Here is a 57,671-nt window from a genome sequence, read left to right on the forward strand (position 1 = left end):
ATGGAAATTTCCATATGTTGCAGGTAATGGCGGGGGAGGCGCATTCTTCCTTGTATTTTTACTATTAACTTTATTTATAGGTATGCCTCTTCTAATAGCGGAGTTTGTTATTGGACGTAGCACGCAAAAAGAGGCGGTTACAGCTTATAAAGTACTAGTGCCAAATAGCAAATTATATCCTTGGATTGGTCGTATGGGAGTTGCTACTTGTTTTAGTGTACTATCTTTTTATAGTGTTGTAGGTGGATGGATTTTACTTTATTTATATTATAGTGTGACAGGAAGTTTCTGGAATGGAGTAGCTGATTATGGACAATTGTTCGGTGAAACGATTTCAAATCCGTTAAGTGCGATTGGAGCGCAATTTATCTTTATGCTTTGTACGATTTTTGTTGTAAGTAAAGGTGTAGAGAAAGGTATAGAAAAGGCAAGTAAGTACATGATGCCGCTATTATTTATTTTATTTATTGCGATTATTGTTCGTGCGTTAACACTCGATGGTGCTTTTGCTGGAGTAGAGTTCTTCTTAAAACCAGATTTTTCAAAGCTGACAGCAGATACAATTTTATATGCGATGGGACAATCTTTCTTCTCGCTAACTGTAGGTGCCTCGGTAATGGTAACGTATAGTTCGTATTTAAAGAAAGAGGAACATTTAGCGAAATCGGCAACATCTATTGTAAGTTTAACTGTTTTTGTTACAGTACTTGCAGGATTAGCAATTTTCCCAGCGATTTTCGCATTAGGAGTTAAACCGACTGAAGGACCGGGATTACTGTTTATCGTCCTTCCAGCAGTATTTGCAAAAATACCATTTGGTCAATTTTTCTTTATTATGTTTTTAATTTTATTCTTCTTTGCGACTTTAACATCAGCAATTTCAATGCTTGAAATTGTAGTAGCATCTGTTGCGAAAGGTAATGAGAAGAAGCGTCCGTCAGCATCATTATTAATTGGTATTCTTATTTTTGCAGTCGGTATTCCATCAGCGTTATCATTTGGGATTATGAGTGACGTGAAAATATTTGGGAAAACATTCTTTGATTTAGTCGACTTTTCGGTAAGTAACGTATTGCTGCCGTTAGGAGTACTAGCTATTTCATTATTTGTACCAAATAAAATGAGTAAAGAGTTGTTGATGAAAGAATTAGAAGTGACGGAAACGAAGGGGAAAACGTTATTTAACATTTGGTTCTTCTTACTTCGTTATGTCATTCCGGTAACTGTAATAATTGTATTTTTAAATGTGATAGGTGTATTTAAAATGTTTGCATAAAAAAAGGCGGGGATCTCCCGTCTTTTTTTATGTTGTTGAATGTAATAGACGATTATACGCTTTATAGGCTGTGGTGACTGCGAGGAATGAACCGATTAAAAATAAAACTGATCCGCCAAATGTAAATATCCGGCCGATAAATGTCGCTCTAGCTTCTTCTATTTTTTGTTGTAATTGCGTATTCATATTGATCACCTCGTAAACTATAGGCATTTAGTTATAGTCTATGTAGAATGCCTATATTGTGTGAAGTGTAAATAAAAAACCTCGGTAGGTACCGAGGTTTTTTATAATCCGATATAAGGAGATGGGTCGACTGCGTTTGTCTTGCCGACATTCCATTCTCCAAGATGAAGTTCGAAGTGTAAATGTTGTCCGTATGATTGGCCAGTGTTCCCCATAAATCCAAGCTGATCGCCTTGTTTTACAGTTTGTCCATTCGATACAGAACGGCTATTCATATGAGCATATACTGTCGTATATGTTTTTCCGTTTATACGGTGAGATAAATACACTACGTTTCCGTAACTAGATGATAATTCTGAGCGAATAACAACGCCATCTGCAGCAGCGATAATTGGAACCGTTCCCGAAGCGGCGATGTCAATTCCTTTATGGTTATCTAAAGAACGTACACCAAATCCGGAAGTTTTTGATCCAGCTGCTGGTTTGATAAAGCCACCGATGTTTGTATCATGTGGTGTTGGAGCTGCTTGAGTTGCTTGAGCAGATTTAGTAGCTTGTTGTTTGCGAGCCTCTTCTGCCTGGCGAGCTTCTTCCGCTTTACGAGCTTCTTCGGCCCGTTTTTCTTCTTCAATTGCTTTTTGCACAGCTTGACGTTGATTTTCTAAAATGCCTTTGGATTCTTCTAATCCTTCAATCTCTGAATCTACTTTTGCTACTTTCGTATGTAGATCGTTAATAAGAGTCTGTTGCTGCTGTTGGTTATTTTGTAATTCTTGTTGTTTTTGTTCTAGTTTTTGCTCAGATTCTTTCAGTTGTTGTTCTTTTTTCTCAACAGCTTCTTTTTCTGTAGTTACAGCATTTTGATCAGATGTTTGTTTTTTTACAATATCTGTATCGTTGTTTAATATTAAACTTACGGAGTACATATTATCAACAAGATCAGCAATGTTTGTAGAGTTTGTTAATACTTCTGTAATGATATTTGTACGCGGTTTTTCTTGCATAGATTGTAATCGTTGTTTAATAACTTCCTGACGTGTATCTATGTTTGTTTGTAATTGTTCTATATGTTTCTTTTTGTCAGTAATTACTTGTTGTGTTTTGCTAATTTCTTTTTTTGTATCGTTTAATTCAGCCTCGTTTTTATTAATAGAAGTAGTTAATTCATCGATTTTCTTCTGTAATTCTTGAATTTCTTTTTCTATTTGTTCTTTCTCGACTGATTTATTTTGTAAGTCACTTTGTTTGCCTTCTAATTCAGATTGAATGTTAGATAATTTATCTTGATTTGTTTCAGCGTATACGGGTGAAAGTAACGGGGAAGCAAAAATCGTTCCTGCTGCTAAAACACTAAACGCTGCAAATTTCTTTTTCATAGTTGTCTGACTCCTTTCCCTATGAATGTTATATATCATAAGAAGAAGAGTGTCTATCGTTGTAATCATAATGTAAAGAAAACTTTATAAAATTGCTAAGTTTTGTCGGAATTTATCATTTTTCAACTTTAATTGTCATAGTACTTACATTTTATTTATGGCTGTAATAAAGGTATATTTTGGGATTTATCTGTAAAATACAGGAGGAAAGTAATAGTTTTTATGGGGTGAAATAGTACTTAGAAAGCTAATAAAACACTAGTGAGGAATCGTTCTCATGTGAGGTTTTCTAACATGGGTTTATTTTTTGTCAAGAAAATTATTTGCATTCGGGCAAAGTTATTTTGTTGTCAGATTTTAAATTTTGATTTATGATTTTTAACAGGGACAAAATGTAGTGAATTGTCGAATAATATGTAATACTCTTAATTTCTTAGTTTTATAGAGATAGAATGAGAGATAGAGTGACACATCGAAGAGGGGGTTACAACAAATATGAAAAGAATAGGACTTGCATGGCAAATATTAATAGGGCTTGCGCTTGGTATTGCGGTTGGGGCGATTTTCTTTGATAATCCAGCTGTTGTGAAGTACTTACAACCAATTGGTGATATTTTCATCCGATTAATTAAAATGATCGTTGTACCGATTGTTGTAGCAAGTATTGTTGTTGGGGTTGCTGGTGTTGGCGATGTTAAAAAACTAGGTCGACTAGGCGGAAAAACAATTCTTTACTTTGAAATTATTACAACAATTGCAATTATTGTTGGTCTATTAATAGCGAATATTTTCCAACCAGGAAAAGGCGTAAATATGGAGCAGTTAACAAAGACAGATATTTCGAAATATACACATACGACAGAGCAAGTACAAAGTCATTCATTTGCAGATACGTTTGTAAATATTGTTCCAACAAACATTATGAAGTCATTGGCTGACGGAGATATGCTTGCTATTATCTTCTTCTCTGTACTATTTGGTTTAGGTGTAGCAGCAATTGGTGAAAGAGGAAGACCAGTTCTTCAATTTTTCCAAGGTGTAGCTGACGCAATGTTTTATGTAACAAACCAAGTTATGAAATTTGCACCATTTGGTGTGTTTGCACTAATTGGTGTTACAGTTTCTACATTTGGTCTTGCTTCATTAATTCCATTAGGGAAATTGCTAATTGTCGTATATGGGGCAATGATCTTCTTCGTCGTAGTTGTCTTAGGACTTACAGCGAAAATATTTGGAATTAACATTTTCCAATTCTTTAAGATTTTAAAAGACGAGCTGATCTTAGCGTATTCTACAGCAAGTTCAGAAACAGTTTTACCAAAAATCATGGAGAAAATGGAGAAATTCGGTTGTCCGAAAGCAATTACATCTTTCGTTATTCCGACAGGTTATTCATTTAACTTAGATGGATCAACTTTATATCAAGCAATTGCGGCTATTTTCTTGGCGCAAATGTACGGTATTGATTTATCTATTACACAACAAATTACATTATTACTTGTATTAATGGTTACATCAAAAGGTATCGCAGGTGTACCGGGCGTATCATTCGTTGTATTATTAGCGACACTTGGTACAGTAGGTATTCCACCTGAAGGTTTAGCGTTCATTGCTGGTATTGACCGTATTTTAGATATGGCTCGTACAGCAGTTAACGTTGTAGGAAACTCTTTAGCAGCTGTAGTTATGTCTAAGTGGGAAGGTCAATATGACGCTGAAAAAGGACAAGCTTATTTAAAAGAGATTTCTGAAAAGGGTCAAGCTGCTTAATTATAATATGAACAAGCTCTCACATAATATGTGGGAGCTTTTCTGTATATAGAAGAGGAGTATACATAATGAAACGTAAATATGGTGACGGTTCTTCGTGGAAAAGACTAATAGAAAAGAGTTATAGGCTTAAGCAAGTGGAAGAGGGAATGCTCGGAATACTGGATATAAAAAAGGTGAGAGAGCCTAGTTGTAAAGAATATGATGGTAAAGAAATTTGTATTGCAAGTGATGGGTATACGTGGGTTCAATATTTCATTAATGGAAAGAACTTTGCGATTACAGTTATGTTAGATGATAGGCACAATTTAGTGCAATATTATATTGATGTGACGAAAGAATATGAAATAGACGATCGTGGTTTACCGTATTTTGATGATTTATATTTAGATGTAGTATTATTACCTAGCGGTAAGGTGTATGTATTAGATGAAGAGGAGCTAGAGGATGCTTATAAAAGTGGCGATGTCACGAAGGAAGAGTATGAGTTAGCTTGGTACACTACGAAATGGATATTAGCAGCAATAAAAAATAGTGAATTTTATTGGATTTCAATATTGGAAGAAGAAATCGAAAAGTTAAAATGATTATTGTATTCAAATTTTTGTATAATTACCAAAAAAATCTATACAAAAAATAATTGACTTTTGTTTTGTAAGCGAGTAAAGTTAGGGAAGAAATTATTATTAAAAAATAAATATGAAACCTTCTTATAAAGAGAGGCGGAGGGACTGGCCCTACGATGCCTCGGCAGCGGACTCGATTTCAGAGTGCTGTGCCAAATCCAGCAAGCATGTGCTTGAAAGATGAGAAGAGCGTTTCTTATAGATGTATAAGACCTCTTCTCACCGGAAGAGGTCTTTTGTTATTCATTAGAAAAAGGTTGAAACTAGGGAGAGATGGTACTTTGAAAGAAACGAGAGGAAATGGTTTAGCTTTATTACCACTTGGGATATTTTTGGCGCTATTTATTGGTTCTGGAATTATTACAGGTGATTTCTATAAATTGCCGATACTTGTAGCGATTTCAATTGCTGTAGGAGTCGCTTTAGTGATGAATCGTAAAGAAAGTTTTAATGTGAAAGTAGAGCGGTTCGCTAAAGGTGCAGGAAATCCGGATATTATGATTATGGTATTAATTTTTGTGCTTGCAGGTGCATTTTCTGAAACTGCTAAAGGAATGGGTGGAGTAGACTCAACTGTTAATTTAGCGTTAACTATTTTACCGCCAGGATTTATCGTAGCTGGAATCTTTGTTATTGGTGCATTTATTTCATTAGCAATGGGAACTTCAATGGGAACAATTGCAGCATTAGCGCCGATTGCTGTGGGTATTAGTGGTCAAACTGATATCTCAATTGCGCTTGCAATGGCTACTGTTGTTGGGGGAGCGATGTTTGGTGATAATTTATCATTTATTTCAGATACAACAATCGCAGCTGTTCGTTCACAAGGAACAGAAATGAAAGATAAGTTTAAAACGAATTTTTTAATTGTGTTACCAGCGGCTATTATTACAATTGTACTATTAGTAATAGTTACTTCAGGAAGTGACACGCAAATTAAAGCACATAGCTTTGATTGGATAAAGATTTTACCGTACGCAGGAGTACTTATTACAGCGCTACTTGGCTGGAATGTACTTATTGTATTAACTGGTGGAACTGTATTATCTGGTGTTATCGGTCTTATAGATGGAAGTTACACGTTAGAAAGTTTCTTTAAAAGTGTAACGACTGGAATGGGCGGTATGATGGAGTTAGTATTACTTGCTATATTAATTGGCGGTATGGTTGAATTAATCCAATATAATGGTGGTATTCAATATTTAATGAATGTATTAACACGTAATATTCGTTCGAAAAAAGGTGCAGAATTTGGTATTGCTGGTTTAGTAAGTATGACTAATATGTGTACAGCGAATAATACGATTTCGATTATCTTTACAGGCCCGCTTGCAAAAAATATTGCAGATCAATATGAAATAGACCCTCGTAAATCAGCGAGTGTATTAGATCTTTTCTCATGTTGTGTACAAGGATTAATTCCGTACGGTGCCCAAATGTTAACGGCAGCAGGATTTGCAGCGTTATCTCCGGTTGAATTGTTGCCATATGCATTTTATCCAATCTTAGTTGGAGTATGTGGGATTCTTTCTATTTTAATTGGATTTCCAAGATTTTCGAAAGTAGCTGAGAAAAAAGAGTATCATAAAACAGCTTAATTTAATATGAATGTTAGTAATTAAAAAAACGTGCAGAGAATAAACTCTGCACGTTTTTTTGCGTAAAGGGCTGAATATGACTCGGTCTTAAGTCTGAGTTAAAAACGGTTCTTAAGCTCGTTATGGAAAGATGAAAAAATAGTTAAGATAAGAGTATCAAATCGAAGGGAGGCAAGCACAAGATGAAACAATTTCTAGCGTTTATCGCAGCCGGTATTTTGGCTTTAATTGCTCTTGGTAGTCTTGCTGGTATTGTAGGATTCGCAATCGGAGCAGGAGTTGTATATTGGAGCTATAAATCATTTGTGCGAGCTAAGTCATTTTTTGGAAAGTTAGCTTGGGGTATTGTTGGTTTAATCGGTTTATCCATTGCGCTTTCTCATTCACCAGCATTAATCGGTATCGCTGCTTTAGTGGTTTTATACTACGGATACCGTGAGTGGAAAAAAGAAAAAGATGTAGTTGTTGAATCTGCTCCAGAAAGTTCTAAACCATATAGCAACTTTGAAGATGAGTGGAACAAATTAATGAAAAACTAAAACAATAAATCAAATTATAAATAAAGTAGAAGAGAGGAAGATTTATAATGAAACAATCTTTATTCGGACGTGTACGCGATGCAATTTTAGCTGATTTTCATAACGTGTTAGATGAGAAGGAAAGAAAAAATCCAATTGCGATGTTAAACCAATATTTACGTGATAGTGAGCGTGAAATAACAAAAATTGAGAAGTTAATTGAACGTCATAAAACATTAAAATCTAACTTTGCTCGTGAGCTTGAGCAAGCACGTTATTTCGTTAACAAAAGATCAAAGCAAGCTATCATTGCTCAAGAAGCAGGCGAATTACAATTGCACGAACGTGCGTTAGAAGAGGTAGCTTATTATGAAGGGCAAGTAACTCGATTAGAAGAAATGTATGCAGGTGTTGTAGAGCAAATTGATGAGTTAGAGCGTCGTCTTTCTGAAATGAAAAATAAATTAAAAGAAATGCACGCAAAGCGTATGGAACTAATGGCACGTGAAAATATGGCACATGCAAATCGTCGTATGAATACTGCGATGCATAAAATGGATGAAAATAATCCGTTCTTACGATTTGAAGAAATTGAAGATCACATTCGTGACTTAGAAACTCGTATGAATGAAGAACATGAGCGTGACACATTTGATATGAAAATTGCAAAACTTGAGCGTGAAATGAAAGAAAAGAATGATGTATCGTTAACGAAAGAGTTAACAAAATAATAGTAGTATATTATAAAACAGGCTTATGATATAGTGATAGGAGAAAAGGTGTTGGAAAGCAATGCCTTTTCTTCTATGTATATGTGACAAGAAGGGGGGAGCTGAAATGAAGAAACATTTTTCAAAGACACAATTAATGGGGATGCTCCTCATCATATTTGGATTCGGTCTTTTTCTTGATATGATACTTGGACATTTTGAACCAGGTGGTCTCATTTTTGCATTTATTATGCTTATGTTTGGAAGGCATTATCGTAAAAAGAATCGTTATGTACGGGGAAATGTATTTTTATTTGTTGGTGGTATCGTATTTTTATTTTTCTTATTTTCATCAGCAGCATTTGTTCTTGTCGTATTTGCTTGTTTAGCTTTAATTGGTTATCAATTGATTCAACAAGGGCATCAGCAAAAAGCAATGAAGGTTGAAATTAAAGAAAAAGGGATTATAGACGAAGAGAAGCAAATATATCGTACAGAACCATATTTGAAAAATATGTTTGTAGGCAATGTACGAATGATGGATCATATTTATGAACTTGAGGATATTAATGTTCAATACGGTGCTTGTGATGTGGAAATAGATTTAACTACTGCTATGATTCCAGAAGGGGAAACGGTAATTGTTATTCGGGGTGTCGTTGGTAATATTCGTTTATATGTGCCATATGATATTGAACTTTCTTTAAATCATTCTGTTATTGTCGGACGTGTGCTCTTGCCAGGTCATGAAGAGACAGGGTTTAACCGCAATGTTACATTTAGAACAGAGCAGTATAAAGAGGCTCCTCGTCGTATTAAAATTATTTCTTCGCTTGTCGTAGGCGACACGGAAGTGAGGAAAGTATAATGAAGAAACAAAAAAATATTTCGTGGATGTATATTCGTTATTCTATGTTGTCCTCAGTTAGTATCGCACTCATTTGTACAATTGTATATGTATGGAAAAGCGAGCAACAAGTGTATGATTTATTATGGAAGGAATCCATCGCTTCTGTTCCAATTGGCTTGTTTATTATGACTACAAGTTTACTTATCGGGGGAATTGTAGGATATGCAATCGGTTACTATATAGAGCAGCGTATACAAGGATTAAATACGTTTCTATTTGAAGTAGAGCGAGGGAATTTTCCGAGCGATGTTTCGTTTACTGCAGATGATGAATTTCATGAAGTGGAACGAAAAGTGATCGTTCTGGCTCGTCGATTAGAGGAGCAAGCTGGACTCTTTCAAAAAGTAACGAATGAACGAGCTCATTGGAATGAAGAGATGAGACAAGAAGCAATTTCTCAAGAAAGGCATCGTTTAGCAAGGGAGTTGCATGATTCAGTAAGTCAGCAGCTTTTCGCAATGTCGATGATGATGTCAGCGATTAATGAACAAATAACTGAATTTCCAGATGTGACAAAAAAACAATTACAACTTGTTGAAAATATGGTTGTAAATGCTCAATCAGAAATGAGAGCATTGCTCCTTCATTTACGTCCTGTACAATTGGAAGGTAAGAAACTGACAGAAGGTATAGAGGAATTATTAACGGAATTATCGCGAAAACAACATATGAAAATTGAATGGCTTATTGAGCCAATAGAATTAAAAAAAGGTGTAGAAGATCATTTATTCCGTATTGTGCAAGAAGCGTTATCAAACACGTTGCGACACGCGAAGGCAAAGAAAACAGAAGTGCGCCTTCGAAAAATTGATCAATATGCGATTTTAAAAATTATTGATGACGGCGTTGGGTTTGAAGTAGGCGTTAATAAGGCAGGTTCATATGGCCTAAGATCGATGCAAGAGCGTGTTCATGAAATTGGTGGGACACTCAAGGTGCTTAGTTTCCCGGCCAAAGGTACACAAATAGAAGTAAAAGTACCGATTATGATTGAGAGAGGGGGAGAAGTATGATAAAAGTATTGCTTGTCGATGATCATGAAATGGTTCGTATGGGTGTATCGGCATATTTATCTACACAGCCAGATATTGAAGTAGTAGGGGAAGCTGAGAATGGACGAAAAGGATCAGAATTAGCATTGCAATTAAGACCGGATATTATTTTAATGGACCTTGTTATGGATGAGATGGATGGTGTCGAAGCAACACGTGCTATTATTCAAGAATGGCCAGAAGCAAAAATTGTAGTTGTAACAAGCTTTTTAGATGACGAAAAATTGTACCCTGTTATTGAGGCTGGTGCGACCAGTTACTTATTAAAAACATCAAGAGCAAGTGATATTGCTGATGCTGTACGAGCTACTTATGATGGAGAAACAGTATTAGAGCCGAAAGTTACCGGGAAAATGATGTCCCGTATGCGTCAAAAGAAAGAGCAACCTTTGCATGATGACTTAACGGAAAGAGAGTTTGAGATTTTGTTATTAATTGCAGAGGGAAAAAGTAATCAAGAGATTGCGGACGAGTTATTTATTGCACTGAAAACGGTAAAGACACATGTGAGTAACATATTAAATAAATTGAATGTAAGTGATCGTACTCAGGCAGTTATTTATGCATTTAGGCATCAATTAACGAAGTGATAAAGTGAAGCTTTAATTGGCGGGGAATTCCTCGCTGATTATTGGCTCGCTACAATATAGATTTGGCGTTAAAACCATCGAATGTTTTTATTGACGATAAATAATGTAAGCGTTATCATTAAGGTGTTAACAGTACATATAAAGGGGAGAATGTATATGTTAGTTCAAACTATATTCGGAATGGATAAGTCTAAAAAATTAGGGGAGTATGTGAACGCATTACAAGCACTTTGTGAACAATATAATGTTGAAACAGATAAAATTGCGATTATTGAGGCAACAGAGGAATACTATTTATTTTTAGTAAAGCAAGAAGAGCGCTATGATGTTGTCAAGGTAGAAACAGTTGATACAAATATTGAATATTATACGAAAGCTTATAAAATAAGCAGTTTTAATCATACTGCTTATCAAATGTAAAAAAACTCCCTTTTGGGAGTTTTTTAGGAGGCTTTTACTTCGTTAGATTCGATTAGTAATGGAACTTTTTTCGTACCGCTTAACTTAGCGATTGTAAGGCCAAGAAGAGCTCCTGCTAATGCTGGTATTAGCCAACCGATTCCTTCATTATATAAAGGGATAAATTCAAAATATGGTGTGATGAATGAAACTGAAATACCACCTTGTTTTAATCCATCAAATACGCTCACTACAGCTGCTCCGATTAAAGCACCTACATAAACAGAGCGATATCCACCGAAGTATTTATGAAGTAATGATAGTAGTACGAGTACAATCGCAATTGGATACACAACAAGTAGAATTGGAACAGAGATTGCGATAATTTTTGTTAAACCTAAGTTGGCAACTAATAATCCTAATGCGCAAATGATACTCGCGAATGTTTTGTATGAAAATGTAGTCAATAATGTTGAAAAATATTGGCTGCACGCAGATACGAGTCCAACGCATGTCGTTAAACAAGCGAGTGTAACGATAAGAGATAATAGGAGCAAACCGTACGGACCGAATAATTGTTGTACGATAACAGTAAGTAGCTGTCCGCCATTTTTTGCATATCCGAGAGAGACACTAGTTGCCCCAAGCCAGCCGAGTGCACCATATACAAGTACGAGTCCTGTAGCGGCAATAAGCCCTGCTTTTGCTGTGGCGATGGCAATGGACTTACGATCATTCACACCTTTAGAGCGAATTGCATTTACAACGATAATTCCAAATGCAAGTGCTGAAATGGTGTCCATTGTTAAGTACCCTTCCATAAAGCCTTTGAAGATTGGAGAAGTTTGATACTCTTGCATAGCTGGTCCTGATTGCCCAAGTGGTGTAAAGACACTTTTAACAAACAATAAGAAAATTGAGAGTAATAAAATAGGTGTTAATATATTTCCAATACGATCGACAAGTTTAGATGGATTTAAACTCAGCCAAAATACGATAGTAAAGAATATGATTGTATATACAAATAGCACTAGGCTGCTAGAGCGGATTGTTTCTGGTAAGAAAGAACTAACACCCATTTCATAAGCAACATTTGCAACACGTGGGATGCCCATGGATGGACCGATGGCAATGTATACAACTACTGTAAAGAAAATTCCGAATAATGGGTGAACATGACTTGCAAGTTGCTGCATCCCATTTCCTGATAGAGAAATTGCGATAACAGTTAGTAGTGGTAAGCCAACGCCTGTTAGTAAAAATCCAATCATTGCTGGCCAAAAGTTTTCACCTGCGTTTTGTCCAAGCATGGGAGGGAAAATTAAATTACCTGCCCCAAAAAATAAAGAAAATAGCATAAGACCCGTGAAAAAAATATGTTTTTTTGATACAGTGTTCATTGTTTTTCCTCCTTTTTTAAATTCATTTGTAAGAACACAAAAAACTCGTCCCTAAAGAAAGGGACGAGTTATATTTACCCGCGATACCACCCTAATTTACACATGTAGAAATAAATCTATATGTATACGGCTTTGCAACGTACAACATGATACGTGTTCCTTGTAACGGGGGACGGCCGGTAAGAACTTACTGTAACATTCGGTTCTACTTCTCGGAGATGATTTTCGGTTACGCACTGAACGTTGGCTTTCAGCAAATCGCCAACTCTCTGGGGAACAGTTCTATAACGTACTCGTTCTCGTCAATGAATTTTTATTCAAGTATTCTGACAGTATTGTTGCATGTTTTTTTTAGAAAGTCAATATGTTTTTTGAAAGATATATTTATATACGGAAATATCGAAAGTAATATTCGTTGTTGCAAAAGGAATAATGAATTGTAAAATGGGAGTAAAAATTTGTGGAGAATTGTAAAATTTATAGAGAAAGTTGATATTTATAGGAGTAAAGAAGGGATTATTTGAATTTACAGAGAATATTACAACAATCCACTTGCTGGAAAGAACAAACCAAAAGAGGTGACTGAAATGCTTGCGATGGGAGTATTATTTGGCATTATTGCTATAATTGGTTTTATGTGGTTATATTATTCGCGTTCGTTTAAACAAGCAGAAGTTTTACTCTTTCAAAAAGGTAGTTTGTTGACAAATCAGTCTAGATATTTAGTATGTCCGAAGTGTGGAAGTGCACAGGCCAGAAGTGGAGGATATCAAGAGTGTTGCAAAATTAGATTATGAAAGAAAGGAAGCCTCACATTATTTTGTGAGGCTTCCTTCCTTACAACTTCATGGCGCTCCAAATTGTCCATCGATCTCTTTCAATAATAGGAGAGACGTTTTGTAATGCGGTCTGTATATGTTGTAGAAGTTGAGAAAGTTCATCATCTGTTAACTCATATAGAATGGATCGACCTGTTCGAGGAGATAAATCTTGTAGCAATGCTTCTACAGAATCATGTATTTTTCGTACTTCCCATTGTGTTTGTGTGGGAAGCACGTGAAGAGAATGTTTTTGTAATTCTTTCTGTATCGTGTTGGTTTTTGGACGTCTTTTTGACTCTATTTCAATGAGTTTTGGAAATATAGAGAAAAAATATCCACGAATGTGTTCGGGACTTCCTGGAACTGTACAATCTTCAATCGTTCGATCTTGTAAAATAAGTACACCGTTTTTATTTAATATACGAGAAGCTTCACATAAAAATGTAGGAATGTCTTGTAAATGATGAATAACTGCACGAGAAATAACTATGTCGAATGTTTCATTAGGGTATGGGATATTATGTGCATCACCCTGGATGAAAGAAATATTTGGAAAGTTGCTGCAATTTTCTTTTGCAGCTTGTAATATTTCTTTTGAAAAATCAAGTCCCACAACATTTTTGGCTCCCATAAGAGCAAGTTCTTTCGTATAAATCCCGCCACCGCAGCCAATATCAATTATTTGCTTGTTTTGTATGTCTGTAATGTTTTTTACCATTTCAGCCCAAGAAATATGAGCGTTTCTTGTTGCGTATGTGTATTTATTATTTGGATCATGAAAATTAATGGACATGATAAAGACCTCCTTTCAATGATTAGTATAACTTATTTAATAGGATGTCACGTTTTTGTTTTATGTATGAAGATTATAAGAATTTCTTATCGTAAAAGGAGGATTAATTTGAAAGGGAAATATGTATTGTTGTTATTTGTTATGTTACTAGCAGCTTGTGGTCAAGCTGAGCAAAAAAAAGAAACAAAAAAAGTAGAAGAGACGGTGAATGAAGTGAAAGAAACAATAGAGGTAACCGTTATACAAAAAAAACATAAAGAGAAAAAGTTGCAGGAATCAGAAGCGAAGTTAGTAATAGACATTTTGGATAAAGCTGAGAAACAAGAAATAACCGGAAGCTTCGGTGAACCTGAATATGAAATACAAATTAGTAGAGATGGGAAAAAAGAAACTTATTATGCATGGTTAAGGGGAGAAGATAGACGAGGATGGGTGCAATATAAGAAAGCTATGTATATGTTGAATGAAAAAGATACGGAAAAGCTTTTGGCTATATTTCCAAATGTTTCAGAACAAAAAGAAGATGAGATGCAGGTAGGTCCTTTAACGGAAGTAACAAAAAAAGATTTGCAGATTACTACGTTTCATATTAAAGCGGGCGATCAAAACGTGAATTATATGGTACGGTATACGATTTCACAATCACTATACAACAAGTTAGTGAAGGAACGAGAGTATTATTTGCAACTCACTTTCCCAGAAAAAGTTCAAAAATTAATTGGAGCAAAAGAGAGTGAAATGATTTTAGGTGAAAAAGTAAAGGAAGGGTATAAGCAATATGAATTGCATGCTACTGTTCCGATAAAAGGTGCTTCAGAATCACAATTAAAATCATTAGAAACATATTACGAAAAGTATGATTTGAAAATATTAAACAGTGAAAAAGAAAAAATAGGCGTGTTTCAAAATATAATTCAAATCGTTAAAGAGTATGGTGAAAAAATGAATTTTCAAAGATAAAGTGAGACTTTAATCGGCAGAGGATGCTCATTTTTCGTTGATTAATAGTCTTTGCCAATTCGGCGTTGATTCCCGCTTAACTTCTTTGTTCCAACTGAATTTTGAGATAAGATCCTTATTGGCTGTAACTGAATTGAAATTCTATATAGCCTTTCCTAGGAAATGATAATAGAGAGGGGAGAAGAACACCCTCTCTATTATTTTGCTTTTGCAGATGGCTCATTCATTGATTTTCGTGTAATAAGAAATGAAATCATAAGAGCGGAAAGAATGATAAGAGTGATAAGTAAGTGATTTGGCAACCAATCTAATAATAATACATAGCTCACTGTATAAAAAATAAGAGTTGAAGCTAAAAATGATAAAACACTTATTATGAGAGATTGTAAATTCATTCGTATATACCTCCTTTATTTATATTTTTGGCTAAAAATGGATTAAATAAACATTATTTCTAACAATAGAAAAAAATATGTCATAATAGAGAAAAGAACAAGCTTTGATGAATGAATATGATTCATTAATGAGAGATAAAGGAGAGGAATATGAAAAATAATAAAAAAGGATTATGGGGAATTATTGTTGCGATAGGTCTATTTTTACTGTCTAAGTTAAAGTGGGTATTTGCAATTTTTAAATTAGCAAAGTTTTCAACGGTATTTAGTATGTTTCTATCGCTTGGCGCATACGCAGTTCTATATGGTTGGAAATTTGGAGTGGCGCTCATTTATTTGTTGTTTGTTCATGAAATGGGCCATTTATGGGCTGCGAAAAGAAAGGGGATCCCAACATCGCCAGCAATCTTTATTCCGTTTATGGGGGCCCTTATTGGAATGAAAGAGATGCCGAAAAATGCGAAAGATGAAGCTTACATCGCCTATATGGGGCCGCTTTTCGGACTTCTTTCATTTTTACCAGCGATCCCACTTTATATAATGACGCAAGAGCCGTTTTGGGCGCTTGTTATTTTGCTTGGAAGTATGATTAATTTCTTTAATTTAATTCCTGTTTCGCCGCTAGATGGTGGGCGAATTATTTCAGTTGTCAGTACTAAAATTTGGGGAGCAGGCCTTATTTTATTACTTGGCTATTCAATTTACTTTAAAAGTATTTTGGGAGGATTTATTGTTATTATCGGTTGTATGGAATTATACAGAGTGATAAAGAGAGATGAGCCGATTAAGGAATTAGGGCATAAAATTGATGGAATGAAAGAATATGTTGCTAGGCTTGAAAAGGAATTAAAAGAAACTGGAGCTGTACATCGGACTATATACATGATGCATCATGAGATGAATGCATTAAGACAAAGTGAACGGGAAAAAGAGTTACAAATAGGTGAACTTCAAAAAATGGAAGTGTTAGAGTATCTTTTACCGAAGTTTGAACCGTTAGATTATGTTCCATATGAAGATGAAATAGATGAGTATACTATTCACATAAGAGAAGCATTTGAAGCGTCAGAAAGAAAATTAAATGAATGGAAAACAGAAAAGGAACAACAAGAAAACTATTATAAAGTGGATACGAAAACGAAATGGACAGTATTTGCTTGTTATATCGGATTAATAGCTATACTTGGTTATACAGCTTATGAAGGTTATATTGTTTTACAGGAGCATTTGCCAAGACGAAATGTGTAGAAAAATATTGTCGAAATGATAGGAAGAATTAATACAGGAATTATATTTCTACGAGAGAATGTTACAAGTATAGTCATACATTGTAATATCTTTAGTAGAGAAGGAGTTCTGTATATGAAGAAATTGTTAAGTGTATTCGGGATTATTATCGTAATGATCATTGCGAGTTATAGTCTTATGAAAGTGCTGTTACATTATGCGAATAAGCCTGCTGAGGTAAATACAATAGCTCGAGTAGAAGATGTGCAAGAAGAGACAAAAGTGCTAGATTTTATTCGAATGACACATGAAAGCTATAATAATTTCTTAAATTACGGTAAAGCAGAGAATTATACAGACGGGGATTGGAAGCAATTTAAGCAATGGTTTCAACAACAAGAACCATCTTTAAAAAATATACATACGGAAATAAAGAATGAAAAAATAAAACGCGATGTAAATAGAAGCTATGAAATTGTAAAAAAAGGTGTGGAACTTCAAAATATTGAGTATGTAGTGTATGCCCACCGTGTATATCATGACTTGGATATTATCGTAAATAAATATAGAGGTGAAACGAATATCTGGGGGTATACGGAGTTTGGCGATGGGAAAGATAGAAAGGTAATTGAACAAGCTATACAAACAAAATAATAAGCTAGCTAGAATTCTAGTTAGCTTATTTTCTTTTGTAAATGCAATGTTCATATATTATTCACAAAAACAACGTGTTAATAGTGATTAAAATCACAATCTGCATTATAAGATTCAGTTAAACTAAAAACAGTTAAGGAAATAGAGGAGTGGGATACAATGTTAAGTGCAAAAACAATTGAAATCGTAAAGTCAACAGTACCATTATTACAAGAAAAAGGCGTTGAAATTACAACGAGATTTTATCAAATTTTATTTTCGGAACATCCGGAGTTATTGAATATTTTTAACCATACGAATCAGAAAAAGGGAAGACAACAACAAGCGTTAGCGAATGCTGTTTATGCAGCTGCAACGTACATTGATAATTTAGAAGCAATTATTCCAGTTGTAAAACAAATTGGTCATAAGCATAGAAGTTTAGGTATTAAAGCTGAGCATTATCCGATTGTAGGTACATGTTTACTACGTGCCATTAAAGAAGTCGCAGGTGCACCTGATGAAGTTTTAAATGCATGGGGAGAAGCATATGGTGTCATTGCTGATGCATTTATTAGCATTGAAGCAGAGATGTATGAAGAAGCTGCACATAAAGAAGGTGGATGGAAAGACTTCCGCAACTTTGTGATTGTTAAAAAAGTGAAGGAAAGCGATGTTATTACGTCATTTTATTTGAAACCTGAAGATGGAGGGAAAGTTTCTTCATTCATCCCAGGTCAATATGTAACGGTTCAAATCAATATTGAAGGTGAGACATATACACATAATCGTCAATACAGTTTATCTGATGCACCTGGGAAAGAATATTATCGTATTAGTGTAAAGAAAGAAAAAGGTGTAGATACACCAGACGGTAAAGTGTCTAATTACTTACATGAACATGTAAAAGAAGGAGATGTTTTACCAGTAAGTGCACCAGCGGGAGATTTCGTGTTAAATATGGATTCAACATTACCAGTTGTACTAATTAGTGGTGGAGTAGGGATTACACCGATGATGAGTATGTTAAATACGTTAATTGAACAAGATTCAAAACGTAATGTATATTTTGTTCATGCAGCAATAAATAGTAATACACATGCAATGAAAGAACACGTTAAGGCAGTAGAAAATGAATATGAACAAGTTAAAGCATATACTTGTTATTCTGCACCGACTGAAAAAGATTTAGAAATGAAGAACTTTGATAAAGAAGGTTTCGTTGAAAGCGAATGGTTAAAAACTATTATTCCGACAACTGAAGCAGAATTTTATTTCTGTGGTCCAGTAGCATTTATGAAGCATATAAATGCTGCACTAACTGATTTAGGTGTGAAACAAGAGCATATTCATTATGAATTTTTTGGCCCAGCAACAAGCTTACAATAAGACGGATGAGAATAAATAAAAAAACGAGGTATTTATTTTACCTCGTTTTTTATTTGTTCTCGTAATAAACGGTTAACTGTTTCACGGCGTATGCCTATCAGTTGACCAATTTCAGTTTGTGTTAATATTTCATATATAGGAATGTCACCTAAATATAATGTGAACCATTCTTGTAAACGATGAAGACGTTCTTTTGGTGAGACGGTTGTCAATTGATCAATTCGTTGTTGCATCATTCTTAATTTCGATTGCAATTGCATAGCGATGTTGGCATATGATTCAGGATTTGCTTGAAGTCTCTCATACCATTCACTACTAGTAATTGGTTCCACTTCTGTTTTTATTAAAGCGATAGCTGTACCGTGATATTCTTTCGGTGAAATTAAAGAATGATGAGGTATCGTTTCGCCTGGAACGATAATGTTGAATAAAAATGGTGTTCCGTCTTCTTCTAACCGAACTACTTTTAATAAGCCTGTTTTTATAAAGTATAAAGGACCGTCCTCACCTTGACGGAATAGTACATCTCCTTTGTGTAGAATCAATGTTAGCCCCCCATTAATATGTTTCTATTTCTTCTATTTTAGCGTATATGTATATAGACAATATGCTATTTCAACAGCAATTTCATTGACGAAATGTATGCTATTACAGTAGTATACTATTTAGTGTGTAATAGTACTAGCAATGAATACGCTGTAGGGGGTTTAGTATATTGTTAGATGCGATGAGAATGACGGATATGAGAATTCCGGCGAATGCTATCATTCATGTAGAAGAGATGAAAGGTGGAGTCGTTTTATCCGTTGAAGTAGACGGCCAAATTATTTATACGATGGCTTATGATGAAGAAACAGATAGTTATGCTGAATTATATGATCGAAATGATAAGAGGGCGTGCCAAGTACATGAAGACTTTATGGGATGGTCACTTCTTCACTAAAAAAGATGTCAATATGACATCTTTTTTTATTAAATCGATAGAATATACAAAGAAATGAAATATAAGGATAAAATTTGTAATAATTGATTTTGCATTGTTAGCACTCTGTAACTGCAAGTGAACTATTTTTTCGCTATCATAAAGATAACAGTCGCAGTTATAGGAGTGGTCAACTTGAAGAAAGTACATATTTCAAATTATATGTTATTATGTGTTTGTTTAATTTTATTTGTTCTCCTCGGAGGATTTTTATATTCATGTGTATAAGAAAAACGCATTCTAAAAAGAATACGTTATAAAAGGGAAATAATGATTAATCTAGTTCCAAGAATAATTAACGTAATACGTAATAAATTAATTACGGCGTTACCACTTAGTTTTGTATTAATGTAAGCCCCGATTTTTCCGCCGATCCATGCACCAGGAATAAGGATTAATGCATAAATCCAGCTGACATTTCCAAGTGAGATGTGAGTTGCAGAACTTACAATTGCTGATAGAAATACGATGAACATTGAAGTTGCTACTGCAATATGTGCTGGGAATGCAAAAAGAAGCATCATTGCTGGAACAAGTAAGGCACCGCCACCAATTCCAAATAACCCAGATATAAACCCAACTATAAAGGCAATAAAGATAGCAAGAAACGGTGGGAATTGGTAGTGTACAGTATTTCCATCATTATCTGTAAAAGAACGCTTAATTACAGACGTATTTGAGAGGGAAAGAGGTTTTAGTTTGTCTCGAAGCATAAGTAGAATTGAGACGAATATAAGGAAAACCCCAAAGTATAAAGAAAATGTGTCTTGGTTTAAAAATTTATTTGCCCATGATCCGATAATACCACCAGGGCCGCTTCCGATAAATAAAATAAGTCCACTTTTATAATCTACTCGTTTATGCTTCATATAAGTAAGGGTGGAAGATAGCCCTGTAAAAACGACTGTTACCATAGAAGTCCCTACTGCAAGTTGTGGTGATAAACTGTGTAATCCAATTAATAACGGAACAATAATAATTCCGCCTCCAAGCCCAACTAGGCTGCCGACTGTCCCGGCGATTAGTCCGATGAAAAGTAACATGATGTATTCCAAAATTGCCAACTCCTCTAAATAACTTATCCACCAATTATTATACACGCTTTTTAATGAGAAATAGGCTTGTTCACAAAAAAGTCGTCTTCCTAGAAAAATAAGGAAGACGACTTTTGATTAGAAAACAAAATGTAATAGGTAGTAAAATAGAGCAGCTAAAGAAGCTGAAATAGGAAGTGTAATAACCCATGTAATTAACATACGTTTTGCAGTTCCCCATTTTACCCCTTTCACACGGTGAGAAGCACCAACCCCTAAAATAGAAGAAGAGATAACGTGCGTCGTACTAACCGGTAAGTGAATGAATGTTGCACCGAAAATAACAAGTGATGATGATAAATCGGCAGCTACACCATTTACAGGACGAATTTTCATAATTTGTCCACCGACAGTTTTAATAATTTTCCATCCACCGACAGAAGTACCAAGCCCCATTGCGATAGCACAAGATAATTGTACCCAGAACGGAATATCGCTAGAAGTATGATAGTTATTAGCCATAAGAGCCATCGTGATGATTCCCATTGCTTTTTGTGCATCATTCGTACCGTGTGTATAGGCTTGTAATGCTGCAGTGAAAATCTGGAATATACGGAAGTTTTTGTTCGTTTTCGTTAAGTTAAAGTTTTTAAAGACCACTTTAAAAATACTGTATACGATATAACCAATAACGAAAGCGATAATTGGTGAAATGATTAAAGCTTCAAGAATTTTAATGAATCCTTTAAGGTTTAATGAGCTAATACCAGCAGCAGCAATGGCTGCACCTGCGATTGAGCCAATAATTGCATGCGAAGAACTACTTGGGATACCGTAGTACCAAGTAATTAAGTTCCATGCTATCGCCGCAAGTAAAGCAGCTAAAATTACAAGAGAACCATTTTGTAAAGCAAATGGGTCAACGATATCTTTTGTAATCGTTTTTGCTACACCTGTAAATGTCATTGCACCTAAAAAGTTCATAATAGCTGCCATAATAATTGCATGTCTAGGCTTTAGAGCTTTCGTTGAAACAGCCGTTGCAATAGCGTTTGCTGTATCGTGAAATCCATTGATAAAGTCAAAAGCTAAAGCGCAAATGACTACTAAAACGGTCAGTATCAAGAGTGTATCCATGATCAAACTCCTTACGCGTTCTTCATAATAATTGTTTCTAATACGTTTGCAACGCTTTGACAGCTATCAGCTACTTCTTCAAGCTCTTCGTAAATCTCTTTAAATTGAATAATCTTAATCGGATCTTTCTCACGAGAGAATAAGTGCTTAATCGCATGACGACGAATATCATCGCATTGTGATTCGTAATCCTTAATCTTGATTGCGTTCGTACGAATGTCGACTAACTTCTTTTTAGACAGCAGTTCAACAGAATTTGCAATTTCAATTGCACATTGATTAATTGCTTCTACGAATTTAATCATGTATTCATCAGCTTCTGTAATAGAATACATTTCGAACAGACCAGCACTGTGATCTAATCCGTCTAATACATCATCCATACTCATTGCAAGTTGTAGGATGTCCTCACGTTCAATCGGAGTAATAAACGCTTTGTTTAGCTCCATAATGATTTCGTGAATAAATGAGTCACCTTTTGACTCATACTCTTTCATGCGCATAGAAAACTCTTTTAAATCGCTAGCATTTTTAATTTTATACTCCACGAAAAATTGCGCGCCTTCTTTTAAATTTTCGGAAACATTCATTAACATTTCAGAAAATTTATCTTTTTTTGATTTAAAGACCATTATTGTTACCCCCACAAAAGTAATATATGTAAAATATATTGGCTAATCAATTCTAACAAAAAACTGTCGTTTTTTAAAACATTTTATCGAAAAGTTTACAAAAACTTAACATAACTCTCGTTGTTCTATTAATAATATTAATATCCAATAGTGAATATCTTACTTGTAGAATGTCCTTTTCTTGCAAAAAGTATGAATGTAAAAGAAAAGCTTTACACTATAGGAATGACTACGTTATTATAATAAATTTAAAAGGCGGTATATTCTTCCTTTTAAAAAGAAGAGTGTAAATAAATGAAGGAAGTGAACGAATGAAATTGAAGAACACTCATTTTAAAAAAATGCTTGAGTGGTTCAATAAGAGGAAGAAACTTCGTAATTCATTAATTGTATTGGGAAGTGTACTCGTTACTATATTTATTGCTGTAAATATAATAATTTCCATTCAAGACATATCTGAATTAAAACAAGCTGTTCCACAACCGACTTTAATTTATGATGCAAATAATGAGGTCGCAACTAAATTAGCTTCTTCGAAAACAGAAGGCGTTAAAAGAAAAGATATTCCTGATATTATGGTTCAGGCAATTGTTGCAGTAGAAGATAAGGAATTTTTTAACCATCATGGTATTTATTATAGTGGAATTATAAGTGCAGTTTTTAAAAATATTACAGCAGGAGAAGTTGTAGCAGGGGGAAGTACAATTACACAGCAGCTTGCGAAGAATGTATTTCTGACACAAGATCGTACATTTTCTCGTAAAATAAAGGAATACTTTTTAACGAAAAAAATAGAACGTACTTATACAAAAGATGAAATTATTGAAATGTATATGAATCAAATTTATTTTGGGGAAGGTGCTTGGGGGATAAAGAGGGCAGCTAAATCTTATTTTGATAAAGAGGTAAAAGATTTATCAATTTCAGAAGCTGCAACGATCGCGGGCTTAATTAAAGCGCCGTCTGCGTATTCGCCTTATAAAAACTTTAATAAATCAATTGAACGACGTAATGTCGTATTAAGTTTAATGAAGGAACAAGGATATATTTCTGAAGAGCGATACAATAAAGAAAAAGAGTCAGGACTTGTATTAAAACGTGGGGTTGATGATAAATATAAAGGTAAATACTCCCAATATGTAGACTATATAGTTAGGGAAGCGATGGATAAGTATGAATTAACACAAAATGAAATTTTAGCAGGTGGTTATCGTATTTATACAGAGTTGGATCCGAAAAAACAACAAGCTGTAGAAGATGTTGTGAATAATGATAGTTATTTTAAAGATAGTGGCTCAGATCAACTTATGCAAACGGGTGTAGTCCTTATAAATCCCAAAACAGGCGGTGTTCCAGCTTTAGTTGGGGGGAGAGGACCATATCAGTTTTTACAATTTAATCATGCTACGCAATTAAAAAGACAGCCAGGTTCAACATTAAAGCCTCTAGCTGTATATGTACCCGCTTTAGAACAAGGGTATGAGGTATACGATATATTAAAGGATGAACCATTTCATATTAAAGAATATGAACCGAAAAATAGTGATCAGGCTTTTCATGGTAATGTGACAATGTATGAAGCGGTAGCAAAGTCGTATAATGTTTCTGCTGTGTGGTTATTAGAGCAAATAGGATTAGATAAAGCATTGAAATCTTTAGAGCGATTTGGTATTCCATTAGTACCAGAAGACCGTACGTATCCAATTGCTTTAGGTGGGATGCATGTAGGGACATCTCCATTTGTAATGGCCCAAGCATATAGTACATTCGCTAATGATGGGGTTCAAGTAGAGGCTCATGCAATTAGAGAAGTTCAAAATGCTGAAGGGGAAATAATAGGAAAATGGTATAAAAAAGAGACACGAGTGACGAGTGAAAAAATTGCTCAAAAGATGACGTATTTATTAAAAGGTGTAGTCGAAAAGGGAACAGGTGAAAAAGCGAAAGTTAATAATGTTGATACAGCAGGAAAGACAGGGACGACTCAACTTGTAAATGGCCCGAGCGTAGGGGCAAAGGACTCGTGGTTTGTAGGATACACACCAGATTTAGTAGGTGCGATTTGGGTAGGATATGACAAAACAGATAGCGAGCATTATGTTCCGGGTGGTAGCCAAATTACAACGACGATGTTCCGGGATATCATGAAAAAAGCAAATGCAAACCCAGCCCAAAAAGCGTTCCAATTGTCGTTAATATCTGAGGCGGACTATAAAAAACAATTGCAAACAATTGAAGAAGAAAAGCGAAGAAAAGAAGAAGAAAAGAAAAGGCAAGAAGAAGAGCAACAAAGGAAAAAAGAACAGCAAGAGTGGTTTGATAAAGTGAAAGAGTGGATTCCATCATTATGGTAAAAAAAGAGGCGAATTTCATTATTCGCCTCTTTCTCGTGTGAAAAATAAAGTGAGCTCATAATGAGTGAGATAAATGCTACTATTCATTAAGAGTAATGTTCGTACTGCCAAAGGATTGAGAATCGTATGTGACGATTATTGTTCCTTTACTAATCGGTTCGTAAGGTAATTCTTCTTCATAACTACCATTATTTTCATTATGGATAGACAGCGTGATTTCATCAATTCCTTTATTTGTATACTGATCTTTAATCGTTTCAGCAATTTGAAGTAGAGTTTCGTAATTAGAAGCTTTCGTAATAAGCATTCCTTTTATAACTTTTTTTTCATTATTTGTGGAATTGGAATAAGGGATGTCGTTTTGTTTCGTATACAAAAGTTTGTATGGAACTGTTTTTCTCTCTGCTTTTGAAATAGTGGAGTATTTTAGAGTTAAAAAAAATCCTACACATAAAATAATGCATATCATAAGAGCAATCCAAATGCGTATCAGTGACATAACTCTCATTTTTCATCCCTCTTTCATATCTTTGACTTCATTATTTATCATACAAAATGAGGATTAAGATAGAGTAAATTTGAGGTAAAGAAACGTAAAGAAGGAGCACTTATCCTCCCAAATAAGTGCTCCTTTTTATTAAAAGAGAGATTTAATAGACAATCAAAAGCAAACCTATTACTTATAAATGTGCTTAGTCCTCCCAAAATATTATCGGAAATTGTGGTTAGTAAATTCGGAAGACAGATAGTGTCGCAGTTGTATCGCCCGCAGGTCCTTGAGCGCCTTGAGGCCCTTGAGCACCAGTAGTCCCCGTAGTTCCTCCACCTAGGCAACCAGATCCATATTGAACTAGAATAGCTTGACCAAGAGCTTGAAGAAGTCTAACAAATTCTGTAAGTTCTGACTTAGGGATGTTAATATGGCTACATGCTCTTACTTCGCAACAATCATTACCATAAAATACTTTTCCTTTATTTTTATTGTTCATCTTTTCATTCTTTTCTTTCATAGAATCATTAGTCATTACTATATATTAAAATGAAATTTATACTAAATTCGTGATGGACAAACTACCATTTCTAAAAAAATAAGAAATTGGCCCACCTAGAAAGAAATAAGTAAGATATAGAGAAAGGTTTATATAATGTAAAGAAGAAAAGTGCAACATAAAAAACTACATGCTAATTGTTGGGAGTGTTTAACAATTGGCATGTAGTTCGTGGATTAGTCCTTTATTTACATTGATTTAATTTTTCAAGGGTTGTTTTAGGTAAGATTGGAATTGAAATAGTGAAAGTTGTACCATCTTCATTACTAGTCATTTTTAATGTGCCGTTATGATTTTGGATGATTTTTTTTGTTACTGACAAGCCTAGTCCTGTTCCCGAATCCTTCGTTGAGAAGAATGGATCAAAGATATATTCTTGAATAGCTGGAGGAATACCAATTCCATTATCTGTGAAAGTAATCCGAACGAAGTTATCAAGGCGATAACTAGTAATTTGAATAGAAAGAGGTTTGTCGCCTTGAGCATCGACGGCATTTTGAAATAGATTTAAAAACACTTGAACAAGTTCATGTCGATCAATATTGACTAAAATATCATCTAATTCATTAGAGAAGTTATAATCAATTGAAATGTTATGCAAGGAGACTTCACTAGCTAGTAACTGTTGAATATAGTCACGTAAAAATGTATTGATCGGAAACGGTTCTCTTGTAAATTCCCGTGTTTTTGAAACAGCTAAAAATTTTGTAATAATATTATTTGCACGATCTAATTCAGGGATAAGCAAGTTTTTAAATAACTCTTGATTTGATGTAGAAACGCTTTCTTGTAAAAATTGTAAGTATCCTCGTACTGTTGTAAGAGGATTTCGTACTTCGTGTGCAATTCCAGCTGCGATTCGCCCTGCTAACGAAAACTTCTCTGCATCACGTTCTGTATTTAAATAATGAAAGACACTAATAACTCTAAAAATCTCACCGTTATAATCACGAATAATTCGGTTATTTATAATACCGTAATTTTTGTCTAAAACTTCTTCATTATATATTTCTGTTCCCGTTCTTAATGTTTCAATTGCTTTAATTTTTTCTTCCGGCAAGTTTAGTAATTGTTGAATTGGTTTTCCAATAATATCATTACGTATTACACCGAAATCATCTGCGGCAACTTGATTACATAAAGTAATATTCCCTTTACTATCGACAAAGGTTACATGATGTGAAAAGGCATCAAAAATATGAACAAAGTGTTTTTCAAGTTGTTCAAATAAAAATAATGAATCACAAGTAAGTTGAAAATTAGCTTCTTTATTTTCTTTTGGTATTTCTTGAATGGAATGAGTTGTTCTGGTTTTCTTTATTCGTAAACCAATATGTGGATTTTTGTATGTGAAATGATGTGGTAATTGATTCACAAGTTCTTCATAAAAACGTACTTTATTTTCTAGTTCTTCAATTCGTTTTTCATGAGATACAGTAGCATCGTTTGGAAGCATAAATAAATAACCCCTCATTTTAAAAATTCTTCCATATAGTATATCATATTTTTATAAGGATACTCTTAAAGAAAAGGCTACATGATGCAAAGTGTTTGGAAAGTGAATAGAAGATGAAGTTAAAAAGGGAGGGATATATGTGCTGTTCATTGGAGTGACAGGATGGGGAGATCATAATTCTTTATACATAGATTCCTATGAAAATAGAAATAAATTACGAACATATAGCGAGTATTTTCCTATTGTGGAAGTGGATAGTTCATTTTACGCGATGCAACCTGCACGAAATTATATAAAATGGGCAATGGAAACGCCGAAAGATTTTTCTTTTGTCGTAAAAGCGTATCAAGGAATGACAGGACATATGAAAGGTGAAATTCCTTTTTCTACGTTCGATGAGATGTTTGATGTGTATAAACAGTCTATTCTTCCTTTATTAGAAGCTGATAAATTAAAAACAATTTTATTTCAATATCCACCATGGTTTGATTGCAAAAAGAAAAATGTAGATTTTCTTCGATATACGAAAGAAAAAATGGAAGGTTTACCATGTGCAATAGAATTTCGAAATCAAACATGGTTTTATCCAGAAATGAGAGATAAGACGTTACAGTTTCTAGAACAGGAGAAATGGGTTCATACAATTTGTGATGAACCACAGGCTGGGATAGGTTCTGTGCCACTCGTGTTAGAGGTTACGAATTCAGACATGGCATTAATACGTTTTCACGGTCGAAATGTTCATGGTTGGCTTGATAAAGGGGAGAATTGGAGAGCGGTTCGCTGTTTATATCGCTACAACAATAAAGAACTGGAAGAATGGGTTGAACGACTAGAGCAATTAAAAAAGAAAACAAAGGATATATACGTACTGTTTAACAACAATTCAGGTGGGGATGCAGCAGATAATGCGAAACAGCTTATGAAAATGATGAACATTACATATGGTGAGCCAAAGCCGGAGCAATTAAATTTTTTTGAATGATAATAAACAAGAAAGGCACTGTACAAACAGGGGGAATGTACAGTGCCTTTCTATATGAAAAAGAGGGGTAACAATGTTACTGAGCGTTTGGTTGATTCATCAATTGTTGGCTTCATAATAAATGATAATGGTTATCATTATCATTGTCAATGGTTTTTCTAAAAATATATAAAAAACTTTGTATATTTTAAATAGAGATAAAAAAAGAACAGCATTAATGCTGTTCTTTTCCGTTGACGAATTGTTGTAAATCAAAAGGAGTTATCGCCTGGATAAATTCTTTTGAGATAAGTGTTTGAACGAGAGTGCTCTCAGAGATAGAAGCACCTGTTTTCTTTTCATAAGCTTGTTTTAATAAATCAAGTTTTTCAGCCGTTTCTTTTGGTAATTCAATTGTAAGTGTGTTCATAATTTCTCCCCCTTATTATTAGAGTACCACTACAGTATAGGAGAGACAAGAAAAGAGAATATGAAATATAAAAAAGGTTACCAAATTTTCAAATGGTAACCTTTTTTATGTATAAGAGTTATTAAGCAATACCGATATACTTTAAAGTTTTTGATGGAGTACTGTGATCAAAGAAGTGTTGTAAAAATGCAATATCAACACCTGATTTGTATGCACAATAACCCCAAGTTTTTCGAAGTGTATGTGAGCTAATCCCTTCTAATCCAACTTCTTTTGCAGCTTTGTTTAAAATGTACCATGCATGTTGTCTCGTAATAGATTTTGTTCCTTTTTGAGATTTTAACAATGGTTCATTACGTTTCCAAGTTTTACGTTCTTTCATGTAGTCTTCGATTGCGTGCTGTAAGTCTTCATTTACAGCAAACCATTTATGTTTCTTCACTTTTTCATTGTAAAATAAAATGGAATGGCGAACATTTTCATTTTCATCGATTACATCACTAACTTTTAATTGTAAGATTTCACTTACTTTTAAGCCAGAATTTACAGCTAATACGAATAATAAGCCATCACGTTTCGAAGATTGTAAAAGTATATTTTTGATAGTTTCTAATTGTTTTTCATTTTGAATAGGTTGTCCTGCTTGTTTCATTTCACGCACTCTCCTCTTTTATATGTGTAAAGGAAAGGATTAACTTGTTTCTTACTATAAAGGGAGAGTGTGAATTTCATGTGAACTCCTAGTGAAATTAAGACAAATTATTTGACTTCTTTTACTTTTTGTAAATTGAAATAGAATACAACACTGTTAGTCGTATTATACACACCGTATTCGGCATGATGGAGGTCTAAAATGTTTTTTACAATAGATAATCCAAGACCGGTACCTCCAGTGTGACGGCTACGTGATGCATCTAGACGATAGAAGCGATCCCAAATTTTTTCAAGACTTTCTTCAGGGATAGGGTTTCCTGTATTTTCGATTTCGACTTTTACGGTATCTTCTGCTTCTATAATAGAGACTTGTATTTTTTCTCCATCTGGCGTATAACGGATTGCATTACTTAGTAAGTTCACAACTACTTGCTCAATACGGCTACGATTTGCTTTAACAAGTATAGAAGGGTCTGCATCGACATTCACTTGTAAATGTTTTTCTTCCATGCTAAATAATAATTTTGTGTAGACTTGTTGCGTTAATTCACCGATCGAGAACGTCGTCATATCTAGTTTGTAAGTACCAGATTCCAACTTTGCTAATTCTAACATTTCAACAATCAGCCTGTTCATATTTTCTGTTTCTTCTAAAATAACATCAGTATAATACGAAGTATCCTTACTAACACCATCTTTAATTCCTTCTGCAAAACTTCTAATTACACTCAGTGGTGTTTTTAATTCGTGTGACACGCCAGAAATGAATTCTTTTCTTGTTTTTTCTAATTGACGTTCACGTTCAATATCTTGTTGTAACTTTGTATTAGCGACATTTAATCGATCGATTCGATCTTTTAAATTTACAGATAATGTATTGATACTGCCAGAAAGCCCGCCAATTTCATCGTCAGCTGTAACAGGTAATTTCTCGCTGAAATCAAAATTGGCCATTTTTTTTGTAACACGATTTATTTTAATTAATGGCTTAACAATGATTTTTGAGTAGTAGAAGGATAACAAAATAATAACGAGAAACACGATGATTAAGGCATAAACATAATAGTCTTTTAAAACGAGCATCGCTTCATTAACGGGCTGCAAAGATGCTATCGCAAAAGCATATTCTGTAATCTTTCCGTTTTCTATAATCGGTTTTACAAAGATACTATTTTTTATATTTTCGCCACCATCTAATATGAACGTGTTTAATTGGTTCGAGTTAGAAGTGCCATCTCTAATAATATCTGCAAAATATTGAACGGCTTGTAATGTTTCAATATCATTTGCAAGACGAACCTCAGCTTTTGATGGGAGCTGTAACTTAGTTATAACACCTGTAAAGACGATGCGAGTTGTAGATTTGTATCGGCTTGCAAGTCTATTCTTGGAAGGATTACCATTAATCGACTGAAAATCCGAATAGAAATGTTCGTTTTGCCATTGATTATAATTCGTTCCTAATTTTTGTGGTGTGATTATATTATTCTCTTGTACGACTCCATCAACATTAATTATTACATCTTTTTTTAAACCTAAATTTTCGAATTTATTATATTCTTCTGGTGTTAAAAGATTATTGAGTGGAATGGAATACTGTTTATTATTGTTGGGATTAAATACATCGATATAGTAATTGTTATCACTTTTAATAATACCGTTAGAATCCAAAAACTGCATATCGGCATTTGTTTTATCATGAAATTCTTGTTTTAGTTTTCTAATTTTCTCATAACTTTTATCACTTTTGTCATAATTATCTACGAATTTTTCAAAAGCAGTTTGAACTGTTTTTACTTTTTTATTAATATAAAATTTCTCTAAAAATAGAGATTGTCCTAGGAAAAAAAGTAGGAATATGATTGTAAATAAAGTTGATGTTAATAAAAATAGTTTAAAGACGATACTTCTGTTTTTCACTGCGTCACCTCTTATGAGAAATACTGTAAATGATTTCTTTATCCCGCTTTAACGGGTAATAAGACTCCTACTTCAAAATTCGGCAAATACAAGGGAGTTAGGCGGGAGATCAACTGCCCGTAAAATCCTGATTGGTTCAACTAATAATCAGTGGGGAATGGGAAAAATCCCCACTGATTAAAGTTTCACTTTATTATAACAAACGTTACAAGAAAGTAGAGGGGAGAAATCTGTCTCTTTATGAAATAGTTATTTATAAAAAGTCACATAAAAAGAACTCGCCAGACGTATGACAAGTTCTTTAGTGTATTATTGTTGAATTGCTGCATCTAAAGCGATTTCAATCATTTCGTTAAATGTAGTTTGACGCTCTTCAGATGTTGTTTCTTCGCCAGTGAAGATGTGATCGCTAACTGTTAATACAGATAATGCATTTACACCGTATTTCGCTGCTAATGTGTAAAGAGCAGTTGTTTCCATTTCTACTGCTAATACACCGTAATCTCCAAGTTTTTTAACCATGTCCATGCTTTCACGATAAAACACATCTGCTGTTAAAACGTTACCGACACGAACGTGTAATCCTTTTTCAGTTCCAGCATCGTAAGCTTTCTTTAAAAGATCAAAGTTTGCAGCTGGTGCAAAATCAAATCCTGGGAATGTTAAACGGTTCATATTAGAATCAGTACAAGCCGTCATTGCGATAATAACATCACGAACTTTTACATCTTTTTGAATTGCACCGCAAGTTCCAACGCGAATTAAATTTTTAACTCCGTAGCTTTGGATTAATTCGTTTGCATAAATAGAAATAGAAGGAACACCCATACCTGTACCTTGAACAGATACACGTTTTCCTTTATAAGTTCCAGTGAAACCTAACATACCACGTACGTTATTATAGCAAGTAACATCCTCTAGAAATGTTTCAGCGATATATTTTGCACGTAATGGATCACCAGGTAATAGAATAGATTCAGCGATTTCGCCTTGTTTTGCTTCGATATGTACACTCATGAAAAGTCCTCCTTATAATGTATTGATAGAAATCAATATCATTTGCATTATACACTACGAATCCTTTCAATTAAAATCTTTTTATTATTTGTAATATGTGCAAAATAGGAGGATTTCATAAATCATAATCTAGAATATATACCTTAAGAAGTTTTGTATGAACAGAGACAATAAAAATGGTAGGTGATGTTTTGAAAAATCTTGTCATTGGGCTTATTGCGTTAGTACTTATTGTGGCAGGAGGATTTTACATAAAAAAATATCAAGAAAACGAAGAGACTGTAGGAGATGTTCAGGAAGTAAAGTGGGATGTGTCAAATGGAAAGGGAAATGAGAAAGTAGATATTGTATTTCAGTTGTTAAACAAAAAGAATAATGAAATTCGTGGTTTAAATGATCAAATTCGGGCAGTGATTGTAGATGGACAGTTAAAACACATACAACAAATTAAACCTACATTTGCAGGGAACGGGTCATATAAGTTATCTTCCAAAATAGCGAAAGACGAAGAATATACAATATTTTTATACGAAGATAAAAATAAGTCCGTAGAGTCATTCGCTAGGAAAGATTTTGGTAGAACGAAAGAGGAGAACAATAAGAAAAAAGTGAAATTTCCAATCGACAGTGTACTTACAAAAAAAATAGGAGAGTATGAAGTTTCTCTTTTATTTGGCGCATTACATCCGAATGAACCAGTTACGTTAACATTTCAGTTTCAAGCGAAAAAGGGTGAAAAATTGAAATTACATTCAGAGAGAGGAGAAGTAGAGTCACTCTATATCGTGGATGAAACGAAGGAGAACTTTTTATACGCTATGCCTGTAGATACGGATGAGCAATTACAATACCGGATTACATTTCCTGCCGAGGGCACGTATAAAATGTGGGGGAATTTCTATATAAATGGTAAGAAGTATGAAAAAGAATTTATTGTACAAGTTCAAAAAAGAAAAAACAGCTAAGAATTTAGCTGTTTTTTCTTTTTCCTATTAATTTTGTTACAGAGAGCATTGTAATTGGTAAAGAATGATTCTTCCTAAATGCTAAATATTTACCGCTCCATGCTGGTTTATATTTTTCTTTAAAATGTCGTAATCCGCTGAAACTATACGTATAACGAACGTTATTAAAGATTGCAGCAGCCACTCGTTCAGACCAGAAAGACTGTGTGGATAAACCAACATTTGAAAGTGGTGCCATACCAATATTAAAGGAGTGGTATTCATTTTCTTTTGCCCATTGGAATAAGTGGATGAAAATTGCGTCCATAATGCCGCTAGGCGCATCGGGATAATATCGCATTAAATCGACAGATAATGATCCGTTTTGATATACGGGCATGAATGTTGTGAATGCAATAATTTTTCCATCTGCATCAGATAATGTTGCGATAGGGGCACGACTAATATATTCACGATCGAAGTATCCGAGTGAAAAACCTTTCTCTTTTTTTCCACCAAGCCATGCATCTGAAACTTTTCTTAACTCTTCATATAATTCGTCTGAGAAAGGTGGCTCGTGAATAGAGAATGTATAGCCTTCTCTTTCAAAACGGTTGAAAGTAGCTCGCATGCCAGCGCGTTTCTTTCCTGTTATTGTAAATGTATTTAAATCAACAACAGCTTCTTCACCGAGCTTAAAGAAGTTATAACCAAAATCGTGATATAAACTCATCCATTTACTTTCAATTTGGTAGAATACACAAATGTATCCAAATCGATCAGCCTCAGCTAAAAACTCTTGCAGTACAGTACGATAGGAGGAAGGGTCCCCAATTGGATCACCTAGTACAATAAGTCGTTTTCCAGTTATTGAGAAGAGAATGAGTGCTTTTCCATCACTACTGAAAAAGAACTGCTTATCTCCTAAAAAACCTAAATGACTAAGTACGTTTCCACCATGTTCATCTAAGAAGTTTTGTAATCTTTTATCATTAGCTGGTTGCCCGGGAAATTCATTTCGATAACGATTTGCAATGAGTGAACCAATTAGTAAAAAAGTAGGAACAAAAAAGGCAGCTGCTAATGCACTTCGTTTCACTTGTGTAATATTACGAACGACAAAATCAGGTTTGAAAGCTTCCTTTGCACCTGCAAATAAAATACCTAAGTTTTTATATAAATATAACGTTACAAGTAGGAATATAAAAACTTTTACGATATCGGAAAGTGAGACTTCCATTTTCTCACGTACAAACCTTTTACGAAGCATATACAATACAGCGAGTACGATTAATAAAATAAACGTTTCTTCAACATCAATTCCTTTTAGTGTATTAAAAATAGCCGCTCCAATTAAAGAAACAATCGTCATATAATAAGAACGTTTTGTTCCGTAATATATCCCCCGTGAAAGAATGAGTAGGAGAATACCGAATGTTAGCGATAAGCTAAAAGAAAATTGAATAAGGTGTTTTGGAGCTAGAATATGTAAGGCGTGTGCCCGATTTATACTTGTCGGTAGAATGGTTGATAAAATAACCATTAAGCCAGCAAATACTGTTAAAGCAGCAGATGCCCAAGAACCTAACTTTCCTAGAAAGTCACGCTGCAAAGTCCATATAACACCAGTTGTCTCTAATGCAGGCGCAATAAAAGGTTTATCTTCAAACTTTTTAATGGCTACTCCTGTCATTTCAAAAGCTGCAAAAATGAGACCAAGGCAGAATGGTAAGATGTAATAGACGAGACGATATAATAACATAGCAGGGAGTAAAACACCTGTATCGATGCCATATTGCCCAAGCCCAGTTAAGAAGACAAGATCAAATGATCCAAGGCCACCAGGAACAAGACTAACGACACCAGCTAAAGCAGCAATGACATATACGCCTAAAAACTTTTGGAATTCGATTTCAATGCCAAATAATAATAATATGACGTACATAACAATACCAGCAGATACCCATTCGACTAATGAAACTAATGAGTATAAAACGGTTGGGTTTTTCTCCTCTTCTTCTTGTCCCTCTGTTTGCGTCGCTTTTCTATTTTTTAATTTAGAAAACCCGATATATATAGGAACGAAAAGAGCAAAGAAGATAAGAACAGGCCATAGCCATGGTTTTTCATGCAAAATAAATCTCGTGTCTAATATTCCGATAAGACCAAGAAATGAAAGAATGGCTAATCCATTAATAAAGGCAGTTGTCATCCAAGCGATACTTTTAATAAGTTTTCCATTTTCTTTTATGTATGGACGATAAAGCATTGTGCGTACGCCGGCTCCAACGAGACCACCAAACCCGATAAATCCATTTAAAGTATTAGCAATCCACGAGATACGGAAAATCTTTTGGACAGGAATATCAGCTTTTAAGTAACGAAGCATAACATAGTCATAAAAGAACATTGTTGATACAGCGAATGCACCAAGTGTAATTGCTAAAAAGACTCCTCCAGTTGGAATGTTTTTAATTGTATCAATCGCTTCTAAAAAAGAAATGCCCGCTAATTCTTTTTTTGCTTGAAAGAATACAATTGTTAATACAACAAATGGGAAGATAATTTTCCCGATTTGTAAGAAACGTTTCCATGAAAACGACATAAATACAACTCTCCTTGTGTAAGAAAACTGAGACAATAATATTATTATGACAAACTTCAAGAAAAATAAAAAGGTAAATTCCTGTATAGGGGAGCTATTTTTTATATAGGTATATTTAAAAGAATATTTTGTTTATCAGAAAATTAAGTTAGAATAAGATAAAAGAAGGAGGAGGGGGGAGTATATGATTATAAAAGGTTATGTAGGATATGAGTTAGAAAAAGCGAAACCTAATACATCAGAGGATTTTTTTAACAGATCTGAAGTGACATATATATTAAATGATAAAGAGAAAACTTTTTCGGTTTTATACGTTCGATATTTTGAAGAAGTTTTACAAGAAATTACTCCTTTTGAAGGAAATCCAGTGTATAAAGTAGAAGAACAACACATATATTTGCGCGATATTGTAGCGATATGTTGTTTAGTGAAAGATAGGGAGCTTCGTGCGCAAAAACGTTTGTATTTAAATAATATGGAAGAATTTCAACAATATTTTGATGAGGGAACGGTGTTGAAAGTACAAGAAATATTGGCTGAATTACATAAAAATAAAAGAGTAGAAATAGCGTAAAATGGCAAAGGAGAGAGAAAAATGTCTAATTTGATGGTTGAAAATCAAACAGAGCAAGTTTCTATATTTTTAGAAGATGCTATTCATTTAATAACCAATTATGTAAATTATCATACGTTGCCTTCTTTATTAGAGGAGACACCGGCAGGGAACGAGCAATATTATAAAGGGTTATTAGCATCAATGAGACGACTTCTCGTTTTTTGCGAAGAAGGACATGATGCATGTTTTGTTTTGTTGAATAGTCAGCCATTTCGAAAAACAGCAGCTGAAAAAATTTTATATAAGATTTACCATCAAGTAATTGCAGAGTTTTTTTCACCGAAGAGTGATTATTGGTATGAAAATAGTCGGTCTGCATATACAGGAAAAAATTCTATCGTTTTTCAACAAACACCACCTGCATCTTTGGGGCAAGTGATGAAGAGTTTAGAAGGTAAATTTCAATTGATGCGTGAAGAACTAGAATATTATGAGACGGATTATCAGACAAAGATGTTACACAAATATTGATTGCGGAAAAGAAGCTAAGGTGACTTAGCTTCTTTTCCTTTTGTACAGTTATATAAGGGATTTTCATTGAATATAGTTAAGTGGATAGCATTAGGGAGGTGCAACATGAATCAGCAAGGTGTATTTACAGATTACTTTCATGAAGTAGAAAATTGGTGTGAAAGTGTTCTTCACGTATTAGATAGCCGTGCAATGGAAGTGTATGATGTCCATATGCTTGCTTATAAAATTCAGACGTTGTTAGAGCGTATGAAAGAGCATGAGTATGAAACAGATGCAGAGTTTATGTATGAAATAAGTGATGATGTAGAACATATTCAGCATCACTTGCAGGAAGTATTTATGCAAGAAGAAGAGGAATATGAATTATATGAAAGAGGGGATAGCGAACGAGCTGTTCCAATTGGAGGACATACACTCCCGCCATTACCTTATCCGTATAATGCGTTAGAACCGTATATTTCTAAAGAAATTATGATGTTACACCATGATAAACATCATCGGAGTTACGTGGAAGGGTTAAATAAAGCAGAGAAGATGATGGAAGAAGCGAGAAAAACAAATCAATTTGATTTAATTAAGCATTGGGAAAGAGAAGCGGCTTTTCATGGGTCAGGTCATTACTTACACACGATATTTTGGAATAACATGAAAAAAGACGGTGGTGGAAGTCCAAGAGGTGCTTTTTCACAACAAATCGAACAAGATTTTGGGAGCTTTTTACGTTTCCAAAAACATTTTACAGAAGCGGCCTCTAAAGTAGAAGGTTCAGGCTGGGCAATTCTCGTTTGGGTGCCCCGGTCTGGAAGGTTAGAAATTTTGCAAAGTACACTTCATCAATTATTTACACAATGGGATACGATACCACTCCTTGTACTAGATGTCTGGGAACATGCGTATTATTTACAATACCAAAATCGAAAAGATGAATATATTAAAAACTGGTGGAATGTTGTAAATTGGCCTGATGTAGAAAAAAGGTTTGAAACTGCGAAACAAATTGAATGGACACCATATTAGACGCAAATTCTCTGCGTCTTTTTTAATGGAAGCAGAAGGAAGATTTCGTTCATATTTTAAAAGGCCAAGCATACACTTGTACAAAAAGTGCCAAAAGGACGTGGGGGGAAATATGAGACGAATTTGTGTAATCATTACGCTTCTTATTATGTACGCAAGCGTTATGCCAATTCCTACATATGCAAAGATGAACAGCAATGTCAGTGCTCGAAATGCTGTATTAATGGAGCAACAGTCTGGTCGTGTATTATACGGAAAAGCAGAACATGAACCTCAAAAAATTGCTAGTATAACAAAAATTATGACTGCCTTGTTAGCTGCTGAATCAGGGAAGATGAAAGAAATGGTGTCAGTTAGCAATGAAGCGGTGAGGGTGGAAGGATCAGCAATCTATTTAAAGCCTGGACAAAAAGTGAAGTTAGAAGATTTAGTATACGGACTCATGCTTAGATCTGGTAATGACGCAGCGCAAGTAATTGCTGAAAGTGTGGGTGGGAGTATAGATGGATTCGTATATTTAATGAATGAAAAGGCGAAAGAAATTGGAATGAAAGATACTCACTTTTCAAACCCTCATGGTTTAGATGGAGATGGATCACATTATTCGTCGGCTTACGATATGGCGTTATTAACGAAGTATGCAATGGGAAACGAGTCATTTAAAAAAATCTTTGGAACAAAAACGTATAAATCCGATTCTTGGGATTACCCGTGGAAAAATAAACATAAGTTGGTAACGTCTTATTATGAATTTGCAACAGGAGGAAAAACAGGCTTTACGAAGAAAGCAGGAAGAACGCTTGTTACAACGGCATCAAAAGATGGACTAGATTTAATTGTCGTAACTTTGAGTGCTTCTAGTGATTGGGATGATCATATGAATCTATTTGACAAAGGATTCGAACGTTTCAAGCAAACGAAAGTTTTAGGACAAGGAGCAATTGCTGAAATAAATGAAAAGAAGTATGCCAACCATGTTTATACGAAAAATAGTTTTTCCGTGCCGTTAACTGAAGAGGAAAGAAAGAACGTGTTATTAAAAGTTGAACTGGATAAAAGTATAACGCTTGAGGATGGAGTAAAGGTTGGAAAGACAGATGTTTATGTTGGCAATGAGAAAGTTGGAGAACGGAATTTATTTTATAGTAAACGGAAGTTAGTAGCTACAACGGGACTTTACTGGAATAATGTGAAAGAAATTTTTTCTTACATGATAGGTGTTGGGAACGATGGTTAATCTCGTATGGGTAGCGATGGCTGTCATTGGGATTGTATACGCCATGATAAATGGAACGATGGAAGAAGTGAATAAGGCTGTATTTGACGGAGCAAAAGATGCAGTAACGATTTGTATAGGACTTATTAGTGTTTTAGTATTTTGGCTTGGTTTAATGAAAATTGCAGAGGAAGCCGGATTGTTAAAAAAATTAGTTTCACTTTTTATGCCGATAGTAAAAAGGTTGTTTCCAGAAATACCAAAGGACCATCCGTCCATGGGATTTATTCTATCAAATATGATGGCAAACTTTTTTGGTCTAGGTAATGCAGCAACCCCTCTTGGTATTAAAGCGATGGAACAACTAAAAGAGTTAAATGGAGGAAAGGATTCGGCGAGCCGTTCTATGGTGACGTTTCTAGCATTAAATACATCAGCTATTACATTAATTCCTACGACAGTCATTTCAATTCGAATGACGTATGAATCAGCCAATCCTACTGAAATTGTTGGGGTAACATTTATTGCACAAGTACTTTCTATGATTGGAGCGATTTGGATTGACCGCTATTTTTACCGAAGAAGGAGTAGAAAGGGGCGGAAAAAATGAGTATTGTAAATACAATTTCTTTATGGGTAATCCCTTGTGTAATTGGTTTTATCCTTTTATATGGCACGATAAAGAAAGTGCCGACGTATGAATCGTTCGTTGAGGGAGGAAAAGAAGGGATTCAAATTGCAATTTCCATTTTACCGTTTATGGTTGGAATGCTTGTTTCTATTTCTATATTCCGATCTTCAGGTGCGCTAGATGCAATGATATCAGTAATGAAGCCAATGCTAGATTTAATTCATGTTCCAGCAGAAATCGTTCCATTAGCACTAATACGCCCTATTTCAGGTTCTGCTGGTCTAAGTATTACGACTGATTTAATTGCCACATATGGGCCAGACTCATTCATTGGGAGATTAGCTTCTACGATGCAAGGGAGTACAGATACGACTTTTTATATTTTAACAGTATACTTCGGAGCTGTTGGTATTAGAAAAATGGGAGATGCATTAAAAGTAGGTCTTTTTGCAGATTTAATCGGAATTATTTGCTCGATTGTCTTTGTTTCCCTATTGTTTCAGTAAAGCTATTCATTTTTTATGCTATTTCGCGTATAATACGTATACGACCACTATTAAGGTGTAGCTTAATAGTGGTTTTTTTATGTGGTATTTTTGACAAAATGATGAACTTTTATTGTGAGAAATATGAAAAATATGGACAATAATAAAGGATAAAAACATGATTTGACCTTTATATGTTTAATATCATCGCTATGTTGTTTAAGTGAGATGGAGCGAATAACCGTAAAGCGTATGCGGTTGCCAAGTCTTTCTAATGTAAGGTAAGATAAATTCGAGGTGAAAAAAAGAAATGGAACGATTACAAAAAGTGATTGCGCAAGCAGGTATTGCATCGAGAAGAAAGGCTGAGGAATTAATTCAGCAAGGAAAAGTGAAAGTTAACGGAAAAATAGTGAAAGAGTTAGGAACAAAAGTAACTCCTCAAGATAAAGTAGAAGTAAATAACATCCCTCTTGAAAAAGAAGAACCTGTTTATTTTTTACTATATAAACCAACTGGTGTAATTTCAAGTGTATCAGATGATAAAGGTAGAAGTGTTGTAACAGACTTTTTCCCTGAAATTACACAACGTTTATTCCCAATCGGACGTCTAGATTATGATACGTCAGGAGTATTATTAATGACAAACGACGGGGACTTCGCAAATATATTAATGCATCCTAAATATAAAGTTGAAAAAACGTATGTTGCAAAAATAAAAGGCCCATTAACAGGTGAGAAAATTCGCATGTTAGAACGCGGTGTTGCACTAGAAGACGGTAAAACAGCACCAGCACATGTGAAAATTATTTCTTGGGACAAGCGTAAAGAAATGGCTATTGTACAATTAACAATTCATGAAGGACGTAACCGTCAAGTACGTCGTATGTTTGAAGCGTTAGACTGTAAAGTAGTGAAATTAAAACGTGAACGTTATGCTTTCTTAGAAGTAGGAAGCCTGCGACCTGGTGATGCGAGAGAATTGACACCACATGAGGTGAAACAATTACGCGCGCTTGCTTCTACAAAGCCAAGATAAGCTATAGAGTTAAAAATTCACCAGTGGAGTGCTCTGCTGGTGATTTATTCAATACAACATTTACAGAAGATAATACATAACATTTACCGAGGAGAGGAGAGGTAATATGAAGAAAAATCGCTTATTATTTCGCGTTATTATTCTACTCATTTTATGTGGTGCTGTAGGATTTACCCTTTATCAAGGATTCTTTGCTAATAAAGAGAAAATGCAAATCGGAAAAGAAGCACCTAACTTTGTTGTGACGGATTTAGAAGGGAAGAAAATTGAACTAAAAGATTTAAAGGGAAAAGGTGTATTTTTAAACTTTTGGGGTACGTGGTGTAAACCTTGTGAAAAAGAAATGCCTTATATGAATGAATTATATCCAAAGTATAAAGAAAAAGGCGTTGAAATCATAGCGTTAGATGCGGATGAAACGGATATTGCAGTAAAGAACTTTGTGAACCAATATGGTTTGAAATTCCCAGTTGCTATTGATAAAGGACAAAAGATTATAGGAACATATGGAGTAGGTCCATTACCGACAAGCTTTTTGATTGATAAAGATGGAAAAGTAGTGGAGCAAATTATAGGTGAACAAACGAAAGAACAGTTAGAAGGGTATTTAAAGAAAATTACTCCGTAATAAAGAAAGCCTTTACATAAGAGGTGCGTGTCTATAGTGCCTCTGGTTTAAAAATTCTGAGTATTGCGGTAACTCAAGGTTAGAATATACAATAGTACATATAGAGACAGGGGCGGTGAGAGTGTTGAAAGAAATTAAATGTGAATGTGGACATGTTAATCCGATAGGAACCGTTTTTTGTGAAGCTTGCGGGAAACCATTTGAAAGCAATGAAAATGCAAAACTATTGGATATGCGCTATGAGGGGAGTGCACGGAGATCTCTCACGCAAACAAAAACGATAGTCGATAAAATTTGGAGCTTTTTCTCTTCTGTAAAAGTGGGTGTATGGCTAATCGTAATAACTTTAGCTGCATCAGCGATAGGAACTATTTTTCCGCAAGAAATGTACATAACTCCAGGGATTGCACCAGCTGAATATTATAAACAAGAATACGGATTTTTAGGGCAATTATACTATCAATTAGGATTTAATAATTTATACGGTTCATGGTGGTATATGATTTTGATTGCTTCTATCGGTATTTCACTTGTGATATGTAGTTTAGACCGCGTTATTCCACTTTATAAAGCTTTAAAAAAGCAAGGCGTAAAAAGACATCCTAGCTTTTTAAAGAGACAGAGATTATATGGGACTGGTACACCGAAAGATGGTGACCTGGAAAGAGTGCAAAAGAATTTAAAGAAAAGAAACTATAACGTGAAAGTGGAAGACGGAAACGTTTTAGCAGAAAAGGGACGCTTCTCGCGTTGGGGTCCATATGTAAATCATATCGGTCTTATTATCTTTTTATTCGGTGCGATGCTTCGTTTTTTACCGAGTATGTACGTAGACGAAGCACTTTGGTTACGTGATGGTGAAACGAAAGAAATACCAGGGACGGATGGACAATACTACTTAAAAAACGAGAAATTTATAAAAGAAGTTTATGATAAAAGTAAGGACAAGGAAGTTTTTGAGGAAGCGATTGATCGTGTAGGCGATAAAATGATTGCGAAAAACTTCCAAACGAATGCTGTATTATATAAAGCTGTGGGCGAAAATATAGCAGGGCAAAAACCAAAGTTGGAAAAAGTAAAAGAAGCGGAAATTCGAGTAAATGAACCACTGAAATTTGATCAATTTGCAGTGTATCAAGTGGATTATAAAGAAAGTGAATTTAAAAGTATGTCCTTCAACTTGCAAAATAAAGAAAATAATCAAAAATGGGGACCGATTAAAGTAGATTTAACGAATCCTAAGGAAAAATATGATTTAGGAAATGGTTATTCTCTAGAACTATTAAGCTATTTTCCTGATTTTTATTTTGATGAGAATGGAAAACCAAATACAAAAACGAAATTACCGAACAATCCTGCATTTGTATTTAAAATGTTTACACCTGAAACACCAGATGGTGAAGTGAGTTTTGTTGGTATTCAGCAAAATATAGAACCTGATGGAAACAACAAATATAAAATGTCGTTTGTAGGTGTTGAAATGCAAAATGCAACAGCACTTACTGTAAGAAAAGATTTAACGCTTTGGATTCTCGGTATTGGAGGGTTTATATTTATGGTTGGTGTCATTCAAGGTATGTATTGGAATCATCGCCGTATTTGGATACAACGTGTTAATGATGAATGGTGGATTGCAGGGCATACGAATAAAAATTGGTTCGGTTTAAAGAAAGATATTGAAAGAGTAATAGAAGGTACAGCAATTCCACAGCCAAATGATAAAGTAATCGATAAAAAAATTAGTTAAGGTGGGGAAACGATATGGTGCAAATAAGTAGTAACTTTCTCTTTACCGCATTTATTTTATATTTAATTGCGACTCTATTTTTTGGTGGAGCCATTAAAGAAAAGGGTCATAAATGGGCAAATGTAGGAATAACAATTACAATTTTAGGGTTTATAGCACAAACAGTATATTTTGTTACAAGGTGGATCGCATCAGGGCATGCACCAGTTAGTAACTTTTTTGAATTCGGTACATTTTTCGGCATGATGCTTGTAGGAGCATTTATTGTAATGTATTTTATGTACCGTGTAAGTATAATTGGACTATTTGCATTACCAGTTGCGCTTTTATTAATTGCCTATGCAAGTATGTTTCCGAGGGAAATATCTCCGCTTATTCCATCTTTAAAAAGTAATTGGTTACATATTCACGTGACGACTGCAGCAGCAGGACAAGCAATTTTAGCGATTAGTTTTATTACGGGCGTTATGTATTTATTAAAAAATGTAGATCAATCAACGAGAAGTAAACGGACATTTTGGCTAGAGACGGTAGTATTTACACTTGTTTGTACAGTTGGATTTATTGGAGTAACAACGGTATTTTCTAGTATGAAATATGAAGCGAAGTTTCAATGGGTTGATAAAAATGAACAGCAACTGGAAATGAAGTACAATCTTCCGGCTTTAGTTGGACCGCATGAAGGGAAGTTACTGACAGAAAATAAATTAGAACCGGCAGTTGAAGTTCCAGCGATTGTAAATGCGAAGAAATTAAATACTGTTATTTGGTCAGTATTAGTTGGAACATTACTTTATATTGTATTAAGACTTGTTTTACGGAAGCGAGTATCGGCAGCACTTCAGCCGTTAGTAAAGAATACGAATAGTGATTTACTAGATGAAATCGGATATCGATCTATTGCAATTGGATTCCCAGTTTTCACATTAGGAGCGTTAATTTTTGCAATGATTTGGGCTCAAATAGCGTGGACGCGTTTTTGGGGCTGGGATCCGAAAGAGGTTTGGGCACTTATAACGTGGCTTTTTTATGCTGCAGTACTACATTTACGATTATCTAAAGGGTGGCATGGAGAGAAATCAGCTTGGCTTGCAGTAATTGGTTTTGCAATTATTATGTTTAACTTTATTGTAGTAAACTTAATTATTGCCGGTTTACATTCATATGCATAGAGAAATAAAATAGGAGAGTGCATGTCACTTTCCTATTTTATTTTTGTCAACTTTTCTTCTTTTTTGAGAAAAACATGACAAAGTAGCGGTTGATTTTGTAAAATGATGTCGAGGACATTATATACTGTTCAAAAAAAATACATAGTTTTGGAAAAAAATTGAACAAAATTTATTATTCTTGTGAAGCATAATATGGGAAGTGAAACATTTAGAAGATTGCTTAAATAAACGAGAATAGCGCAACATAATAGTAAAGAAGGGTAGGTGTGAACCGCTGAAGTGAGAGTACGCAGCGGGTAGAGATGGAAAATGAATCAAGAATTTTAATTGTAGATGATGAGGATCGTATTCGTCGTTTATTGAAAATGTACTTAGAAAGAGAACAATACACAATTGAAGAAGCAGATAATGGTGATACAGCTTTAGAAATGGCGTTACAAAATGATTACGATTTAATCTTATTAGATCTTATGATGCCTGGTAAAGATGGCATTGAAGTATGTAAAGGGGTTCGTGAGAAGAAAGCGACACCAATTATTATGCTGACAGCAAAAGGTGAAGAAGTAAATAGAGTACAAGGATTTGAAGTTGGAACAGATGATTATATTGTAAAGCCATTTAGTCCACGTGAGGTCGTGCTACGTGTGAAAGCGGTATTACGTCGTGCTGTACCAACAACATTCTTTACACAAGATACAACGACAAAAGATGTTACTGTATTCCCGCACTTAACAATTGACAACGATGCACACCGTGTTACTGCAGATGGCAATGAAGTAAACTTAACGCCGAAAGAATATGAGTTACTATTATTTTTAGCGAAAGCTCCTGATAAAGTATTCGATCGTGAGCAACTGTTAAAAGAAGTATGGCAATATGAATTCTTCGGAGATTTACGTACAGTTGATACACATGTAAAGCGTTTACGTGAGAAGTTAAGCAAAAAATCACCAGATGCAGCGAAAATGATTGTTACTGTTTGGGGTGTAGGTTACAAATTTGAGGTTGTGAACGACTGATGCTTTGGAGAAGTGTAGTAGGGAAGTTATGGATGACCATATTACTTCTCGTTTCGTTTGTTCTTGGATTTGTTGCGATTTTACTTTCACAGTTTTTTAGAACGTATTATGTTGATATGAGTGAAGCTAGGCTTCAAAAAGTCGCAACAAGTGTTTCAGAGTTAATTGAAGAAGGTGCCGATGTAAAAACGATTGAGAATATCGCTTACAAATTCTCTGATCCACTTTCAAGGATTATTATTGTAGAAGATGGTAAAGAAATCTCTTCTTCACCGAAACAAGAAGGCTTAGTCACTCTTACAATGGATGACTTAAAAGAAGATAAAGAATTAGCGGCTGTGTTTACAGACAAAAAAGAAATTAAGAATAACATTAGAAAAGCCTCTAATAGTAGAAAGAATAAAAATACTGAAAATGATATTATGATTGTCGGAAAACCAGTGCAATCAAAAAATCAAAGTGCAGTGTTTGTGTACGAATCTTTACAAGTGCCGATACAAGGTATGGAAAGAACGACTGATTTTATATTCTTATCAGCAGGGATTGCGATTATATTAACAACTTTCTTTGCATTCTTCTTATCTACTCGAATTACAGCACCACTTCGTAAAATGCGTGAGGTTGCTTTTGAAGTGTCGCGTGGGAAGTTTGATGCGAAAGCCCCTATGGTATCTCAGGACGAGATTGGTGAGCTTGCAACGGCCTTAAATCAAATGGGGAAACAGTTGAAGTTTAATATGAATGCCCTGCAGCAAGAGAAAGAACAGTTAGCAAGTATTTTGAGTAGTATGGCAGATGGGGTTATTACATTAAATCAAGAAGGTGAAGTTGTAGTAATCAATCCGCCGGCTGAACATTTCTTACAAGTTTGGCAAGAAGAAAAAGAGATAGAGCTCAGTAAAAAACTGCCTTCTGAACTTGTTGAACTATTCCATCTCGTTGTAGAAAGCGAACAACAACAAGTTGTTGAAATTAATTTACAAAAAGGGAACTATGTAGTTCTTATGACGCCGCTCTACAATCAAACGAAAATTCGCGGGGCTGTAGCAGTACTGCGAGATATGACGGAAGAACGTCGTCTTGAAAAGATGCGTCAAGACTTTATTGCGAATGTATCGCATGAACTTCGTACACCGATGGTCATGCTGCAAGGGTATAGTGAAGCAATTTTAGATGATATTGTGCAAACGAAAGAAGAAATTAATGAGTTTGTTCAAATCATTTATGATGAATCCGTTCGTTTAGGTAAACTTGTAAATGAATTATTAGATTTAGCACGCATGGAAAGTGGTAATGTAGAGTTACATATAGGTGAAGTGGACATACATCCGTTTGTTGAAAAAATTGGTCGTAAATTCCAAGGGATCGCAAAGGATAAAGAAGTTGAACTAACAGTTGATTTCAAAAATCCAATTGAACAATACCCGTTTGATGCAGATCGTATGGAACAAGTATTGACGAATTTAATTGATAACGCAATACGTCATACGAACGCAGGCGGACATGTAACACTTGTAATTGATACGAAAAATAATGGTCTCATTTTTGAAGTACAAGATTCGGGCGTTGGTATTCCAGAAGAAGATATTCCATTTTTATTTGATCGTTTCTATAAAGCTGATAAAGCAAGAACACGTGGGAAAAAAGGTGGAACAGGACTCGGGCTTGCGATTGCGAAAAATATTGTTCAAGGCCATGATGGTAAAATTTCTGTATCAAGTGTTGTTGGAGAAGGAACTACATTCTCTGTCTATTTACCGAATCGTATAATTTAGATATACGTTTTTAAAGTTGATAATGAATAAAGTTCTGCTGTTTTTTATTTTTTTGTAAACTCAATTAAATAAAGAATGGTAGAACTTTTTTCTATGTTGCTCGAATAAAGAATAACAAGAGAGGTGCTGTGAAGAAATGAAATTATATACAAAAACAGGAGATAAAGGAACGACAAGTGTAATAGGTGGTAGGGTTGATAAAGATGATATCCGTGTGGAAGCGTATGGAACAATAGACGAGGCGAATTCTCATATCGGATATGCAATGACTAAACTACAAGGCGGGCCTTTCGGAGATATTTACAATGAACTTGAAACGATTCAACATGAACTATTTGATTGCGGGGGAGACTTGGCGATAGTAGGCGAGAAGATACCTTATAAAGTAAAAATTGAAATGGTCGAAAACTTAGAAAGTAGGATTGATTCGTATATAGAAGAAGCACCGCCGCTAGAGCGCTTTATTTTACCAGGTGGAAGCGAGTCGGCAGCTGCTATTCATATTGCACGTACAGTTGTAAGGCGAGCAGAACGATGTATCGTGTCCTTACAAAAAGAAGGGAAAATAAATGAAGTTGTTTTAAAGTATGTAAATAGATTATCTGACTATTTATTTGCAGTAGCTAGAGTAATAAACGCTCGATTACAAGTAAAAGATGTAGAGTATAATCGCAGTGCAATCGTTTTTCGTGATAAGAAAGAGAAGGAAGTGGAGTGATTCACTTTCTTTTTTGTATACTTTTTTCTGTAATATACCAAAATAGAGAAGGTATGGTGGTAATTAGAAAACGGAGGATGTATATGAAAGTTTTAAAATACGGCGTTATGTTATTGACAGTACTGTTTTTATCTCAATTACATGTGTACGCAGAGGGAAATCAATGGGCATGGCCTGTTGAAGGACAGATAAGTGATTATTTTGGGACAAGACACGGAAAACACTACGGTATAGATATAGCGGCACCAATCGGCACGCCTGTGTCAGCTATTCAAGAAGGGAAGGTAACAAAGTCTTATTATTCAAGTAGTTATGGAAACGTTATATTTATTAAACATGGAGAATATGAGGCTGTGTATGCACATTTAAATAAGAGATATGTAGTTCAAGGGGATTATATTTCAAAAGGAGAAAAAATTGGAGAAGTAGGGAACACGGGAGAATCGCGAGGTGCACACTTACATCTAGAACTTCATCAAGGAAGATGGACGATGGCGAAAAAGAATGCGATGAACCCATTGCTTGTTTTAAGTGAACAAAGAAATGAAGTTGTTTCTTCATCATTATATGTCGTACAAAAAGGGGATACTTTAGTTAGTATTGCACGGAAATTTAGTATGACACTTAAGGAAATTAAAGAAAAAAATGGATTGCAGCAAGAGCTAATTTATCCTAATCAACAATTATATGTTAAGTAAAGGCAACGTCTCAAAAATTAAACTTTGAATATTCTTAAATAAGGTTCAATGTAAATGAAATTATATGGGCGCTTCTCCTAGAAGTATTGAGTGAATTAGAGTATCTATATTTAAAAGAAAACCGTCCCAAAATTTATTTTGGGACGGTTTCTTTTACCAAAAAATAAAGACACATATAAATCCAGAAATAGCTAAATAGCTATATAAGTAAAAAACTTTTGTTCTTGTTTTCTCTTTTGTTCGAAACAGTACGATAGTCGGTTCAATTAAACCGATTGTCAAACAAAGTAGGCCAAGAAGCATACAACCAATCGAAATAGAATACAGGGCGATTTGTGGTGCTTGAAATGGAATCATCCATTTTAATAAAAATGCAATAAGTGCAGTGTAACAAATGCTACCGATGTATTTATTCAGTGGTGTATTAGAACGAAAGCCAGGAAGTTTTTTTAAGAAAGAGCGGGAAACAACTTCTGTTTGTAAAGATGTATGCTCTTCAATAATTTTTTGAGCTTCTTTTCCTTTTTGAAAAAGAGATAAGATCCAATTTCGCTCACCCTGAAAAATAAATTGAGAAGTTGTCAAATAGTGATCAATCTTCACTTTACTCCAACTCTTCCACGGATGACGCTCACACAATTTTAATTTACTTTCTGTTTTCTTATCATACTGATAAATACTGATGCCATCTTCATCGAAAGTAGCATAGTATGTCTCGTTTGAGAATGTGCCTAAATCAATTGGGCAGTAGAAAAGTAATTCTTTTTTTAAGTAAAAGTATTCTTTTCTTAAGTTTTTTTTCATTGCTTCTCGAATAGAATGTCTCTTTTCTTTTTTCATGACATTTCCTCCATAACTCAGAAAATGTTCTTATCTTAACAATTCAATATCTTATCACTTTTAATTATATATGACTAGGTAATTCAAAAGAGAAATGCCGAATAATAAAAAATATGGATTGTATTGTAAAATATTTCGCAATTCATTTGTTGTTACGAAAAATAAATAACTAATTTTAAATAAGTTACGATTTTTTAGTTCACAATGTTATGAGGTTGTTGTATAATGAAGGGGAAAATAGAATATCGGTCTATCTTCGGGGCAGGGTGAAAATCCCGACCGGCGGTGATGAACTATTTATGATTTTGTTCTAAGCCCGCGAGCCGTTAAGGCAGGATTTGGTGTGATTCCAAAGCCGACAGTATAGTCTGGATGGGAGAAGATGGAGGTTCAAGCGTTCAAAAAAGATATGGATTTGAACGTCTGTTTGATGTGCCTTAAATTCTCCCTTTGTGTAAAACACAAAGGGTTTTTTCGTTCTATGAAAAAATAGGCATAGCAGAACCTTTCCACTTTCCATGAGATGATCGATGGAAAAGGAGAGAGAAAGATGAAACAAAAAAACAGTGTAGTGCAGATGGTGAGTGTAGCGATGCTAAGTAGTATTGCATATTTACTAATGATGTTGGATTTCCCGTTCCCAGGGCTTCCGCCATTTTTGAAAATTGATTTTAGTGATGTACCAGCTCTAATTGCAGCAATTATCTTTGGACCAGTAGCAGGAGTGATTGTAGAGGCGATAAAGAACATTTTACATTACGGGATTCAAGGAAGTTTAACAGGAGTACCAGTTGGAGAAATTGCAAACTTTATTGCAGGATGTTTATTTATTGGACCAGCAGCTTTCTTATTTAGAAAGTATCGTACTGTGAAGAGTTTAACGACAGGATTAATGCTAGGGACAATTACAATGGCACTTATTATGAGTGTATTAAACTACATCATCATATTCCCGGCTTACACTTGGTTTTTAAATTCACCGGCTATGTCTAGCGAAGCTATCAGAACAACGGTTGTAACGGCAATCTTACCATTTAATTTAATTAAAGGAATTGTTGTAACAATTGTATTTGTAGCATTATTCTCACGCCTGAAAGTATGGGTGTTTGCAAAAATGAAAAATGCATAATATATATTAAAACCATTAGTAGTGTGGAACTACTAATGGTTTTTTATTAAGGAAAATAAAATTTAGATACAAAAAACGCCCCTCATCAATATGAGGGGCGTTTTTTGAAGTTAATAAAAGACTATTCGAATTTTAAAGCGTCTCCGTCGAATGATTCGTCAGCAACTTTAATTGAGTCAGTTGGACAGCCTTCGAATGCATCCATCATATCTTCAATTAATACATCTGGAATTTCAACGATACCTTGGTTATCGTCTAATGTTACAAATGCAATACCTTCATCATCATAGTCATAAATGTCTGGTGCAGCAGCGCCACAAGCACCACATGCAATACAAGTATCTTTATCAACGATTGTATATTTTGCCATCTTTTTTCCCTCCTGATAATATGTATGTGAAAAGCTCGCCATAAAAATTATAACCTTATTGTAAAACGGTTTGTGAAACTTTTCAACATAAAATTATAATGATAATGCTTATCAATTAGAGTGTCAACTTATTTTTGAATTATGTCATAAGATTTTCAAAATACGTAAATGTGATTTCGTTTGATACAATAGAATATATACAAGTATATAGTTCTTATATGATAAGTTTAATGAGCGACAGTAGATAGTGTAATTGTACTGAAAAGAATGAAGTTAAGATTGGAAGGTGGAAGCGGTCATGCAAATACAATATACTTTGTTGCATTGTTTAAAACAATTGAATGGTGAAAGAACCGTTTCTTCTATTTATTATTTACTAAAGGGCAAACGTTCTTCGCAAACTTTACAAGATGGAAATATGTTCCGGATTTCTTTTTTATTCGGAATATATAAATCATTAAATAGAAATGACTATGATGGTGAAGTTGTAAAGTTGTTGCAAGCGGATTTTATTCAAGAAATACATGAAAATACATATGTGTTAACACCTACGGGTAAAATGCAGTTACATAAATGGGAGGAAGTTTATGCTTTTCCAGCACATTTGCATGGTTTACATTATGGTGAATTAGGTGAAACATTTTGGAAAAGATTATCATTGATTATTCAAACCATATCAAATTTACAACAGAATAATACGAAGTTTATCCCAATTCAACAAGATACAGAAATAATGATGTGGGTAAAACGTTTTCTAACAGGAAGGCCATATAAAAGAAGTGAGTTGGCGAGGAAACTATGGACGGAAGTACATAATCTTTTGGAAAAGAGTAATGCGATAGAAGCGACGATTGTAACATATCGACTAACGGGCTATGAACGTATTGGTTGTACATTGCAACAATTAGCAGAAATTACGAAACAAGATATATTCAGGGTGTATTTTTTATTTTGGGGTACAATGCATTTCTTTATACAAGAAGTTCGTGATAAAGAAAATGAATTTCCACTATTAGCTGAAATTATATCTTATCCAAATGAGAGAGCTGAATTATTTAGTTTATCCACGAAAAAAACATATAATTTTTGGAGACAAGGGCGTTCTTTAGAAGAAATAGCGACGATTCGGAATTTAAAGGTTGCAACGATAGAAGATCATTTTGTTGAAATTGCTTTGCGAGAAAAAGATTTTTCTATTGAAATGTTTATGGAAAAAGAAAAGATAGACAAAGTAATAAAAGTAATTGAAGCATTACAAACGCGGAAGTTACGTGTTTTGAAACAAGCGGTTGGAGAAGATATCTCTTATTTTGAAGTTCGTCTTGTATTAGCGCGGATGGAGGGTGTAAATGAAACTTGAAGAATATTTATATAAGTGGTTTGGATATTCTGAATTTCGTCCAGGTCAAAAAGGAGTTATTACAGATTTATTAGAAGGAAAAGATGTGATAGCAATGCTTCCGACTGGAAGAGGGAAATCTATGTGCTATCAGTTTCCGGGGCTTATGCGAGAAGGAACAGTGCTTGTTGTATCACCGTTATTATCTTTAATGGAAGATCAAGTGACACAATTAAAGTATGTTGTGAAAAACCGAGTGATAGCATTTAATAGTTTTCGGACATTAAATGAAAAAAGAGAAGCGATGAAAAAATTATCTTCATATAAATTTATTTTTGTTTCACCAGAGATGTTACAGTCGGAGTTATTAATTAGGGAATTGAAGAAAATTCATATTTCATTATTTGTTGTTGATGAGGCTCATTGTATTTCTCAATGGGGTTATGATTTTAGACCGGACTATAAGAAACTAAATGTAGTTATTGAAAATATTGGTTCTCCTACAGTATTAGCATTGACAGCTACAGCGACAAAAGAGGTACTACAAGATATCGCAGACAGTTTAAATTTAAAGGGTGCCGCGGAACATGTATACTCTATTGACCGTCCTAATATTGCAATGAAGGTGCAATTTGTAGAGACGATAGAAGAAAAGAAAGAGGCGCTTTTGGAGCAGGTGATGTATTTACAAGGGCCGGGAATTGTATATTGTTCAAGTAGAGCGTGGACAGAAAGGTTAACGGAATACTTGAGAGGAAAAGGTGTTACTGGTGTAGCTTTTTATCATGGTGGTATGGAACATGAAGAGCGTATGTTAATTCAACAACAGTTTATGAACGATCAATTGCAGCTTGTAATATGTACAAGTGCATTTGGTATGGGGGTAAATAAGGCGAATACGCAATATATTATTCATTTTCATTATCCAACTAATATAGCTTCTTACTTACAAGAAATCGGAAGAGCTGGAAGAGATGGCGAACCGAGTATAGCTATTTTATTGTGTAGTCCGTTGGATCATGATTTACCAATTTCAATCATTGAGGATGAATTGCCAAGTAAGTCGCAAATACAATTTTTATTTTCTTTACTACAAGAAAGAATGTTTCAAACGAAAGAATTACCAATAGAAGATGTAGAAGAAATTTGTTATAATGCAGCAAGATTTAATGAGCAATATTGGCGTTTCGTTCGTTATCATCTCGAACAGGTTGGAATTATACAACAACGAAGATTATTATTAGAGGGTTTGTCAGATGAAATTATGAACCGATTAATAGCTGAAGTAGAAATAAGGTTGCGTAATAAATATAGTGAGCTAGAAAATATGAAGTCATGGATACGAGTTAAAGGATGTAGACGTGAATATGTGCTGCAACAGTTCGGTTATAGGAAAGAGAAAGAGTTAAATAATTGCTGTGATTATTGTGGTATTACAAAAGAAGATTATAAAAAAAGACGAGCGCAACAATCGGATTTCGACTATAATTGGGAAACAGAGTTACAAAAGCTTTTCGGCCTAGAAAAGATGGGGGAATGATGAACATTCAAAGGCATAATGTTGAAGATATGAGTCCGCAGGAAATAAGGCTGAATCTATATATAACACAGTTAATTATTATCGGTATTGGCTGTTTACTAGCATATATATTATTTCAAGATGTAAAAGAAGTGTTTAATTTATGGAGATGGGAACCAGTATCTATACTTATTATAGGTGGTTTGTTAGCGATTGGTATTGTGTTATTAGATTATGTTGCAATGCGAGTGTTTCCAGAGTCTTGGTTTGATGATGGTGGTATTAACGATAAGATGTTTCGAGGAATGTCGGTTCTGCATTTACTCATTATTACGTTCGTAATCGGTTTTGCAGAAGAATTTTTATTTAGAGGTGTAGTGCAGACTCATTTTGGAATTGTAATTGCGAGTTTCGTATTTGCAGTGTTACATATTCGTTATATAGCAAAGCCATTTTTGTTTTGTTTCGTCTGTTTCATTAGTTTTGTCTTTGGTTATGTATTTGAATGGACAGGGAATTTGTTTATAACAATCTTTGCACACTTTCTTGTTGATTTTATAATGGGACTCCAATTAAGAAAATAAATGGAAGGTGGTGGTGAACAACATGAGGAAACGAATTCCTGATTTTGAAGAGGAATTAGAAGTTGAGCGAGTAGAAGAAAAAGAAAGTTTACCGCCGCGTAGTGAAATTCATAGAAATAAAGAGAAAAAACAAAAGTTTAAAATAAATCATATTTTCGTCCGGGTTTTAACATTTCTATTCATTCTGCTGCCGATTAGTATTTTGTGGTATACGGATAAATATATTCAGGTGAAGGGCGATAGTAATAATGCCGGGAAAAGTGCGTTTGAAGTAATCTTCTTTGATTCAGCTAAATCTGAGTCGCAGAAACAGTCTGAAAAAGCGATAACGCATACTGTGAAAGAGGGAGAAACTTTAGAAAGTATAGCGAAGCAATATTTTTCAGATGAAAATGGGGTTGAAGTAATTAAAAAGTATAATAACTTGCAAGAAGATGAAGTGAGTGCAGGTCAAGAATTAAAAATTCCGATAAAAGATAAGTCCACAAAGCAAGAGAGCTAGTGAATTAGGCGAACGCAGTTTGTTATAAAAGCCTAGGGTTATCTTTATGATGAGGGGAGTAAAAAATATGATATGGATTATATTATTCAGTACTCTCATAGGAATGGGGATTTTATTACTTCTTGTGATGTATAAAGAAGCGATGCGTAATACAGTGTTGGAACATACTTTAGTATTTAAAGAATTTCCGAAAAGTTTTCAAAAAGTAAATGTGTTTTTTATTTCTGATATTCATAGAAGAGTCATTTCGAATTTGTTAATTGAACAAGTAAAAGGAAAAGTAGATCTCGTAATTATCGGAGGAGATTTAGCAGAGAAAGGAGTCTCTTTATCAAAAATCTCTGCCAATATTCAAAAGTTAAGAGAGATAGCTCCTGTATATTTTGTGTGGGGAAACAATGATTATGAGATAGAATATCATGAATTAGATGCTTTATTATTAGAAAATAACGTAAAAGTTTTAGATAATACAAGAGTGGTATTTGAGTCTGAATTAGGCGAGAAAATTTGTTTGCTCGGTATAGATGATGTTGGATTGCACCGTGATCGTTTAGATTTGGCATTGGCGGATTGTAAAGAAGATGGTTTTCGTATCTTAGTTAGTCACAACCCTGATATAATAAAAAAGATGTCTGGAAATGAACAGATCTCACTTGTATTAAGTGGACATACGCATGGAGGACAAATCCGATTATTCCCATCTAAAAAATATTTAAAAGGTGGCGTATATAACCATTTGAATACGATTCTCTTTGTTAGTAATGGGTACGGAACAACATTGATACCACTTCGTTTCCGAGCGCCTGCTCAAACACATATTATTACATTGTGCGGAGGGAAATGATGCCAACTCTTAGTGGAAAATATAATATAAAAGCTGTTTCAAATATAATTGGAGTTCAGCCGAGTACGCTTCGCGCATGGGAAAGACGATATCAAATTATTGCCCCAAAGCGGAATCAAGCTGGACATCGTTTATATACAGAAGAGCATATTCAAATTTTAAAATGGTTAATGGAAAAAGTTTCTTCCGGTATGATGATTGGACAAGCAGTTCAGTTATTAGAAGAGAATCGTTTGCAGAGTACAGTTCAAAAAGAGATACATTGCGATAAAGAAGTTGTTTTAGTGGACGATTTGCTACAAGCTTTGTTAAAATTTGATGAAATTACAATTGCTGCATTATTAAACGAAGCTTTTAGTATATATTCAACAGAAAAGGTTGTTGCCAGTATCGTTCTTCGAGTGACAGACAAATTATTAACGTCAAAAAATAATAATGAGATTTCAATGGTGCAATTTCAATATGCACTATCATTTTTACAAACGCGTCTAGGGATGGTGTATCACAATGCCTCAATGTTTTCTTCTTTACACAAAGTTATTGTGTTAGAAAAGAATGCATTGAAAGGATTTATTTTTTCAACTTATTTACGCTTAAAAGGATATGAGGCGATATATATTAGGACAAGCTTAGCTGAAGATGGTATGTTGTCAGCGGTAGAGGAAATACAGCCGAAATATGTGTTTGTATCTTTTGCTGACGAACTAGAAATGAAAAAGACGATGAACTTTATAAATGTATTACAAGAAAAAAGGGAATCTCTTTCTGTTGGATTTATCGGAAAGCTAGGCGTTCTAAACCAGTTGGACATTGAAACAATCTTAATTGGTGATACGAAAGAAGAATGGGATGAATGGTTAAAAATGTCGGAATAGTTGTTCGAAAAGAACCATCTATTTTCTATTTCATATAATAAAAATTAGATGCATTGGTTACGTAGGGAGGGTATGAGATGAGGCTGGAACGATTAAATTACAATAAGATAAAAATTTTTCTAACATTTGATGATTTATCTGAACGAGGATTAACGAAAGAAGATTTATGGAGAAATGCGCCGAAAGTACAGCAATTATTTCGTGATATGATGCAAGAAGCAAATAAGGAATTAGGATTTGAAGCAGATGGTCCGATTGCAGTTGAAGTGTTTTCTCTACAAGCACAAGGGATGGTTGTAATTGTAACGAAAGAAAATCAAGAAATGGATACGGATGATGAGTTCCGTGACGAGTTTATTGAAATGCAAGTGACTCTAGATGAAAGTGAACATATATTATATGAGTTTGCTACGCTAGATGACATAATTAACCTGTCGAATCGCTTATATAACCTTGGTGTAACTGGCGGAAAGCTATATACGTGGGATGAGCGCTTCTATCTTTGGGTGGAAGAAGAGGAACAAATTCAATTGTTAAAAGCGGATTTTATAGCTATTTTAGCGGAATACGGCAATCCGTCTACAGCAACTATTTATCGCATCATGGAGTACGGTAAAGAATTAATGG

Annotated in this window: 60 protein-coding genes, 2 riboswitches and 1 other annotated feature (2 of these 63 running past the window's edge); of the genes, 41 read left to right on the forward strand and 19 right to left on the reverse strand. The window is 34.5% G+C overall.

Annotated features, from left to right (window positions below):
* On the forward strand, nt 1-1,276 hold the 3' portion of the coding sequence (locus tag ACS2FK_RS08180) for a sodium-dependent transporter (RefSeq protein ID WP_043924636.1). Its footprint begins 80 nt before the window's first position; only the last 1,276 of its 1,356 coding nucleotides appear in the window; its start codon lies beyond the left edge, outside the window; its stop codon occupies nt 1,274-1,276.
* Between the two features lie 27 nt (nt 1,277-1,303).
* Here the strand turns inward: ACS2FK_RS08180 and ACS2FK_RS08185 are convergent, their stop codons facing one another.
* The gene (locus ACS2FK_RS08185; RefSeq protein ID WP_001095997.1) at nt 1,304-1,462 is read right to left on the reverse strand and encodes a hypothetical protein; all 159 of its coding nucleotides are present in this window, start codon (nt 1,460-1,462) and stop codon (nt 1,304-1,306) included.
* 101 nt (nt 1,463-1,563) lie between these two features.
* On the reverse strand, nt 1,564-2,838 hold the full coding sequence (locus tag ACS2FK_RS08190; protein ID WP_000726083.1) for a murein hydrolase activator EnvC family protein: 1,275 nt from the start codon (nt 2,836-2,838) through the stop codon (nt 1,564-1,566).
* 495 nt (nt 2,839-3,333) lie between these two features.
* Between ACS2FK_RS08190 and gltP the strand changes: the two genes are divergently transcribed.
* The 9 genes from gltP (at nt 3,334) to ACS2FK_RS08235 (ending at nt 11,032) form a co-directional block, all read left to right on the forward strand.
* Nucleotides 3,334-4,608, forward strand: a complete 1,275-nt coding sequence (gltP, locus tag ACS2FK_RS08195) for a glutamate/aspartate:proton symporter GltP (protein ID WP_000821130.1) — start codon at nt 3,334-3,336, stop codon at nt 4,606-4,608.
* A gap of 68 nt (nt 4,609-4,676) precedes the next feature.
* Nucleotides 4,677-5,195 (forward strand): DUF402 domain-containing protein, encoded by a 519-nt coding sequence (locus tag ACS2FK_RS08200; RefSeq protein WP_063546925.1) that lies wholly within the window; start codon nt 4,677-4,679, stop codon nt 5,193-5,195.
* A 120-nt stretch (nt 5,196-5,315) separates the two neighbouring features.
* A riboswitch (SAM riboswitch) is annotated at nt 5,316-5,421 on the forward strand.
* A 94-nt stretch (nt 5,422-5,515) separates the two neighbouring features.
* Nucleotides 5,516-6,832 (forward strand): Na+/H+ antiporter NhaC family protein, encoded by a 1,317-nt coding sequence (locus ACS2FK_RS08205; protein ID WP_000665495.1) that lies wholly within the window; start codon nt 5,516-5,518, stop codon nt 6,830-6,832.
* A gap of 182 nt (nt 6,833-7,014) precedes the next feature.
* Complete coding sequence (locus tag ACS2FK_RS08210) at nt 7,015-7,371, forward strand: lmo0954 family membrane protein (RefSeq protein ID WP_000808640.1); 357 nt, start codon at nt 7,015-7,017, stop codon at nt 7,369-7,371.
* A gap of 47 nt (nt 7,372-7,418) precedes the next feature.
* Nucleotides 7,419-8,081: a PspA/IM30 family protein gene (locus tag ACS2FK_RS08215; protein WP_000814127.1), complete on the forward strand. Its 663-nt coding sequence runs from the start codon at nt 7,419-7,421 to the stop codon at nt 8,079-8,081.
* A 106-nt stretch (nt 8,082-8,187) separates the two neighbouring features.
* Nucleotides 8,188-8,928, forward strand: coding sequence for a cell wall-active antibiotics response protein LiaF (gene liaF / locus ACS2FK_RS08220; protein WP_000716094.1), 741 nt, complete (start codon nt 8,188-8,190; stop codon nt 8,926-8,928).
* Nucleotides 8,928-9,983 (forward strand): sensor histidine kinase, encoded by a 1,056-nt coding sequence (locus ACS2FK_RS08225; RefSeq protein ID WP_000744326.1) that lies wholly within the window; start codon nt 8,928-8,930, stop codon nt 9,981-9,983. The genes liaF and ACS2FK_RS08225 overlap by 1 nt, the downstream gene beginning before the upstream one ends.
* Nucleotides 9,980-10,612 (forward strand): response regulator, encoded by a 633-nt coding sequence (locus ACS2FK_RS08230; protein ID WP_000598707.1) that lies wholly within the window; start codon nt 9,980-9,982, stop codon nt 10,610-10,612. Before ACS2FK_RS08225 ends, ACS2FK_RS08230 begins: the two co-directional genes overlap by 4 nt.
* Nucleotides 10,613-10,693: 81 nt before the next feature.
* A complete protein-coding gene (locus ACS2FK_RS08235; RefSeq protein WP_072939635.1) occupies nt 10,694-11,032 on the forward strand; it encodes a DUF3922 domain-containing protein in 339 nt (112 codons plus the stop codon).
* 23 nt (nt 11,033-11,055) lie between these two features.
* Here the strand turns inward: ACS2FK_RS08235 and brnQ3 are convergent, their stop codons facing one another.
* Nucleotides 11,056-12,411, reverse strand: a complete 1,356-nt coding sequence (gene brnQ3, locus ACS2FK_RS08240; protein WP_001099168.1) for a branched-chain amino acid transport system II carrier protein BrnQ3 — start codon at nt 12,409-12,411, stop codon at nt 11,056-11,058.
* Nucleotides 12,412-12,467: 56 nt separating this feature from the next.
* Nucleotides 12,468-12,726: a binding site (T-box leader), on the reverse strand.
* 272 nt (nt 12,727-12,998) lie between these two features.
* On the opposite strand from brnQ3, the gene ACS2FK_RS08245 reads away from it, so the two are divergent.
* On the forward strand, nt 12,999-13,208 hold the full coding sequence (locus tag ACS2FK_RS08245; RefSeq protein ID WP_000880630.1) for a hypothetical protein: 210 nt from the start codon (nt 12,999-13,001) through the stop codon (nt 13,206-13,208).
* 40 nt (nt 13,209-13,248) lie between these two features.
* On the opposite strand, the gene ACS2FK_RS08250 is transcribed toward ACS2FK_RS08245, so the two are convergent.
* Nucleotides 13,249-14,025, reverse strand: a complete 777-nt coding sequence (locus ACS2FK_RS08250; protein WP_063546926.1) for a class I SAM-dependent methyltransferase — start codon at nt 14,023-14,025, stop codon at nt 13,249-13,251.
* Between the two features lie 108 nt (nt 14,026-14,133).
* Here ACS2FK_RS08250 and ACS2FK_RS08255 point away from each other — a divergent pair, with 108 nt between their 5' ends.
* Complete coding sequence (locus ACS2FK_RS08255) at nt 14,134-14,985, forward strand: hypothetical protein (RefSeq protein ID WP_000677051.1); 852 nt, start codon at nt 14,134-14,136, stop codon at nt 14,983-14,985.
* Nucleotides 14,986-15,182: 197 nt separating this feature from the next.
* Here the strand turns inward: ACS2FK_RS08255 and ACS2FK_RS08260 are convergent, their stop codons facing one another.
* Nucleotides 15,183-15,380 carry a hypothetical protein gene (locus tag ACS2FK_RS08260; RefSeq protein ID WP_001053359.1) on the reverse strand — a complete coding sequence of 66 codons (198 nt, stop codon included), beginning with the start codon at nt 15,378-15,380 and terminating at the stop codon, nt 15,183-15,185.
* 150 nt (nt 15,381-15,530) lie between these two features.
* Here ACS2FK_RS08260 and ACS2FK_RS08265 point away from each other — a divergent pair, with 150 nt between their 5' ends.
* From ACS2FK_RS08265 to hmpA, 3 genes are all read left to right on the forward strand, one after another.
* On the forward strand, nt 15,531-16,628 hold the full coding sequence (locus ACS2FK_RS08265) for a site-2 protease family protein (protein ID WP_000794494.1): 1,098 nt from the start codon (nt 15,531-15,533) through the stop codon (nt 16,626-16,628).
* A gap of 114 nt (nt 16,629-16,742) precedes the next feature.
* Nucleotides 16,743-17,261 carry a hypothetical protein gene (locus tag ACS2FK_RS08270; RefSeq protein WP_000735529.1) on the forward strand — a complete coding sequence of 173 codons (519 nt, stop codon included), beginning with the start codon at nt 16,743-16,745 and terminating at the stop codon, nt 17,259-17,261.
* Nucleotides 17,262-17,420: 159 nt separating this feature from the next.
* Nucleotides 17,421-18,629, forward strand: a complete 1,209-nt coding sequence (gene hmpA / locus ACS2FK_RS08275; RefSeq protein ID WP_000947339.1) for an NO-inducible flavohemoprotein — start codon at nt 17,421-17,423, stop codon at nt 18,627-18,629.
* Between the two features lie 32 nt (nt 18,630-18,661).
* Here the strand turns inward: hmpA and ACS2FK_RS08280 are convergent, their stop codons facing one another.
* Nucleotides 18,662-19,174, reverse strand: coding sequence for a Crp/Fnr family transcriptional regulator (locus tag ACS2FK_RS08280; protein WP_000600585.1), 513 nt, complete (start codon nt 19,172-19,174; stop codon nt 18,662-18,664).
* Nucleotides 19,175-19,344: 170 nt separating this feature from the next.
* Between ACS2FK_RS08280 and ACS2FK_RS08285 the strand changes: the two genes are divergently transcribed.
* Nucleotides 19,345-19,572, forward strand: coding sequence for a hypothetical protein (locus ACS2FK_RS08285; RefSeq protein WP_000883009.1), 228 nt, complete (start codon nt 19,345-19,347; stop codon nt 19,570-19,572).
* Nucleotides 19,573-19,865: 293 nt separating this feature from the next.
* Here the strand turns inward: ACS2FK_RS08285 and ACS2FK_RS08290 are convergent, their stop codons facing one another.
* From ACS2FK_RS08290 to ACS2FK_RS08300, 3 genes are all read right to left on the reverse strand, one after another.
* A complete protein-coding gene (locus ACS2FK_RS08290; RefSeq protein ID WP_053564902.1) occupies nt 19,866-20,666 on the reverse strand; it encodes a sulfite exporter TauE/SafE family protein in 801 nt (266 codons plus the stop codon).
* A gap of 117 nt (nt 20,667-20,783) precedes the next feature.
* The gene (locus tag ACS2FK_RS08295) at nt 20,784-21,782 is read right to left on the reverse strand and encodes an inorganic phosphate transporter (protein ID WP_000380276.1); all 999 of its coding nucleotides are present in this window, start codon (nt 21,780-21,782) and stop codon (nt 20,784-20,786) included.
* Nucleotides 21,783-21,793: 11 nt separating this feature from the next.
* A complete protein-coding gene (locus tag ACS2FK_RS08300; RefSeq protein WP_000231445.1) occupies nt 21,794-22,414 on the reverse strand; it encodes a DUF47 domain-containing protein in 621 nt (206 codons plus the stop codon).
* A 311-nt stretch (nt 22,415-22,725) separates the two neighbouring features.
* Between ACS2FK_RS08300 and ACS2FK_RS08305 the strand changes: the two genes are divergently transcribed.
* Complete coding sequence (locus tag ACS2FK_RS08305; RefSeq protein ID WP_063546927.1) at nt 22,726-24,768, forward strand: transglycosylase domain-containing protein; 2,043 nt, start codon at nt 22,726-22,728, stop codon at nt 24,766-24,768.
* A gap of 79 nt (nt 24,769-24,847) precedes the next feature.
* Here ACS2FK_RS08305 and ACS2FK_RS08310 read toward each other — a convergent pair whose 3' ends face one another.
* The 3 genes from ACS2FK_RS08310 to ACS2FK_RS08320 form a co-directional block, all read right to left on the reverse strand.
* The gene (locus ACS2FK_RS08310; RefSeq protein WP_001265576.1) at nt 24,848-25,276 is read right to left on the reverse strand and encodes a hypothetical protein; all 429 of its coding nucleotides are present in this window, start codon (nt 25,274-25,276) and stop codon (nt 24,848-24,850) included.
* A gap of 217 nt (nt 25,277-25,493) precedes the next feature.
* The gene (locus tag ACS2FK_RS08315) at nt 25,494-25,778 is read right to left on the reverse strand and encodes a hypothetical protein (protein WP_063546928.1); all 285 of its coding nucleotides are present in this window, start codon (nt 25,776-25,778) and stop codon (nt 25,494-25,496) included.
* Nucleotides 25,779-26,001: 223 nt separating this feature from the next.
* Nucleotides 26,002-27,273: an ATP-binding protein gene (locus ACS2FK_RS08320; protein ID WP_000937248.1), complete on the reverse strand. Its 1,272-nt coding sequence runs from the start codon at nt 27,271-27,273 to the stop codon at nt 26,002-26,004.
* A gap of 139 nt (nt 27,274-27,412) precedes the next feature.
* On the opposite strand from ACS2FK_RS08320, the gene ACS2FK_RS08325 reads away from it, so the two are divergent.
* Entirely contained in the window at nt 27,413-28,258 is an 846-nt protein-coding gene (locus ACS2FK_RS08325; RefSeq protein WP_000897364.1) for a DUF72 domain-containing protein, read from the forward strand.
* A gap of 214 nt (nt 28,259-28,472) precedes the next feature.
* On the opposite strand, the gene ACS2FK_RS08330 is transcribed toward ACS2FK_RS08325, so the two are convergent.
* The 4 genes from ACS2FK_RS08330 to deoD all read right to left on the reverse strand — a co-directional run bounded on the left by ACS2FK_RS08330 (nt 28,473) and on the right by deoD (nt 32,258).
* Nucleotides 28,473-28,667 (reverse strand): DUF3924 domain-containing protein, encoded by a 195-nt coding sequence (locus tag ACS2FK_RS08330; RefSeq protein ID WP_001094860.1) that lies wholly within the window; start codon nt 28,665-28,667, stop codon nt 28,473-28,475.
* Between the two features lie 121 nt (nt 28,668-28,788).
* Nucleotides 28,789-29,319, reverse strand: a complete 531-nt coding sequence (locus tag ACS2FK_RS08335; RefSeq protein WP_000806236.1) for a tyrosine-type recombinase/integrase — start codon at nt 29,317-29,319, stop codon at nt 28,789-28,791.
* Between the two features lie 107 nt (nt 29,320-29,426).
* Nucleotides 29,427-31,241, reverse strand: coding sequence for a sensor histidine kinase (locus ACS2FK_RS08340; protein ID WP_023521492.1), 1,815 nt, complete (start codon nt 31,239-31,241; stop codon nt 29,427-29,429).
* 309 nt (nt 31,242-31,550) lie between these two features.
* On the reverse strand, nt 31,551-32,258 hold the full coding sequence (gene deoD, locus ACS2FK_RS08345; protein WP_000110700.1) for a purine-nucleoside phosphorylase: 708 nt from the start codon (nt 32,256-32,258) through the stop codon (nt 31,551-31,553).
* Nucleotides 32,259-32,434: 176 nt separating this feature from the next.
* Between deoD and ACS2FK_RS08350 the strand changes: the two genes are divergently transcribed.
* Nucleotides 32,435-33,223, forward strand: a complete 789-nt coding sequence (locus tag ACS2FK_RS08350; protein ID WP_000232601.1) for a hypothetical protein — start codon at nt 32,435-32,437, stop codon at nt 33,221-33,223.
* Between the two features lie 4 nt (nt 33,224-33,227).
* Here the strand turns inward: ACS2FK_RS08350 and mprF are convergent, their stop codons facing one another.
* A complete protein-coding gene (gene mprF, locus ACS2FK_RS08355; protein ID WP_000010853.1) occupies nt 33,228-35,807 on the reverse strand; it encodes a bifunctional lysylphosphatidylglycerol flippase/synthetase MprF in 2,580 nt (859 codons plus the stop codon).
* A gap of 184 nt (nt 35,808-35,991) precedes the next feature.
* Between mprF and ACS2FK_RS08360 the strand changes: the two genes are divergently transcribed.
* The 14 genes from ACS2FK_RS08360 (at nt 35,992) to ACS2FK_RS08425 (ending at nt 49,042) form a co-directional block, all read left to right on the forward strand.
* The gene (locus ACS2FK_RS08360; protein ID WP_000584358.1) at nt 35,992-36,381 is read left to right on the forward strand and encodes a hypothetical protein; all 390 of its coding nucleotides are present in this window, start codon (nt 35,992-35,994) and stop codon (nt 36,379-36,381) included.
* Nucleotides 36,382-36,402: 21 nt separating this feature from the next.
* Nucleotides 36,403-36,894, forward strand: coding sequence for a YpuI family protein (locus ACS2FK_RS08365; RefSeq protein ID WP_000067551.1), 492 nt, complete (start codon nt 36,403-36,405; stop codon nt 36,892-36,894).
* Between the two features lie 105 nt (nt 36,895-36,999).
* Nucleotides 37,000-37,914: a superoxide dismutase gene (locus ACS2FK_RS08370; RefSeq protein ID WP_001075742.1), complete on the forward strand. Its 915-nt coding sequence runs from the start codon at nt 37,000-37,002 to the stop codon at nt 37,912-37,914.
* Between the two features lie 112 nt (nt 37,915-38,026).
* The gene (locus ACS2FK_RS08375) at nt 38,027-39,151 is read left to right on the forward strand and encodes a D-alanyl-D-alanine carboxypeptidase family protein (protein ID WP_001252626.1); all 1,125 of its coding nucleotides are present in this window, start codon (nt 38,027-38,029) and stop codon (nt 39,149-39,151) included.
* Nucleotides 39,144-39,740 carry a spore maturation protein SpmA gene (gene spmA / locus ACS2FK_RS08380; protein WP_000247810.1) on the forward strand — a complete coding sequence of 199 codons (597 nt, stop codon included), beginning with the start codon at nt 39,144-39,146 and terminating at the stop codon, nt 39,738-39,740. The genes ACS2FK_RS08375 and spmA overlap by 8 nt, the downstream gene beginning before the upstream one ends.
* Nucleotides 39,737-40,267: a spore maturation protein SpmB gene (gene spmB / locus ACS2FK_RS08385; protein ID WP_000029514.1), complete on the forward strand. Its 531-nt coding sequence runs from the start codon at nt 39,737-39,739 to the stop codon at nt 40,265-40,267. Before spmA ends, spmB begins: the two co-directional genes overlap by 4 nt.
* A 289-nt stretch (nt 40,268-40,556) precedes the next feature.
* Nucleotides 40,557-41,285 (forward strand): 23S rRNA pseudouridine(2605) synthase RluB, encoded by a 729-nt coding sequence (gene rluB / locus ACS2FK_RS08390; protein WP_000440553.1) that lies wholly within the window; start codon nt 40,557-40,559, stop codon nt 41,283-41,285.
* 106 nt (nt 41,286-41,391) lie between these two features.
* Entirely contained in the window at nt 41,392-41,913 is a 522-nt protein-coding gene (resA, locus tag ACS2FK_RS08395; RefSeq protein ID WP_000742194.1) for a thiol-disulfide oxidoreductase ResA, read from the forward strand.
* 121 nt (nt 41,914-42,034) lie between these two features.
* The gene (gene resB, locus ACS2FK_RS08400) at nt 42,035-43,660 is read left to right on the forward strand and encodes a cytochrome c biogenesis protein ResB (RefSeq protein WP_000910518.1); all 1,626 of its coding nucleotides are present in this window, start codon (nt 42,035-42,037) and stop codon (nt 43,658-43,660) included.
* A gap of 14 nt (nt 43,661-43,674) precedes the next feature.
* Entirely contained in the window at nt 43,675-44,832 is a 1,158-nt protein-coding gene (gene resC / locus ACS2FK_RS08405) for a cytochrome c biogenesis protein ResC (RefSeq protein WP_000250087.1), read from the forward strand.
* Between the two features lie 302 nt (nt 44,833-45,134).
* Nucleotides 45,135-45,851, forward strand: coding sequence for a DNA-binding response regulator ResD (gene resD, locus ACS2FK_RS08410; protein WP_000426861.1), 717 nt, complete (start codon nt 45,135-45,137; stop codon nt 45,849-45,851).
* Nucleotides 45,851-47,626 (forward strand): sensor histidine kinase ResE, encoded by a 1,776-nt coding sequence (gene resE, locus ACS2FK_RS08415; protein ID WP_000964683.1) that lies wholly within the window; start codon nt 45,851-45,853, stop codon nt 47,624-47,626. Before resD ends, resE begins: the two co-directional genes overlap by 1 nt.
* A gap of 136 nt (nt 47,627-47,762) precedes the next feature.
* A complete protein-coding gene (locus ACS2FK_RS08420; RefSeq protein WP_000781271.1) occupies nt 47,763-48,344 on the forward strand; it encodes a cob(I)yrinic acid a,c-diamide adenosyltransferase in 582 nt (193 codons plus the stop codon).
* An 83-nt stretch (nt 48,345-48,427) separates the two neighbouring features.
* Complete coding sequence (locus tag ACS2FK_RS08425) at nt 48,428-49,042, forward strand: peptidoglycan DD-metalloendopeptidase family protein (RefSeq protein ID WP_000866228.1); 615 nt, start codon at nt 48,428-48,430, stop codon at nt 49,040-49,042.
* A gap of 153 nt (nt 49,043-49,195) precedes the next feature.
* Here ACS2FK_RS08425 and ACS2FK_RS08430 read toward each other — a convergent pair whose 3' ends face one another.
* Complete coding sequence (locus ACS2FK_RS08430) at nt 49,196-49,882, reverse strand: hypothetical protein (RefSeq protein ID WP_000711798.1); 687 nt, start codon at nt 49,880-49,882, stop codon at nt 49,196-49,198.
* Nucleotides 49,883-50,130: 248 nt separating this feature from the next.
* A riboswitch (FMN riboswitch) is annotated at nt 50,131-50,270 on the forward strand.
* A 162-nt stretch (nt 50,271-50,432) separates the two neighbouring features.
* Between ACS2FK_RS08430 and ACS2FK_RS08435 the strand changes: the two genes are divergently transcribed.
* Entirely contained in the window at nt 50,433-51,011 is a 579-nt protein-coding gene (locus ACS2FK_RS08435) for an ECF transporter S component (RefSeq protein ID WP_000810856.1), read from the forward strand.
* A gap of 121 nt (nt 51,012-51,132) precedes the next feature.
* Here ACS2FK_RS08435 and ACS2FK_RS08440 read toward each other — a convergent pair whose 3' ends face one another.
* Nucleotides 51,133-51,381: a ferredoxin gene (locus ACS2FK_RS08440; RefSeq protein WP_001151993.1), complete on the reverse strand. Its 249-nt coding sequence runs from the start codon at nt 51,379-51,381 to the stop codon at nt 51,133-51,135.
* Nucleotides 51,382-51,679: 298 nt separating this feature from the next.
* Between ACS2FK_RS08440 and ACS2FK_RS08445 the strand changes: the two genes are divergently transcribed.
* From ACS2FK_RS08445 to ACS2FK_RS08475, 7 genes are all read left to right on the forward strand, one after another.
* Nucleotides 51,680-52,741: a helix-turn-helix domain-containing protein gene (locus tag ACS2FK_RS08445; protein ID WP_001167017.1), complete on the forward strand. Its 1,062-nt coding sequence runs from the start codon at nt 51,680-51,682 to the stop codon at nt 52,739-52,741.
* Nucleotides 52,731-54,260 carry an ATP-dependent DNA helicase RecQ gene (gene recQ / locus ACS2FK_RS08450; protein WP_063546929.1) on the forward strand — a complete coding sequence of 510 codons (1,530 nt, stop codon included), beginning with the start codon at nt 52,731-52,733 and terminating at the stop codon, nt 54,258-54,260. The genes ACS2FK_RS08445 and recQ overlap by 11 nt, the downstream gene beginning before the upstream one ends.
* The gene (locus ACS2FK_RS08455; protein WP_063546930.1) at nt 54,260-54,823 is read left to right on the forward strand and encodes a CPBP family intramembrane glutamic endopeptidase; all 564 of its coding nucleotides are present in this window, start codon (nt 54,260-54,262) and stop codon (nt 54,821-54,823) included. Before recQ ends, ACS2FK_RS08455 begins: the two co-directional genes overlap by 1 nt.
* A gap of 22 nt (nt 54,824-54,845) precedes the next feature.
* Nucleotides 54,846-55,325, forward strand: a complete 480-nt coding sequence (locus ACS2FK_RS08460; protein WP_001231555.1) for a LysM peptidoglycan-binding domain-containing protein — start codon at nt 54,846-54,848, stop codon at nt 55,323-55,325.
* A 67-nt stretch (nt 55,326-55,392) separates the two neighbouring features.
* Nucleotides 55,393-56,169, forward strand: a complete 777-nt coding sequence (locus tag ACS2FK_RS08465) for a metallophosphoesterase (RefSeq protein ID WP_000637796.1) — start codon at nt 55,393-55,395, stop codon at nt 56,167-56,169.
* The gene (locus ACS2FK_RS08470) at nt 56,169-57,044 is read left to right on the forward strand and encodes a MerR family transcriptional regulator (protein ID WP_001142715.1); all 876 of its coding nucleotides are present in this window, start codon (nt 56,169-56,171) and stop codon (nt 57,042-57,044) included. Before ACS2FK_RS08465 ends, ACS2FK_RS08470 begins: the two co-directional genes overlap by 1 nt.
* 77 nt (nt 57,045-57,121) lie before the next feature.
* Nucleotides 57,122-57,671: the 5' portion of a genetic competence negative regulator gene (locus ACS2FK_RS08475; RefSeq protein WP_001235398.1), read on the forward strand. Its footprint extends 59 nt past the window's final position; 550 of the gene's 609 nt are visible here — the first part of the coding sequence; its start codon is at nt 57,122-57,124; its stop codon lies off the right edge, out of view.

Source organism: Bacillus cereus group sp. BceL220 (assembly GCF_051776965.1).
Lineage (GTDB): Bacteria > Bacillota > Bacilli > Bacillales > Bacillaceae_G > Bacillus_A > Bacillus_A cereus.

Excerpts from the sequence above, each read along its gene's own strand:
- ACS2FK_RS08185 (WP_001095997.1), bottom strand. The coding sequence starts at position 1,462 with ATGAATACGCAATTACAACAAAAAATAGAAGAAGCTAGAGCGACATTT.
- ACS2FK_RS08190 (WP_000726083.1), bottom strand. The coding sequence starts at position 2,838 with ATGAAAAAGAAATTTGCAGCGTTTAGTGTTTTAGCAGCAGGAACGATT.
- gltP (WP_000821130.1), top strand. The coding sequence starts at position 3,334 with ATGAAAAGAATAGGACTTGCATGGCAAATATTAATAGGGCTTGCGCTT.
- ACS2FK_RS08200 (WP_063546925.1), top strand. The coding sequence starts at position 4,677 with ATGAAACGTAAATATGGTGACGGTTCTTCGTGGAAAAGACTAATAGAA.
- ACS2FK_RS08210 (WP_000808640.1), top strand. The coding sequence starts at position 7,015 with ATGAAACAATTTCTAGCGTTTATCGCAGCCGGTATTTTGGCTTTAATT.
- ACS2FK_RS08215 (WP_000814127.1), top strand. The coding sequence starts at position 7,419 with ATGAAACAATCTTTATTCGGACGTGTACGCGATGCAATTTTAGCTGAT.
- liaF (WP_000716094.1), top strand. The coding sequence starts at position 8,188 with ATGAAGAAACATTTTTCAAAGACACAATTAATGGGGATGCTCCTCATC.
- ACS2FK_RS08225 (WP_000744326.1), top strand. The coding sequence starts at position 8,928 with ATGAAGAAACAAAAAAATATTTCGTGGATGTATATTCGTTATTCTATG.
- ACS2FK_RS08230 (WP_000598707.1), top strand. The coding sequence starts at position 9,980 with ATGATAAAAGTATTGCTTGTCGATGATCATGAAATGGTTCGTATGGGT.
- ACS2FK_RS08235 (WP_072939635.1), top strand. The coding sequence starts at position 10,694 with ATGTTTTTATTGACGATAAATAATGTAAGCGTTATCATTAAGGTGTTA.
- brnQ3 (WP_001099168.1), bottom strand. The coding sequence starts at position 12,411 with ATGAACACTGTATCAAAAAAACATATTTTTTTCACGGGTCTTATGCTA.
- ACS2FK_RS08245 (WP_000880630.1), top strand. The coding sequence starts at position 12,999 with ATGCTTGCGATGGGAGTATTATTTGGCATTATTGCTATAATTGGTTTT.
- ACS2FK_RS08250 (WP_063546926.1), bottom strand. The coding sequence starts at position 14,025 with ATGTCCATTAATTTTCATGATCCAAATAATAAATACACATACGCAACA.
- ACS2FK_RS08260 (WP_001053359.1), bottom strand. The coding sequence starts at position 15,380 with ATGAATTTACAATCTCTCATAATAAGTGTTTTATCATTTTTAGCTTCA.
- ACS2FK_RS08265 (WP_000794494.1), top strand. The coding sequence starts at position 15,531 with ATGAAAAATAATAAAAAAGGATTATGGGGAATTATTGTTGCGATAGGT.
- ACS2FK_RS08270 (WP_000735529.1), top strand. The coding sequence starts at position 16,743 with ATGAAGAAATTGTTAAGTGTATTCGGGATTATTATCGTAATGATCATT.
- hmpA (WP_000947339.1), top strand. The coding sequence starts at position 17,421 with ATGTTAAGTGCAAAAACAATTGAAATCGTAAAGTCAACAGTACCATTA.
- ACS2FK_RS08295 (WP_000380276.1), bottom strand. The coding sequence starts at position 21,782 with ATGGATACACTCTTGATACTGACCGTTTTAGTAGTCATTTGCGCTTTA.
- ACS2FK_RS08300 (WP_000231445.1), bottom strand. The coding sequence starts at position 22,414 with ATGGTCTTTAAATCAAAAAAAGATAAATTTTCTGAAATGTTAATGAAT.
- ACS2FK_RS08305 (WP_063546927.1), top strand. The coding sequence starts at position 22,726 with ATGAAATTGAAGAACACTCATTTTAAAAAAATGCTTGAGTGGTTCAAT.
- ACS2FK_RS08310 (WP_001265576.1), bottom strand. The coding sequence starts at position 25,276 with ATGAGAGTTATGTCACTGATACGCATTTGGATTGCTCTTATGATATGC.
- ACS2FK_RS08315 (WP_063546928.1), bottom strand. The coding sequence starts at position 25,778 with ATGAAAGAAAAGAATGAAAAGATGAACAATAAAAATAAAGGAAAAGTA.
- ACS2FK_RS08320 (WP_000937248.1), bottom strand. The coding sequence starts at position 27,273 with ATGCTTCCAAACGATGCTACTGTATCTCATGAAAAACGAATTGAAGAA.
- ACS2FK_RS08330 (WP_001094860.1), bottom strand. The coding sequence starts at position 28,667 with ATGAACACACTTACAATTGAATTACCAAAAGAAACGGCTGAAAAACTT.
- ACS2FK_RS08335 (WP_000806236.1), bottom strand. The coding sequence starts at position 29,319 with ATGAAACAAGCAGGACAACCTATTCAAAATGAAAAACAATTAGAAACT.
- deoD (WP_000110700.1), bottom strand. The coding sequence starts at position 32,258 with ATGAGTGTACATATCGAAGCAAAACAAGGCGAAATCGCTGAATCTATT.
- ACS2FK_RS08350 (WP_000232601.1), top strand. The coding sequence starts at position 32,435 with ATGGTAGGTGATGTTTTGAAAAATCTTGTCATTGGGCTTATTGCGTTA.
- mprF (WP_000010853.1), bottom strand. The coding sequence starts at position 35,807 with ATGTCGTTTTCATGGAAACGTTTCTTACAAATCGGGAAAATTATCTTC.
- ACS2FK_RS08360 (WP_000584358.1), top strand. The coding sequence starts at position 35,992 with ATGATTATAAAAGGTTATGTAGGATATGAGTTAGAAAAAGCGAAACCT.
- ACS2FK_RS08365 (WP_000067551.1), top strand. The coding sequence starts at position 36,403 with ATGTCTAATTTGATGGTTGAAAATCAAACAGAGCAAGTTTCTATATTT.
- ACS2FK_RS08370 (WP_001075742.1), top strand. The coding sequence starts at position 37,000 with ATGAATCAGCAAGGTGTATTTACAGATTACTTTCATGAAGTAGAAAAT.
- ACS2FK_RS08375 (WP_001252626.1), top strand. The coding sequence starts at position 38,027 with ATGAGACGAATTTGTGTAATCATTACGCTTCTTATTATGTACGCAAGC.
- spmA (WP_000247810.1), top strand. The coding sequence starts at position 39,144 with ATGGTTAATCTCGTATGGGTAGCGATGGCTGTCATTGGGATTGTATAC.
- spmB (WP_000029514.1), top strand. The coding sequence starts at position 39,737 with ATGAGTATTGTAAATACAATTTCTTTATGGGTAATCCCTTGTGTAATT.
- rluB (WP_000440553.1), top strand. The coding sequence starts at position 40,557 with ATGGAACGATTACAAAAAGTGATTGCGCAAGCAGGTATTGCATCGAGA.
- resA (WP_000742194.1), top strand. The coding sequence starts at position 41,392 with ATGAAGAAAAATCGCTTATTATTTCGCGTTATTATTCTACTCATTTTA.
- resC (WP_000250087.1), top strand. The coding sequence starts at position 43,675 with ATGGTGCAAATAAGTAGTAACTTTCTCTTTACCGCATTTATTTTATAT.
- resD (WP_000426861.1), top strand. The coding sequence starts at position 45,135 with ATGGAAAATGAATCAAGAATTTTAATTGTAGATGATGAGGATCGTATT.
- resE (WP_000964683.1), top strand. The coding sequence starts at position 45,851 with ATGCTTTGGAGAAGTGTAGTAGGGAAGTTATGGATGACCATATTACTT.
- ACS2FK_RS08420 (WP_000781271.1), top strand. The coding sequence starts at position 47,763 with ATGAAATTATATACAAAAACAGGAGATAAAGGAACGACAAGTGTAATA.
- ACS2FK_RS08425 (WP_000866228.1), top strand. The coding sequence starts at position 48,428 with ATGAAAGTTTTAAAATACGGCGTTATGTTATTGACAGTACTGTTTTTA.
- ACS2FK_RS08430 (WP_000711798.1), bottom strand. The coding sequence starts at position 49,882 with ATGAAAAAAGAAAAGAGACATTCTATTCGAGAAGCAATGAAAAAAAAC.
- ACS2FK_RS08435 (WP_000810856.1), top strand. The coding sequence starts at position 50,433 with ATGAAACAAAAAAACAGTGTAGTGCAGATGGTGAGTGTAGCGATGCTA.
- ACS2FK_RS08440 (WP_001151993.1), bottom strand. The coding sequence starts at position 51,381 with ATGGCAAAATATACAATCGTTGATAAAGATACTTGTATTGCATGTGGT.
- ACS2FK_RS08445 (WP_001167017.1), top strand. The coding sequence starts at position 51,680 with ATGCAAATACAATATACTTTGTTGCATTGTTTAAAACAATTGAATGGT.
- recQ (WP_063546929.1), top strand. The coding sequence starts at position 52,731 with ATGAAACTTGAAGAATATTTATATAAGTGGTTTGGATATTCTGAATTT.
- ACS2FK_RS08455 (WP_063546930.1), top strand. The coding sequence starts at position 54,260 with ATGAACATTCAAAGGCATAATGTTGAAGATATGAGTCCGCAGGAAATA.
- ACS2FK_RS08460 (WP_001231555.1), top strand. The coding sequence starts at position 54,846 with ATGAGGAAACGAATTCCTGATTTTGAAGAGGAATTAGAAGTTGAGCGA.
- ACS2FK_RS08465 (WP_000637796.1), top strand. The coding sequence starts at position 55,393 with ATGATATGGATTATATTATTCAGTACTCTCATAGGAATGGGGATTTTA.
- ACS2FK_RS08470 (WP_001142715.1), top strand. The coding sequence starts at position 56,169 with ATGCCAACTCTTAGTGGAAAATATAATATAAAAGCTGTTTCAAATATA.